Consider the following 56,592-nt stretch of genomic DNA (forward strand, 5'->3'; position numbering starts at 1 on the left):
CTACGAATCCCGGCTCGCGACGTGGAACGAGTGGCAGCCGCTGTCCGTAGCCGCGCACGGCAGCCAGGGCTGATCCATGCACCACGACCATCAGGTTCCTCGGATCGTCAATAGGAGCATCGCGGCCCCTTGACCCGGAGGGCCACAGGCGCGCACTGTTAGGTTTGCAGTGCTCAGTCACGTAACACCGCTTGGAAATAGCCGGTCACACCGGAAGGGATCCATCATGCTCTCCGACACCTCGTTCCCCATTATCAAGGCAACGCTGCCCGTGGTGGGCGAGCACATCCAGGAGATCGCGCAGCGGTTCTACGAACACATGTTTGAAGCCCGCCCGGACCTCCTCGACGGCCTCTTCAACCGCGGAAACCAGGCGGACGGGCGGCAGCAGCAGGCCCTCGCCGGGTCCATCGCCGCATTCGCCGGCTTTCTGGTGGACAAGCCGGATCAGCTGCCGGACCACCTGCTCTCACGGGTTGCCCACAAGCACGTTTCGCTGGGGCTGAGCCCGAACCAGTACCACGTTGTCCATGATCACCTGATGTGGGCCATTGTTGACGTGCTTGGCGACGCCGTCACCCCGGAAGTCGCAGCGGCATGGGACGAGGTGTACTGGCTCATGGCCAACATGCTCATCAACAAGGAACGCGGGCTCTACAACGCCGTGCACCTCACACCCGAGACCATCTGGCGGACGTGGCGCGTGGCCCAGCGGATCCAGGAGACGGACGACGTCGTGACGTTCATTGTTGAACGCACCGACGAGCGTGAGGTCAAACCGTCATTGCCCGGGCAGTACGTGACCATCAAAATGCGCATGCACGACGGCGTGCACCAGCCCCGGCAATACAGCCTCACCAAGGCCGACGACGGCAAGCACCGTCAGTTCGCCGTCAAGAGGATTCACGGGCTCCCGACGCCGGACGGCGAGATGTCCAACCTCCTCCACAACGAGGTCCAGGTGGGCGACGAAGTGGTGCTCTCGGTCCCGTTCGGCGATGTCGTGCTCGAGTACACGGACAGGCCTGCGGTCCTGGCAAGTGCAGGCATTGGCATCACGCCGATGGCCGGAATGCTCTCCCACCTAGTGAAGTCCGGTTCCCAGCGGCAGGTGAAGCTCCTGCACGCCGACGACAGCCCGGCATCATTCCCGCTGCGGGCACAGGTCACGGAGGACCTCGCGCAGATTCCGGACGGCTCCCTGTCCGTCTGGTTCCTCGAGCCGACGGCATCCGGGGCGGCCCCGGCATCCGAGTTCTCGGGTTTTATGGACATCACTGCCGTGGAACTCCCCGACGACGCCGAGTACTACCTCTGCGGCCCGCTCCCGTTCCTCCAGTCCGTGCGGAGCGCCCTTGTTGCCAAGGGCGTTCCGGCCAAGGACATCCAGTACGAGGTGTTTGGCCCGGACCTCTGGCTGGCGGACACCCAGTAGTCCGAGTCACCTGGTGGTGGAACCCGCTGTCGTATGTGACCGACGAATACAGACCACTTGAATAGCGGCCACTACCAGTACAAGACCCCTTGCTCCTGTAACCCCATCCCGCGCCAACGAAACGATCCCCAGCGCAGCTTGACAGATATAGAAGATTCACCCCGAGAAGGCTGTCATCGGGCCCGTGACCGCTACGATCGCGCTGACCGCCTGGTCCCACCCTGGACGGGTCCGCTCCGAAGCCGCGTTCGCCGCCCTCGCCGGTACGAACCCCCCGTCCCTGCCTCCTCCGGGAACACCGTCCGCCATCGACTCAACCGCGGCGGCGACCGGCGCCTGAACCGCGCCCTGCACATCGCAACGATCACTCGCCTGACCCACGACCCCGCCTCCCGCGCCTACGTCGAGAAACGTCGCACTGAAGGCCGCACCACCAAGGAGATCCGCCGATGCCTCAAGCGCTATCTCGCCCGCAAGATCTACCGCGCGCTCAACGCCACCGACGCCACACCCAACCCGGCTTGACAAACATAGAAGGGTCTAGGCCCCCGTGGAAGTTGCGCTCTTGACGACTGCGCCGTTTTGGATCACGTACTCCAGCCGTGTTTCGGCAAGGACCGTGAGGTCTTTCAGCGGGTCCTCTGAGGTGATGACGAAGTCACCGTGGGCTCCTGCCGCGATGGTGCCGAGTTCCCCTTCGCGCTGCAGCAGTGCTGCGGCCGTGGTGGTGGCGCTGCGGATGACATCGATCGCGGGCATGACTTTCGCACGGACAGTGAATTCCTTGGCCTGGTGAACCTGCATCCCGCCCAGCAGGTCAGACCCGTAGGCCAGGTTGATGCCTGCCTCATGGGCCTTGCCCAAGGCCTCGTAGCCGCCGTCGAGGACGGCGGCGACCTTCTCCCAGTTTTCCTGGGACAGCCCGAACTTGCGGCCTTCCCTTTCCAGAGCCCAGTAGGTTACGAGGTTCATGGTGAGAAATGCGTTGAACTCCTTGAAGAGCTCCAGAGACTCGTCATCGAGCAGGTTGCCGTGCTCGATACCCCGGACGCCTGCGCGCAGGGCGCGATTGATCGCACGGCCGGTATAGGCGTGCGCTGTGACATAACGGTTCGCGGCTGTGGCTTCCTCTACCGCGGCTTCGATTTCAGAAAGGGAGTACTGGGTGGAATCGATCCTGTCGGTCGGGGATGCGACCCCTCCCCCGGCCATGATCTTGATGTGGTGGGCGCCTTTTCGCAGCTCGTCCCTGGCGGCTTGTCGTACTGCGTCCACGCCATCAGCCACGCGGCCGATGTGCGGGCAGCAGGAACCTGCGTCGTAGGCATCCCGCCCGCGGGGTCGCGGGTCTGCGTGGCCGCCGGTCTGCGACAGGGCCTTGCCACCGAAAAACAACCTGGGCCCGCGCAGGAGACCTTCTGCCTGGGCGTCGTGAATCCCGAAATCTGCACCGGCAGTGTCCCGCACTGTCGTGAAGCCGCGGTCCAGCATCTCGCCCATGAGCTTGGCGGTGTTGAACGCAACGTAGTTGGGGGACCATTCACCGAGCTGGCCCAGATCGGCAGTGGCCGCTGTCACATGGACATGGCAGTCGATGAGGCCCGGCAGGACGAACTTGTTGGTGGCATCAATGACCGTCTCGCCGTCTGCCTTCAGGCCTGACTCGATTTGGGTGATGGAACCTCCTGACACCCTGATGTCACCCTGTTCGTAGTGCCCTTCGGCAACGTTGAGGTATGACGCGTTCTTGATAAGTAGGTCGTTGGCCATTGGTTATTCTCCTGCTGCTTCCAAAATTGTGGTGGTGTATCTGAGCGCAATGTCCAGCACTTTGTCAACGTCCTGGTCCGTGTAGGCGCCCTCGGCGTCCAGGACGTTCAACACGGCGACCGTGGTGTTTTCCCGGAGGACCGGTGCATTGATGATCGATCCGCAGCCCAGGCTGGTTATGAGCGCGGCGTCCTTGAAGATCCGCTCAACATCGGCCCGGGTCGGACCGAAAAACGGCCTTTGCGACACCAGACACGCATCCAGCCAGTCGGCCGCCACGTCGCGGCTGACATCCTTTCGTCCCCCGACCGGGTATTCGGGGTGGGAGGAATAGATCCTTTCCATCTGCCGGCCCTGGTCCCGGAAGGCCAGGATCGTAAACAGTTTGAATCCGACCTCTTCTTTCACAGCCTGCTCAACTTCCTGCAGGTGATGGACTTCACTACCGCTCATGCGCGCAGTCCTTCCTTTCCTTTGATCTCTTCCATCGTGATGTCCTCAAGGGACCTGCCCTTGGTGCGCACCGCGAAGAGCAAAGTGCAGACGACCCCGACGGCGAGCACTGCTGTTGTCATGCCGAATACTCCGACGAATCCCCATTGGGTGGCGAAGATTCCGATCAGCAGCGGTGCGGTAATGGAACCCACCCGGCCGAAGGAAGAACTCAGGCCAACGCCCGTTGCCCGCAGCCACGTCGGGAAAACCTCCGGTGTGTAAGCGTAGACACCGGCATAGGTGCCGTTGAGGAAGAACGACAGCGCGATACCAGCGGCCGTGATCCAAACCGGGTCGGACATCGAGCTAAGCCAGAATGCGCTGATCGCCGAGCCGATGAGGTAGATGGCAATCGTGTACTTGCGGTCGAGCTTTTCGTTGACCCATGCTGCGCTGAAGTATCCCGGTATCTGTGCAAGGTAGATATACAGGGAGAAGGTGAAGCTTGTGGTGACCGTCAGGCCCTTGCTGATCAGCAGCGTCGGTATCCATGAGAAGAATCCGTAGTAGGAAAACGTGATGACAAACCAGATCAACCAGGTCACCGAGGTTATCCGCCACATTTGCGGGCCCCAAAGGAACTTGATGGCCTTGCCCAAAGAGAACTTTTCAGGTTCCGGCTCCAGGGCATGGTTCGGGTCGACCGGAGGCAGTTCCCTGCCCGTGGACACCAGGACCTTGTTTTCGAAGGCGACCACGACCTTTTCGGCCTCGGCAAGTTTTCCTGCGTTCATCAGGAACCGGGGGGATTCGGGCAGAGACCGTCGCCACCACAACAGCAGGACGATCGGGAGGAAGGTAATCACCTGCGCCCACCGCCACCCATCGGGAAACGCCGGGACGACAAAGCGTCCAATGAGGGCGGCCCCGACGAACCCGAAGGAGAAGAAACCGGCCAACGCGCCAAGGAACCAGCCCCGCTTATAGCTCGGCACGAACTCGGACAGGAAGGGCGCAATGATGGCGCTTTCCGCTCCCGCTCCCAATCCTGCCAGGATCCTCGCAGCGAGGAAGACTTCGAAGTTCATGGACAGCGCGGCAACCAAGGAGGCAGTGGCGTACAGGGCCAGTGCGTACATCATGACCTTTTTCCGGCCAAGCTTGTCGCCGAGGTACCCGGCGAGGAAGGCACCGAAAAGGAAACCGAACGGGGCTGCCGAGGCGACAAGCCCGAGTTGGGCTGACGACAGGGAGAAGACCTCCCGGACGTCGGGCAGGAGGAAAGCCACGACGGCGCTGTCCATTCCGTCGAAGGTGTAGCCGAGCCCTCCGATCAGCAATAGAGCATAGTGCGGCCTGCTCAATGGCAGGCGGTCGAGCCGCGCGGAAAGGGACACCTTTATCTCCTCAGGGGCTAACGTAAGTGTGGATAATGTGCAATGCTAGATGCAAGCAACTGTGCAGTCAATAGATATCTGCAAGAGACTTTGCAACTAGGAGCTGGTGTGCCACCTCGTACTGTCCCCGTTGCAGCTGCAACGGATGCCGATTCCGTCGATGACTGGCTGCGTTCCCTGCTGCCGGGCAAAGGGTTGGGCGGAAGCACCCAGCAGGTGTTTAGTCTCATGGCGAGCCAGCCGGCAAAGGCGAGTTTCGCTCCTGCGGCCGAACTTGCGGGGCTGGCCGGGACGAGTGTCTCCAGCGTTACCAGGCTCGCCCAGCGCCTGGGCTACGCGGGATGGCCTGATCTGCAGCGGGACCTTCGGGCGCGCTACCTTGCCCACCTGTCACTGCTGGAAGTTTCCGAAACACATGGCAACGGGGAATCCCCGTTTCGTGCGTCCTTGCGGCAGGACGCCGATTCCCTCGCGACGTCACTGCGGAACCTCGACGAACAACGCATCACCCGGATCGCGGAAATCCTCGCCGCGTCCGAAAACATATACGTCACCGCCCAGGGAAGTTTCTCCGCCGTCGGGCATGCCCTCGTCCATAACGTTCATCTTGCCGGCTATCCCGTCAGGCAGATCTTGGACAGTCCCGCGATGATCGCCAACCACGTCGCCAGGATGACCGCAGCCGATAGCCTCGTCGTCTGTTCTTACTGGAGGCTTTACGACGTTGCTGTCATTGCTGCGGCAAAGGCAAAGGCCCGCGGTGCCAAGGTAATCGTCCTTGCGGACAACATTTCGCCAGCGCTGGAAAAGTCGGCTGACGAGATCGTGCTGACACCCGCGGAAGGGACGTCGTTTTTCCCGTCCCTGACCGCCGCGATGGCTGTCCAGCAGGGGATCGTGGCCACGCTGGCCAGAGTAGATCCCGCCCGGACCCGAGAAAGTCTCACGGCCGCGGAGGATGGCTGGCAAACCTTCAAGCTCCTCCACCGCTCGGTGCCACGCATCCAACCAACGAGTTAAGGCTTCGGAACGGGTCACAGCGCGCCCAATTCCACAATGTTGCCTCTGCGGCCACCACGGCGTCCTGCCAGGAGTCATTGAAGGCCAGCCCGCATGCAGGTCCTGCAGCGGCATCCAGATGAACATCGGCTGCCGCGACTGCGGCGCCGAGGCCGAACTGCACTCCGGCGGCCGCTGCTGGACCTGCGTCCTCACCATCACCGTCGAACGGCTCCTCACCAACCCCGACACCGGCGCCATCGCCGAGCCGCTCCAGCCCGTTGCCGCAGCGCTGAAATCCATGAACCGCGCCAACAGCGGACTGACCTGGATCAACCAAAAGCACGTCACCCGCTTCCTCACAGACCTTGCCGCCTCCGAATCCATAACCCACGACTCCCTGGACGCTCTCCCCCACAACCGGACCCGCGACTATGTCCGCGGACTGCTGGTCGAACACGGCGCGCTGCCCCGCCGGGACGAACGACTCGCCCGCTATCATGCCTGGAGTGAACAGGCCCTCCAGCGCCTCCCTAAAGGCGACAGCCACGACGTTGCCCGCCGCTTCATCCGATGGCATCTGATCCGGCGCATGAACGCCATGGAGCAGGTCAGCGAGGGCACCTTCCTGCGGTCCAAGCAGACCGCGACAGTCGCCATCGATTTCCTGAAATGGATTGCAGACCGGGGCACCACGCTCGAAAAGCTGACGCAAACAGACGTTGACGCCTGGCAAGCAGGAGGACCCACGACCCGCGAGTTCGCCAGCCGCTTCCTCCAATGGGCCATCAAAGGCAGACTCACTCCCGCGAACATCGCCATCACCCCGCACCGGCGAGGCACCAGTCCCAAGATCGGGGCCGCCGAGCAAGACCGCCTGATCCAGGAAGTCATCCACAGCGATAAGCTCAATCCCCGGGACAGGTTCGCAGCCATCCTCGTCCTGATCTTCGGACAACGGATCGAAGATGCCGTCCGGCTCACCTGGAACGACACCGAAATACTGGACGAACAGGCCACAGTCACCCTCGGCGCCACAGCCATAACACTGCCGACTCCCCTCGACCAACCCCTACGCGACCTAGCAACGAGGCAAAGCCAAACAGCGGCGCACCCCAACTCACCGTGGATTTTCCCCGGCCTACAGCCGGGGGGCCACATTAGGGGCGCAACACTCCGCGAGCGTCTAAAAAAGATGTTCTCCACCCGCGCGGCCCGGCTCGGTACCCTTCACGAAATGACAAAGGCAACCCCGATACCGATCATCGCAGAAGTCCTGGGCTACTCCCCGGCAACAATCGAACGCCATGCGGTTGACTCAGCCAGCACCTATGCCAGATACATCGGCGCCTCACCACAAGCCAACCGACCACAAGAGGAAGCATGAGCCACAAGCCGAGAAACGACAACGTCTAGCGCAAGCTGCTGGACGCGCTGAAGGCTCCTTCGCAGACGGCGGAGCTTTGGCCCTGGGATGGGGCTACGGCCGCGGGAACGCCCAAGAAGCAGTCGGACCCCGTGGCCAGGACGAAGCAGGCGGGCCAGGATCAGCAGCAAAGCATCGCTCCCCTGACTGCTACTCGTCCCCATTCAACAAGTCGCGTTGCCAGTAGAAAATAGGGCGGGGGAGTGCCCGCAGAAGAGGCTGCGCGTGGCATCAAGCCTGGACATTCCCGCCCATAGCTCCGGGGTCTGACACCGCGCCGATGAGCGCGTCGGCGGGACCGCGAGCAGGGTCACTACCGCGGCTCCGGGGCAGCCCTCCAAGTAGCCGAGGGTACCCAGGTTCTCCACTGGAATGTCAAGGCAGCAGGTTTGGTCCACGGACAGGGGTTCACGATGTGTATAGGTGAGGCAGTGGCCTGGCATGACGGCGAAGACTCAACCACCTCCGCCGTATCTCAGCGGCCCGTACCTGCCAGTAGTACGGCCAGAGACTTGGCGGAAGATTCCCAACCGTGATATTGCGGGGCCCGGTCTTAAACCTCTTCGCTACTATTCTCAAGAATGTCCCGGGCAGCCAACTGGTGGGTACCGCCAAGCGTGTGACAATCCCCGGGCCCGGGACACGAGCGCTGTAGGTGATATAGATGATGTCCGCGCCGTTCAACAGCTGCGAACGGCGATTCGCGGCGTTCTGCGGTCAATGCGGGCAAGCCTGGACCCTCTGTGGCAGGTAGCGCTCGTCAGGTAAGTGAGGCGAGGCAGAAGTGCGTGGCTAGATCAGCAGGCCCTGCAGCTCTTCAGCGATGCTCTGAAGCATGGCTCCGAGTTCGACGCGGAGCTGGTCGGACATGCGATGGGCCGGAACGGAGACGTTAATTCCGTAAAGTACGCCGCTCGGACCGGTTATTGCGACGGCGACCGAAGTTACGCCGTCTTCACTTTCTTCCTGGCTGCTTGCGTAACCGGTGTGCCTGATCTTCTCCAGAGCCACTTCCAGGTCGGCCCGGGACGTGATCGAGGCTTTGGTCAGGCCGGGGAGTTCCAGCTGCGGGTACAGCATCCGCAGCTGTTCATCGCTGAGCCGACTCAACATGGCTTTTCCCGTGGCGGTGCAGTTGGCGGGAAGCGTCCGGCCCTGACGGGACCCGACGCGCACCGCCCGTGAGCTTTCGATGGCGTCGAGGAAGTGCGCGTCTGTTCCCTCGAGCCTGGCGAAGTGGACGGTCTCCCCTGTTTCCTTAAATAGCCGTTCCAAGACCGGGCGGGCTAAGGTCCGGACGTCGATCTGGCGCCTGATGGCGAACGCGATGGAGCCCAATGCTTGACCCGGCTCATAGGCCTTGGTGGCAGGGTTTTGCCGCACAAAGCCGCGGTAAAGCAGCATGCCCATGAGCCGGTGCGCGGTCGAGGATGCGACGGCCAAGTAGTTACTGGCATCGGTCAACCTGATGCTGGGCTGGGTTTCGAACAGCAGGAGGAGACGGAGGGCATTGTCGACCGACTCGATGGGGTATTGCGGAGGAGGACCGTACTTCGACACGTCCTCTGAAGCTCTCGTTTGCATTCTACTAATGGTACCTAGCGGCCGCGGCCCGGTTCGTGCTTCCGGGTTGTTCATCGTCACGGGTCAATGCCCAGTCTGGCGAGTTCGTGCCTCCAGGCTGTTCCGGTGTTGAAGGACCCGCCGAGATCCGGGAGTTCTGCCATGTCGGTGTCGGGGAGGTCTTGAAGCTGTCCCCCGGCTGCCGCTACTTGAAGTGCCAGCCCTGCCAGGGTGTCGACGCTGATGGCCTGGAGAACCGCTTGTTCCACCGTAGGGGCGGCGCTGGTCAGCCCGTGGCCACGGAGCAGCACCACGGGACGTCCGCTCATGGCATCGATCATTTCACCGGCAAGCCTGTGGTTCCTCACCAAGACGCCCCGGGGGTATATGGGTATCCCGCCTGCTGCGAGGCGGGTGCCCGGAATATCGAACGCGCCGACGATGGGCCTGACTCTGAGCCCGGCGAGGTCGGCGGCAACGACCCGCGGGGGGTGCGCGTGCACGACGGCGTTGATATCCGGGCGGCGTCGAAGCAGCTCGGTGTGCAGTGGAAGTTCGTTGGGGACGGTGTATCCCCCGTCGAGTTCACCTTCGGCGGCCGGATTGCCATCGAGGTCCACCAGTCTGATGTCACGGGCTTCGGTGTATGCGAGTCCTCGCTCCTGAGGGCCCCTGCACCGGACCAGCAGCTTATTCTCGGCCATTCGCAAACTGATGTGACCCAGGATTCCGTCGGCCAGACCGCGGTGGGCCAGCACCCTGCAGGCCAAGGCGATGGATTCCCTGTGCTCCTCATGGGTTACGGGCGGCTGACTCGCCCGCATCAGGAGGCCGCCAGGGGTTGGGGGTCCAGCAGCGGTTCTAGTTTCTCCCGCAGTTCCTGGATGGTGACCCCTGTTCCCATGCCGCGGCGGCAGGCCAGAAGCGCTTTGGGCCAGTTCACGATCGCGGCACCGCGCAGGTTCACTCCGTCGGTGGTATACAGGGCGGCGAAGCGGCCGTGCAATTCGGGATGGCCGATGATGATGTGCTCAGCGTTTCCTCCCACGCGTCCGACGACCTGGATTTTCCAGTCGTGCTGGTCGCTCCAGACGTACTCGACGGGGGTGTAGGCGCGGGGGCTCTGCGGGTGGGTGATGTTGTAGGCGACGCAGGCGGCCTGTTCCACCGCGTTCGTCCAGTGCTCGATCCGGATGTCCTCGCCGTGCTTTTCGTGCCGCCAGCGCGCGACGTCGCCGACGCCGTAAATGTGGGGGGCGTCCACGGCCCTGCAGTACTCGTCGAGGACCACTCCGTTGTCCACCAGGAGTCCCGAGGCGCCGAGCCAGGCATCGTTGGGAACCGCGCCGATACCAACCAGCACGGTGGCAGCCTCGACGTTCGCACCGTTAGTCAGCCGGAGGGTGAAGGAGCCCTGTTCGCCGTCGATGGACTCGACCCCGGTGCCGAAGATTGTTGTGACGCCGTTGTTGCGGTGGAGGTCTCCGAACCAATGCCCGATTTCGGGGTTGAAGATGCGGCTCATGGGGATGGGGAGCGGGTCAATGACGGTGACTTCCAGCCCGAGGGAGCGTGCCGTGGCAGCGGCCTCGGCACCGATGAACCCGGCGCCGATCACGGCGAGCGTCCCGCCCTTGAGGAGGTTGGTGCGCAGCTTCCGGGCATCATCGAGCGACCGTAAAACATGGATACCGGGCCGCTGGCCCCATGGCGAGGGGCGGGCCGAGGCGCCCGTCGCGATCACCAAATGATCGAAGCGTACGGGTTCGTGATCCTGGAGCTGCAGCAGGTTTCCGGCGACGTCAATGCCGGTGGCGGCGTGCCCAAGGAGCAACTGGATCCCGGCGGCCTCCGCCTGTTCGCGCGTGAGAAGGCGGATGGATGACTCCTCCGCCTTCCCTGCGAGGACCGATTTAGACAGCGGTGGCTTGTCATAGGGAAGTTCCGGGTCTTCACCGACGAGGATAATTTCCCCTTCGTAGCCCTCCAGACGCAGGGACTGTGCAGCACGCACCCCGCCGATGGAGGAGCCGACGATGACAGTGGTCGTGTTCATTAGTTCTCCACTACAAGTGCGGACACCGGACAGCTGCGGGCGGCCTCGGTGACTCGGGAACGGTCGGCCTCGGGCACCTCGGTCTTGAGGAGAACGACGATTCCGTCATCGTCCAGATCGAAGTAGTCGGTGGCTCCGACAACGCAGTTAGCGTAGCCTTGGCAGGCCTGCAGGTCTGCTTTTACGACAGGCATGGTCAAACTCCTTGGCCTAGGTGTTGGTGTTCTTCTTGTTCTGCGGCGGTTGCTCATCCTCGGTAATGAGCGGCCCGAACGGGTGCCCGATCATGGCAGAGAACGTTGCCGGCGCTTGCCACGTCAGCGACTCCAGCTCCAGGGGGCACAAGGAGACCCACTGGCCGGAGCGCGGGGACTTGATCATCAGCCGCGAGCCGTTGCGTGTCTCGACCCGGCTCACCTGGACCTCGGAAAACTCATTCGCGATCACGATCGGAGTGCCGGTCACGTGCGCTTCAAGCCGACCCATCTCCTGTGCCGCCCGGATGGCGGCAAGGCGATCCTCTTCTTCGCCTTCCCAGCCGATTTTCATAGGAATATGGCCAGGTTCTGCATCCGAATGACCGACTCGTCGACCATGATGGTGCGTCGGGCAAGTTCCCACCCTGTGGCGGTTCGGCGGAGAAGGTCTTCCCGCCCGGCGGACACGGTGGCGGCTTCACGCACGTCACCGCGGCTGCGGAACAGCAGAACGGCTGAATCGACAATGATTTCGTCGGGATTGTGGGTGCGGAACGTGCGGACATTGGTGACGTAGTGGCGCAGCCGCGAGGGAGGATCTTCAGTCCAGGCGTGCTCGGTCGCGAAGCGCGCAACCCGGCGGCTTAGGGAGTACCTGTTTTCATCCAGGTGCGCCATACCGGGAGAAGTGCTGTAACCGGCACCGAGGGCGGTGGTGACGCGGACCGGCATGAGGTAGTGCACGTCCTCGGCTATGCGTGCCATCCACGCGTCATAATCCTGGGCGTCCAGCAGATAGGCTTCATCGACCAGCCAGCGGTGCGCCTCCAGATGGAGTCCATCACTAAACGGCAGGGACTCTCCGGTCCGCTGTGTTCGCGAAGCATGCCCGCCGAGAACAGATTGTTCCGACAGGGTCTTGCTGTTACGTTCGTTTGCTGCCTCAACACTCATGGCTGACCCTCCCTTGGGACGGTCTCGACGGCGGTGCTTCCAGTGCGTTCAGCGGCAGCGCCGAGAGAGCCCGGACCGTTGAGGGAGCCTGTCTGGCCCGCGCTGGTTCCGACGTGCAGCTGGGCGGCTTTTTCGACCGGGCGTTCCAGATGGTCGGCCCAGCGCAGCAGCAGTTCACGCTGGTTGTATTCGCTGTAGCCGACGCGGGTTGAACCCGGACCCGAGTACTGCTCGGTTGTCAGTGGTTCGACAACGTTGTCTCCGTTTTCCAGCATGCCCATGCGGCTGTTCAGCAGCAGGCGCCGCGCCATGGGACCGCCGGCGGTACTGGTCAGGGAAACCCAGTTTTCGACGTCGTCCTGTTCGAACATGCCGCCGCTGCCAAAGCACATCAGGTAGGCCTTGTAGGAAAGGGCCTTGAACTCTTCGGGCGCATTCTTGTCCACGGCGAACCAGGACACGATCTCGGTCTCGTCTTCACTGATCGGCTGCCACTGGCGGATGGAAATAAAGGGAAGCACCTCGTCGGAGTCTTCTTCGACCCGGGGCCAGTTGTGGACGAAGCTCATATTCGGGAACACCGAGGCCGCCGATATCATGAACCCGTCCTTGCCCACGACGTCGAGCTGCTCCTGGCTCCACTGCTCCTTCATGCGTGCGATCATCTCGTCCGGGTAGCCCACATAGCGGAGCCGGTCTTCCAGGCTTCCCTCGGGGAGCTTGTAGGTCGTTCCGCCGCCGTTCCCGGCCCAGTAGGTGGTGCCGTCCTTGCGTTTTTCCGCCTTGGGTTCGCGGAACAGACCGATTTCAACAACGGATGTGTGGGTCTGGGGTGTGTGGTACATGTCGCCGGCGAAGTTTTCGGCGCCGATCTTCCAGTTCGCCTTCACGCGCCACCGCTGGGGGCCGCGCATCTCAATGCCGTCGGCACTCTGCTTCGTGTAGTAGTCCATGTAGAACTTGAAATCGCCGAGGAAGTCCTCAAGCGGCTCCGCGTCCGGATCCAGGCTGATGAAGATCAGCCCGTTGTATACCCCCAGGGAGGGAGCGGGCAGCAGGGTCTGCCCCTTTTTCTTGAAGCCTTCTTCCCCCCCGTAGGCCTCCTGATGGAACGGCAGGCCCACGATGCGTCCGTCGTTGCGGTAGGACCAGCCGTGGTAGGGGCAGCGGAAGTGGGAGGCGTTGCCCATTTCGGCCCGGCAGACCTGCATGCCGCGGTGAAGGCACATGTTGAAGAGTGCCCGGATTTCGCCCTTTTCGTCCCGGGAAATGATGAACGAGTCTTCCAGTACGCGGCGAACCACGTAATCCCCTGCTTCAGGCACTTCGGATTCGTGGGCAACAAAGAGCCAGCTGCGTCCGAAAAGACGCTCCTTTTCGAGTTCGAAGATCTCCTTGTCGTTGTAGATGTGCGCAGGGATCATGCCCTGCCGCACGTCCTGAAGGACGCCGCTTTGGTCAGTCATCAATGGATCTCCTTGTCCGGGCCGGCAAATGCCTAGTGGTCTCTGCTGTTCAGAGAATGATTCTGTAATGAAGAGAATGACGCATTATGTGATGTTCGTCAACCCCTGATTCGGCTTTCGGTGCCGAATCACGAGGCCAACTCACCTTCCGGGCCCCTATCAGTGGCCGTTTTCCGGTAAGTCAGAGTCCCGCGCCGCGGTTTCCCCCCTGTCCAGGCGGGCCATCGCCTCCATTTCCTCTGCAGTGAGCGAAAAATCAAAAACGGAAATGTTCTCTTCGAGCCAGAGCGGGTCTGAAGCCTGCGGAATGGGCACCAGGTCCTGCTGGACGTGCCAACGCAGCAAGACCTGCGCAGGCGATCTCCTGAGGCGGTCAGCGATGTCGACAACACCGGGGTTTCCGCGCAGTCCCGACTCACGGCCTATCGGGCTCCAGGACTCGGTCAGAATGCCAAGCTGCCGGTGGATGGTGCGCGGGTACAGGCGTGCCAGGTCCGGACTCAGCTGGATTTGATTGACGTCGGGGACCACGCCGGTTTCGTCGATGATTCTTCTCAGGTGGGCAGGCTTGAAATTGGAAACGCCGATGGCCTTGACGCGGCCTTCTTCCAACAGCTTCACGAGGCCCTTCCACGCGTCCACGTACCTGTCCTGGGCAGGTACCGGCCAGTGGCACATAAACAGGTCCAGGTAGTCAACGCCGAGCCTCCGTAGACTCTCGTCGTAGGCCCGTCGCACCCCATCCACGCTGTGCGACTCTTTGTTGAACTTGCTGGAGACGAAGATTTCGTCCCTAGGAACGCCTGCCGTGCGGATGCCGCGGCCGACGGCTTCCTCGTTCCCGTACTGGAACGCTGTGTCGATCAGCCGGTAGCCGCACTGAACTGCATAACGCACGGCCGTTTCGCAATCCTCGTCCACCATTGGCCACGTGCCCAGGCCGAGCCGTGGAATGGTGTGTCCGTGCAGCAGACCCAGCCGCGGGACCGGGCCAGTGGCCTTAGTCGATTCAGTTGTCATCGGATGCCTTCTTCTCGGGAGCTTTCAGGTGTTCGTCTTGCGAAGGGGTGGAAGGGCCCTGTGGTGGCGGCTCCTCGTGGCGATGCCGCTCTTCCCTCCGTATGCCGCACGCCGCCGGAAGAGTGATGACTACACCGGCTGCGAGCAGTGCCGCGGCAACCGGAGCCACGGTTACCAGCAGGGCCATCCCAAACGGGGTAAAGAAGAGCGCTGATGCACGGACAGTGCCGGTCAGTGCCAGCACATCCCCGCGTTCTTCCGGGTGCACTTCGTCTGCAGCAATCGCCGGACCGACGGTTTGCAGGATGCCCGCACCAATGCCAGAGATAACGAGGGCCACGGCAGCCGCAGCTGCCACACCAGCAAGGGGACCCGCGGCCGCCAGCCCGGCTCCCGTGGCGAGAAGGCCCGTGACGAGCGAGGCCCGCACTCCCTTTCGGCGCAGCCAGCTGCCGGCCGCGCTTCCTGCAAGGACGGCGGTGTTGGCTATGGATATCAGAATGCCGATGACTGCTACGGATTGCCCCGCAAGGGAAAGCGCAACGGGAACATAGGAGTCCAGGAGGCTCTTCCACGCCCCTGCCCCGGCGTTCATCCAGCAGGCCGCACCAACCCCGGGTCGCCGCCACAGGCGTCCGGCTTTCATTCCTCCCGCGGACTTTCCTGGAGCAAACAGCGGAAGTCTGACCAGCAGGGCCGCAGGGATGGCGGCCGCTGCACCTGCCGCCGCCGCCACAACCAGCGGCAGCGCTGCCGACGCTTCCCACAGGTAACCTGCCAGGGCAGGCCCCAGCAGCGCCCCCACGCCGGCGGCCAGATTCACGGCAGTCAGCCCTCCGACGGACGTGGCCGACATGCGAACGGCGTGTGTCTGGCTGCTGGTCCAGAACAAGGCGCGGGCCGAGCCCTGGACGAGCTGCGACACTGCAAAAATCACCAGCGCATCCGAGAGCGCAAGAAGGACGCAGGAGACGGCAATCATGACAGCCGAGCCTACGAGGAAGGCTTTGTCCGGGACCCGGCGCATAAGGGCACCCATGAATAGACGCGTCACCAGCTGCGAGACGGCCGCCAGCGCGACCATCAGTCCGACTTCGGGGGCGCTGTAGCCGACACCGATTGCCAATAGCGGCACTACGACCCCAAGGGTCCCGAGGGCGAACGAGAACAGCACCGTCGCGCCAATGCTCAGGGCCCTGTCAGTGCCGGGCGATCGCATGCTTTTCTCTTTGATGGGGCGGCCTGGCAGGACGGCGTCGCTGCTGCTTACCGGACGAAGGCGGGCGCTGCCACCGGCTCGAGGTGGTGGCTCTACGCGCGGACATGCTCGAGGTAGGCGTTTGCCTCCTCCAAGCCGACGACGTCGCCGTATTTGTTGTCGATGTCGAAAAGGCTCGCAAGATGGGGTAGCTCGGCGCGGTCGCCGACACCTTCCTCAACAACGATGGTGTGGAATCCGAAGGAACATGAGTCAACGGCCGTGGCGCGGATACATCCGCTGGTGGTGCAACCGACGAGGATCAGCGTATCGATCCCCTTGGACACCAGGCGCGCTGCAAGGTCGGTCCCGAAAAAGCAGGATGCGTACTTTTTCACCAGCAGCATTTCGCTGCTTTGGCGGGCGAGCCTGTCGTCGAGTTCTACCCATTCGCTTCCCTCAACCAACCAACTGTTGGAGGGGATTTTCCGGATCCATTTACCGGCTTCCTGCAGATCCGTGTCGTAGGCGACTGTCGAGAAGATGACGGGAACTGCCGCCGCCCGTGCCCGGGCCAAAAGTTCCTGTGTCGCCTTCACCTGTTCGTCCAGATCTCCGGCCAAAGGCGATCGTGTATCTGTGAATCCGCGGATGAAGTCAACTACCAGAAGCGCTGGTCGATTGCCGAATCCGATCCTCCCGCCTAGGCCCTTTTCCTTAAACTCGGTCCGCAGCCTTTTGTATTCGTCGCTGGCAGCAGTAGTCATGCTTCCCTCTTCCTTAGGTCGTTCAGAGACCAATGACCCGAGCACCCGCGCGCAAGGCGCGGGGTGTAAGGCCTAGGCTTTCTCGCCCAGACGCCGCTCGACAGCCCACAAGGCAAGGTTTCCTGCCAGTGCGATTGCTGCGAGAAGGACGATGATCCCGTACATGGTGGGCAGGTCCAACATTCCGTAGGCGCGCAGGGCCAGGAGGCCCAAACCGGCACGCGCGGCGAAGAACTCGGCAATGATCACGTTGATGAACGCAATGCTGAAGCCGATACGGATACCGACCATGAGTGATGGGGCCATGGCCGGTATGTATATCTTGGTCACGGTCTGCAGCGGGGACAGGCTCAGGGAGCGTGCGAGCTTGGGCAAAAGCGGGTTGATGGCGCGGACGCCTGCTGTGGTCGAGACCATAATGGGAAATACGGCGGCCAGGGCGGCCATTGCGGACTGGGCGCCCACACCCACTCCGAATATCTGGAGAAGAATCGGAAAGAAGATTACACGCGGGATGGCAAATGCGCCTGCCACGAGTGGATCGAATACAGCCCCGAGAAACTTGCTCCGTCCGATGACATAGCCCAGGGGAAATCCAATCGCGGCGGCAATGCAGAACCCGATGGCTACCGCTTGCAGCGTTGCATCGAGATGCCGATAGATGGAGCCGTCGGCGAAGCGCTTCGCCAGAGCGTTAAGGGATGCCGCAGGGGAAGCCACCAGGTCGGTCGTGGAAGACAACACGGCCCAGAGGAGGACAAGTGCTACCAGCACTGCCGCGCGCCACAGGTTGTCCCTGATCACCCTGGATTTCTTTGCGACCCGGTGACCGGTAATTTGTGGAAACGAAGGAATCGTCACGTCGGTACTCACAGCATGTCCCTTCTGATACGTTTCTCTAGCCTGGTGAGGACCGCGTTGACCAGCACGCTGAGAACAATCACCACAGCGATATAGGCCCACATGTCGGCGGTGTTGAGTTCGCGGTAGTAGAAGCCGGCGCGGAAACCGATGCCTTGTGCTGCCAGGATGAATTCCATGGCAACAGTGCCGATTACCGCGTAGATAAAGCCCAGCTTTACTCCCGGGAAAATCAGAGGTGTCGCCGCAGGGAACAGGACCTTCAGGTAATACTGGCGGGGAGAAGCGCTCACGGAGTTGGCGAGCTTATGAAGAATGGGCTTGATTGATTTCAGCGCGACCATCGTCGTCAACGCAATCGGGATGAGGGACATCGAGGCCGCTATGAGAATGATCGGCCCCGCATTCAGTCCCATGACGGCCAGCAGAACCGGATAGAACAACAGGGTGGGCATTGCATATCCCGTGACGATGAACGGCTCAAGGATGCGGCCGGCCGCCGGTACCCGCCACAAGAACACCCCCAACGGGATTCCCAGAACAAGTCCGATGGTGAACGCAATCAGGATTGTCGTCAGTGTACGGGCTGCGTCTTGGCCAAATCGTTCCGTCGGAACGATCGAGACAAGCCGCGCGAGAATCTCCGAGGGTGACACCATGAGCGCCGGGCTTATCATTCCCGTTCTGGTGGTGACCTCGAGAATGACGATCAGCGCCGCCAAAATAGCCCAGCGGACCATGGCTGCTCGGCGTACGAGAGTATCCCTCTGCTTGGGCGGGACTGGCAGGGTCTTTTCCAGGACAGTCACGCGAGCCGCGCCCCTGGGCCGAGCGTCTTTTCCGCCTCCACCTTCACAAGTGCCCACAGGTGGTCTTCCAATTCCCGGAACCTTGGCAGCGCGTGTGTTCCCTCCGGCCGGGGGCGCGGCAAATCGATGGTCACCACCTCTTTGACAATTGAGGGCCTCGCTGACATGACCCAGACTTCGTCGGAGAGGTAGACGGCCTCCTGGATGTCGTGCGTGATAAACAGGACGCGGTTGCGCGTTTTTTCCCAGATGCGCAACAGCTCCCGGCCAATGAACTGCCTGGTCTGCTGATCCAGAGCGCCGAACGGTTCGTCCATGAGCAGGACGCGCGGTTCCATGGCCAGCGCCCGGGCAATAGCCACGCGCTGCTTCATTCCGCCCGAGAGTTGGCCCGGGCGGTGGTCTTCGAAACCTTTCAGTCCCACGAGCTCAATCATGCGACGGGCGCTGTCATAGCGTTCAGCTTTGGAGATGCCCTTGACTTCCAGTCCGAAAGCCACATTGTCCAACACGGTGCGCCAATGCAAAGTGGAGTCCTCTTGGAACACCATTGCAGTATCGCGCCGGGGCCCGGTCACCTTCTCTCCGTTGATGCTCACGGATCCCTGTGTGGGCTTGAGCAGGCCGCCGACCATATCGAGCAGAGTGCTCTTGCCGCAGCCGCTGGGGCCTATCACGGACACGAACTTGCCTTCCGGTATCGCTCCGGAAACGTTCTCGACGGCCCGGGTAACCCCGGCACCTGTATCGAAAGTCATTCCTATGTTGTCGAAAACGACGTCGTTTTCGTGTCCTATCGAACGCATGGTGGGTGACTGACTCATGAGAGAAAGTTCTTCATGACGATGGCATTCATGTCCGGTTCCTTGGTCAGTTGGCCCTGAGCCTTACCGGCAGCGACGACGGCGGCCAACTGGGCGTCAGTAAAGTCGAGGCTGTAGAATTTCTGGGAGTTTTTTAGCGCTTCAAGCGCAACTTTCGGTTCGTACTTGATGGCCTTGCCGTATGCATCGGCCGCTTTTTCCAGATCGTTTGAGATGAGGTCCATAGCCTTCTGGAGCGCCCGGCCCCATCCCTTCAATGCCTCGGTGTTCTTGTCGATGAATGACCCCGTCGCAACCAGGGAAGTATCCGACCAATCCGTCACATAGTCGCGGGACCGCCAGATAACCTTCCCGCCACTTTCGGAAGCGATTTTCTCGGAAAGAGGGGATGCCGTCCAAGCAACATCGACGACGTTCTTTGACACCGCAGTCCAGGAATCGCTCGCGGATCCGACGCTGATCAGTTCGACATCCTTGCCGGGAACAAGACCGGCCTCCCGCAGGGTACGGTCTGCAAAATAGGAGGAGTTTGATCCGGGTGTACTGACTGCAACTTTCTTGCCTTTGAGATCCTGGATGGTCTTGATCGGGGAGTCTGGCAGCGCGATGAAGTCAACGGAAGCAGCCGTGTAGAGGTTGCCGAAGATCCTCACATCCATCCCCTTTTCCGCGGCAATGAAGACGGGGATGGTTGAAGAGGTGCCGAATCCAATACCCGACTCAATCCCTCTGACCGTATCCAGCCCTCCCGGGAACTGGATGTGTTCCAGCGTGAGGCCCTCTTCCTCGTAGTAGCCCTCGGACTGGGCGATGAAGAACGGAGCCGAGTGGATCAAACTCGCCAAGCCCGTAATCGCGACATCACCGGAATACCCTTTGGAAGCGCCACCGCCGCTGCCCCCAGCCTGCCCGCAACCCGTCGTGAGCCCTAGAAACACGACGCCCCCCGCTGCGGCCGATAGTTTCAAGAATCCCCGGCGGTCCGGATTGCCTAAGGTCGATTGCATGCGTTTCTCCTCGTCATTGTGTGTAGCGCATGATCCAGTAAGTGAAACACATCACTTCACTGCTGTCCAGATTATTCTTCTGCTAGGCAGAGTCTTGCTCTCGTACAAAGTCGAGCGCTACAACCGCACCATGCTCGATGAATGGGCCTACGCGGAAGCCCTACGCATCAGAAACCGCGCGTGTTGCCGCTCTGGCCAAAGTGGGATGCCGCTTGGAGTTGCCGCCGTGGCAATCGGCGGAACCACGGGGGTCCATGACCGGCTGTTCGTCCGGACCGCGGCCCCGCCCTGACGCCCGAGATCGTCAGCCCACGTCGCGACCAGGCATAGCCCGATCATCCATCCTCCAGCGCATGAGGTCGAACTCCCCGGAATGTCGGATGGAAAACTAACATTGCCGACGACAAAGGGACCTGAATCATGCCTGCGTGTGGAACTCCGACACGTCGGCTGCAATCTGATCTAGAAAATTGCACAGCGAATTACGCGCTGGCCCACCCTTTGTGCGCTCGGCGCCGACTGCTTCCCCGCTGCGGGTCTTCCTGGCCTTGGCAGCCCCTTTGCCCATGGTCACTGAGGCGCTGGGGTGTGTGCCCTCGCTGCGTTCGGCCGCGAGGCGTCCGCGTATCTGAGTTTCGTTCGCCCCGGTGTTTGCCAAGGATTCAGCGAATAATCATTGTTCAACCTTACATATCTTCATTATCGGCGTTTCAAAGCGCGGGAGTTGCAGTGGATGCGAGAACTCCCGTCGCGTGTCCGTGTCCATCTAAGTTGACGCACTGCAGTCATACCCCAGAGCACGGCTGGCTTCCAGGCCAGCGCGGGCAACCACGGGTCCCAGCCGTTCGACGTCGGCGGGCCCAATCCGCTGGTTAGGAAACCCCAGGCCGATAGCGCAAGTGAGCCGCCCGGCGTGGTCGAATACGGGTGCACTGATGGAACCGACGTCCTCGTTCCGTTCCCCAAAAGCCGCATAAAACCCCTGTTCCCGGGCCATAGCCGCCTGTTTCTGGAGCTTTTCCAAGGACGCCGGCGTGCCGGGGGTAAAACTGTCGAGTCCGTGCTCGTCCAGGGCATCCCACGCCTCGGGGTCGAATGCAAGAAAAATTTTGCCCGGAGCTCCGGCATGCAGCGGCATCACCATGCCCACCATGAACGGCCGCATCACCACGTGGCGCGTCTCGGCAACGGCAACGATGGTCCGGAAGGCCCCATCCCGGACGTATAGGCATGCGGTCTCACCTGTGTCGTCGCGCAATTGCTGCAAGACCGGTTTCACCAAGCGGACCACGTCCAGCCCGAACGTCCCGGGAGTAGCCCAGCGCACCAGCCCGATGCCGATCCGGTACCGGTCGCCCTCGCGGTCCAGGAAGCCTTCCCGCAGCATGTTCTGCACCAGCCGCTGGCAGGTGCTGGAAGGCAGGCCCGTCTTCCGGATGATCTGCTGAAGCGTCGGCTCCGGAGCGTCGACCGAAAAACAGTCCAGGATCTCCGCCACCTTATGCAGGACCAGCAGGGGTGAGGCCCCAGCGCCCGGTTCCGTCGCCACTTTTTGTACATCCCTTCAGCTACTGTTCCGTGAGAGCCTCCAGCTTAGTGAGCCGGAAGCGGACCTTCGGAACGTGATCTATTTGACATCCTAGCCGGGTGACCCACATCATGGGACGAGAACCCACAGTGTGGGTCATATCCCTCAAGCCCCAGCACAAAGACGTGGAGAAACCATGAGCACCCCCGAAGTCACTTGCGAAACCGCGCCCGAGCCCAAGCGCCCGGGCTCCTCCCGGGTGGGACTGATCGTCCCCAGCTCCAACACCACCATGGAGACTGAACTGCCGGAGCTGTTCCGCCGCCAGGCCGAGGCGACCGGCCACAAATACACGTTCCACTCCGCCCGGGCGGGCATGAAGAAGGTCACCCGGGAAGAGCTGCTGGCCATGGTGGGCAAGGCAGCTGACTGCGCGGAGGCAGTCTCCGACGCCGACGTGGACGTCATCGCCTACGCGTGCCTGGTCGCCGTCATGGCGCAGGGCCCCGAGGCCCATGTGGGCTCGGAGAAAGTTATCGCGGACGCCGCCGCCGGCAACGGCCACCCTGCCCCGGTCACCAGCAGCGCGGGCGCCCTGGTCCGGACCCTGCAGGAAATCGGCGCACGCAAGGTGGCCATGATCACCCCCTACATGAAGCCGCTCACCCAGATGGTTGTGGACTACATCGAAGGCTCGGGCATCACCGTGCTGGACGCGATCAGCCTCGAGGTGGCGGACAACCTTGACGTCGGCTGCCTTGACCCGCAGAACCTGCCCGCGCTTGCCCGCAGCCTGCAGCGCGAAGGTGCAGACGCCGTCGTACTTTCCGCCTGCGTCCAGATGCCGTCGCTGGCCGCGGTCCAGGCGGTGGAGGACGAACTCGGGCTGCCGGTCATCACGGCGGCCACGGCCACCACGTACGAGATCCTCAAGGCCCTCGGCCACCAGCCCGCCATCACCGGAGCCGGCAGCCTGCTGTCCGGCGCCGGCGTCCTCACCCCCGCGAACTCCTAGGCGGCCGGCACCATGTCCCTGTCACTTATCGCGTTCCTGGTCCTGGTGGCGGCCTTCGCCGTCGGCTCCTTCACCAAAATCAACGCCGGCCTGCTGGCCACCGTGGCCGCGTTCGGCGTCGGAACCCTCCTGGCCGGCATGTCCATCAAGGACGTCATCGGCCAGTTCCCCGCCGGGCTGTTCTTCATCCTGGTGGGTGCCACCCTGCTCTTCGCCATTGTCCGGATCAACGGAACCATCGACCTGCTGGCGTACTGGGCTGAACGGCTTGCCGGCGACCGGAAGATCCTGGTCCCCATCCTGATGTTCCTGCTGACGGCCGCCTTGGCTTCGGCCGGCGCGTTCACCCCCGCGGCCATCGCCATCGTGGCCCCGGTAGGCCTGGCGCTGGGCATGCGGTTCGGCATCAGCACCCTTGCCATGGGCCTCGTCATTGTCCAGGGCGCCAACGCCGGCGCTTTCTCCCCGGTCAACCCTTTCGGCGTGCTGGCCAACAAGATGCTGGACAGTGCCGGAGCCACGGACGGTTCCTTCAAGCTTTACGCCTACTGCTTCGTCTTCAATGCCATCCTGGCCGCGATCGCTTACGTCCTGGTCCAGGCCATTATGAAGCGCCGCACGGCCAAGGTGGAGGCCCGTCACCAGACCGGTGACGCTGGAGATGTAAGGCACGACGGCGGTGCTGCCGCTCCCGCCGGAAGCAGCGCGACAGGCCCGTCCGGGACAGCAACGGCTGTCCTTACCGCCCCGGCGCACACCGCCGTCGCTGCCGGAAACACCACCCTGACCGGCCCCGAGAAGGTAGCCGCAACGCCCATGCGGATCCTCACCCTGGTGGGCATTGCCGCCCTGCTGGTGCTCACCACCGTCCTGGGCCTGGACGTCGGCGTCGCTTCGCTGGTCATTGCCACCGTGCTGATCGTCCTGGACTCGAGCGTGCAGAAGCCGGCAGTGGAAAGCATGCCGTGGTCCGCGATCATCCTGGTGACAGGCATCGTCACCTACGTGGGCATGCTGGAAAAGATGGGTGCGTTGAAGGAACTCCAGGAAGGCATCGCCGGCCTGGGCAACAGCTCCCTTGCCGCTCTGCTCACCAGCTATGTGGTGGCCATCGTCTCGGCCTTCGCCTCCACCACCGGCACCCTCGGCGTGATCAGCCCGGTGGTGGCACCCATTGCCATGGATCCGCTGCTCACCCCCGTTGGGGTTGTGACGGCCATTGCCATCAGCTCCTCGGTGGTTGACGTGAGCCCGATGTCCACCAGCGGCGCCCTGCTGATGGCGAGCGCGCAGCCCAAGGACGAGCGGATGTTCTTCCGGGCGCTGCTGCTCTGGGCCATCGCCATGATCGGCATAGTGCCGCTCCTGGTGTGGTTCGTGTTCGTGCAGCTCGGCCTCGGCTAAACACTGCGAAGCTGAAGGGATAAGGGGTGTCCTGACGGGCGCCCCTTTCCCTAAGTTTTTATGCCTTCGGGCGGAAATGCCCCGGCCAGTCCTTAAGCCGGATCCGGTTGAGGTCGTGGATGGTGTCCAGGGTGCCCCACTCGTCCAGGCCCAGCCGGGACAGCGGCTCCAGCAGTTCGATCCGCGGGTGGCTCCCGTCCAGCACCGCGTCGCTTACGGCAGCGTGCGTCACTTCGCCGAAGACCAGGATGGAGTCTCCCATCGGCAGGACCGAGTGGAGGCGGCATTCGAGCACCGCCGGGGATTCCTTGACCCGCGGCGCACCCACGGTGAGGCTCGGCTCCCGCGTGAGGCCGGCGGCGTCGAACTCGCTGACGTCCGGGGGGAAATTGGTGCCGGTGGCGTTGACCTCCTCCAGCAGCGAGGCCGGGGCAAGGTTCACCACGAACTCGCCGGACTTGGTGATGTTACGGAGCGAATCCTTTTCCCCCACCGAGGTGAACTGCACAATGGGCGGATTCGTGGAAGCCACCGTGAAGAACGAGTGCGGGGCAAGATTGTCAACGCCCTCCGGGGAGACACTGGAGACCCACGCGATGGGCCGGGGCACCACCACGGCGGTGAGTAGCCGGTAGAAATCGCGGGCGGACGTGTCAGTGGGGCTGAAATCAGTTCGCATGCTGCCAGACTACGGGCAGGGAAGGAGACAGGACATGAGGTTCCAGCCATACCGTTCACCATCAACGGGGTGCGAGGTGCGCGCCATCCTCTTCGACACGTTCGGCACGGTGGTGGACTGGCGCACCGGCGTTGCGCGGCAGGTGGATGCCTTCGCCGCGGCGCGCGGGCAGGAGCTCGACGCCGAGGCGTTCGCCAGTGAGTGGCGCGCGCTGTACCAGCCAGCCATGGAGGCCATCCGCTCCGGATCCCGTGAATTCGCCACCCTGGACACCCTCCACCGCGAAAACCTGGACCAGGTGCTCCGCAGCCACGGCTTCGACCCGGACCGGCTGGACGCACGGACCCTGGAGGAGTTGAACAGATCCTGGCACCGCCTGCCCCCTTGGCCGGACAGCGTGGAGGGCCTGGCCGCGGTCCGCCGCGGCTACATCGTGGGCCCGTTGTCCAATGGCAACACCTCGCTGCTTGTGGACATGGCCAGAAACGCCGGGCTTCCGTGGGACGTGATCATCGGCTCGGACATGACGCGCACGTACAAGCCGCTGCCGGCGGCCTACCTTCGAACTGCGGAGTTCCTGGACCTTGGGCCCGGCGAGGTGATGCTCGCGGCCGCACACAACAACGACCTGCGTGCTGCCCGGGAGGCCGGGCTGGCAACGGCGTTCATCGCGCGCCCCACCGAATACGGCCCGAGCCAGGTTGCGGACCTGACGCCGGAGAGTGATTGGGACCTCCTGGCGTCGAGCATCACCGGGCTGGCTCACCAGCTCGGTGCCTGAGCTGCGTAACTCCTCCGCCCGTCCGGCCGCGGGTGGAGTGGAGCCCTGCCGTCGGTGGGTTAACCTCCACCGCTTAAGGAACGCTAAGCCCGCACTGCCCCAGCGCTTCCGGGAGTTCGGTCAAGGTCGCGACGGTGTAGTCGGGGGCGGCGAAATAGTCCGGGTAGTTGGCCCCGTTCCGGTTGATCCACGCTGTTCCCAGCCCGGCCCGGGCTGCCCCGTGGATGTCCCAGGGGTGCACGGCAACGAGCATCATTTCGCCAGGTTCCACGCCGCAGGCCCCGGAGGCGTAGTGGTAAGCGGTCGCTGCCGGCTTCCACGCTGGGGCATCCTCCACGGAAAGAAGTAGCTCGAACTGGTCCAGGATTCCGGCGGGCGTGAACAGTTTTTCTGCGACCTGGGCGGAGCCGTTGGTCAGCGTGACCAGCCGGTATCCGGCTGCCCGCAAGGCCCGGACGCCATGCGGGACGTCGGGATGCAGGCTGAGTCCTGTCATTCCCTCCATGACATGCGCCACCGCCTGGTCCAGGTCCATCCCTATGTCCGAAGTGGGTAGCAGCCCGCGCAGGGCCTCTGCGCCGATCTCGGCGAAGGCGCCGTTGCCGCCGGCAGCGGTGAGCGCGAAGCCGTCCCGCAGCAGCGTGGCAAACCAAAGTTTCGCCAATTGGGCCGGAGCGCCGACTTCGGCGAACCGCACCCCCATAGGCGACATGTCCGAAAGTGTTTCGTTGACATCGAAAACAATGACTGACGGTGCGCTGTTCATGGGTTCCCTTCGTCTTCACGGTCACGTAGCTCTTCAATCCGACCAATTGCCGCGCCCGGGCCATCGATGCTTCATCCAGTCTGCGCGCCGGTCCCAGACGGGCTCGGCGCGCAGGTCGGGATCGGATTTTCAGAAACAAGGCCTCCGGTCGTACACCCGTCCCCAGCTGGCCGAACTGATGCGCTTCGCCCTGACTGAGGCACTGTCGTGGTCCACAGCATGGACCGGCTCGCCAGCAACCTCGATGGCCTGCGTTCAGTGGTCCAAGCAATGACCGCTGTTAACGCCAACCGATAATAGGGCCATTAGTGCCAATTGAAAACGGGGCCACGGGGTTGTGGTTCTATTGTGCCGTACTGGCGGCGGGTTGGTGTTTTTTGAGCCGGTAGCTGTTGCCTTTGAGGCTGATGACGTCGGCGTGGTGGACGATCCGGTCGATCATGGCCGAGGCGATGGTCAGGTCTCCGAAGACGTCGCCCCAGCGGGCGAACGGGAGGTTGGACGTCAGGATCATGGAGGCGTGTTCGTAGCGGCTGGAGACGAGCTGGAAGAACAGGTTCGCCGCGTCCTGGTCGAACGGGATGTAGCCGACTTCGTCAATTATGAGGAGCCCGTAGCGGCGGAGTTTGACCAGTTCCTGGGCGAGTTTCCCGCGGGAGTGGGCTTCCTGGAGGCGGGCGACCCAGCCGGTGGCGGAGTCGAAGAGGACCCGGTGCCCGGCCTTGGCTGCCTTGATGCCGATGCCGACCGCGAGGTGGGTTTTGCCGGTGCCGGGTGGCCCGAGGAGGACCACGTTTTTGGCCCCAGAGGAACACCCCGGTGCCCAGGTGCGCGATGAGGTTCCGGTCCGCGGAGGGCTGGTGGTCGAAGTTGAACTCCTCGAGGTCCTTGTGGGCCGGGACCTCGCGGCCTTGATCCGTGTCGCCGCTCCTGAGGCTTCGCGTTCGGAGACTTCACGGGAGAGGACCGCTGCCAGGTACTCCTCATGAGTCCAACCGGCGTCCCTGGCCTGGTCCCCGAGCCGGCGGAACCCATCGCTGATCCGCGGTGCGCGCAGGGCCCGGGCGTAGTACTCGATCTGTGACGGCGTCCCGGTCATGAGGCCACCTCCAGATGCGCAGGTTGCTGGCCGAGGTCAATGCCGAAGATCTCGTCATAGGCGGCCAGATCCCGCACCTGCACCGCTTCCACTGGTTCGGGGCGGTGGACTCTTTGGGTCCGGAAGTCCCGGCGCATCACCGCCGCACGGGCCGCATGGACAGGATCGGTCACCACCAGGTGCCTGGCCCAAGCCCGGACGTGGGTGGCGATGATGACACCCTCATGAGCGACCCAGACGGTGTCCAGATCAGCGATGACATCCACGATCCGCCCAATGAATGAAGGGTCCACGGAATAGTCGTTGGAGAACACCCGCACGTAGTAATCCCGCGGGAGCCGCACCGCGTTGCGGAACACCGACTCCGGGGTCACCGGCGGCAGCTCCCGCATCCTCTCCCGGTCCAGGACAATCAGCTCGTCCGGGCGGCCGTGGCGGGACCGCGAGTACCGGTGATTAGCCTTGGGCAGCCAGTCCTCCAGCTGGCCATTGAAATCCGCTGGGGAGCGAAAATCCCGGCCCGGCATGAAGCGCTGCCGGAAGAACCTATTCATCCGCTCGACCATGCCCTTGGACTCCGGATCCCGCGGCGGAAGCAGCTTGATCTCCAACCCCAGGGACCCGGCGAACGCGGCCACCGGCTCCGTGGGCCGGCGCCTGCCGATGCCGGACTCGTTGTCCCACAACAACCGCGACGGAACCGCCTGCGCGTCCTGCAGCAGAGTCCACATCCCACCCAGAAGATCCGGCGTCGTCCGCGACGGCAGCATCCGCGCCTGGATAAATCCCGAGAACGCCGAAGTCATCACCAGCACCGGCGGCGTATCGGCCTGGCCCTCACCAACGGGCAGCGGCTCATGCGGGAACCACAGATCACACTGGACCTGGAACCCCGGCTCGTGAACCAAACGGTCAGCCGGATCCGGCGGGGCGTACTCAGGCCGGATCGCGGCGACCTTCGCCCGGAACAAAGACGCGGAACCGGACCAGCCCACCCGCTCCGCGAGCGTCGCGGCAGGCATCGTCGGCGTCTTCACCAACAACTCCCGCACCCTGGGAGCAAACGCATCAAAACTCGACACTCCGGCCGCCCGCTGATACTTCGGCGCCCGGTCCGACTCCAGCGCCCGATCCACCGTTCCGCGGGAAACCCCCACGATCCTGCCGATCTCACGCTTCGAGTGCTTGCCCGTCGAAAACAGGTGGCGTATCTCCGCCCAATCATCCAAATTGATCACTTCCATAATGGTCGGTGGCCCTATTTTCAGTTGGCGTTCCTGGCCCTATTTTCGGTTGGCGTTAACAGCCTCCGGCACACCTGACGCTGACCGGGAAAGGGAACAAGAGCCGTGTCGTCCCCCTGGGCGACAAAACGGTCGAACACCTTCAGGTCTATCTCAATGAGTTCCATCCCCAGCGGGCAAACCGGCAGGCAACGCGCCCGCTGTTCAACAGCCTCCATTTCGGGGAACCCACCAGGCTCTCGGAGGACAGCATCTCGGTAATCCTCAAGCAGGCTGGGGACAGGGCCCGGAATTCCTGTCCGTCGATCCCCGTCAAGCTGCACTGCCACATGGTCCGCAAGACCAAAGCCATGGCCTCTACAAGCAGGGGATTCCGCTGCCGATCATCATGCAACTGCTCGGACACGAAAGCATGAGCACCACCTCAGCCTTCTACGCCTTCGCCACCCTCGAGATGATGAAAGAAGCGCTGAACGCCGCAACGCCCGGAATCAACCACGCTGACACCGAGTGGCTCAGCGAAGAGAAACTGCAAATCCTCCATACGCTCCGGTAACCCCGGAAACGCTAAGCCGAGGAAAGAATCTCGATTCCCCGCATGGCAATGGCAGCAGCAAGGTTCCTCGGCTTAGCGTTTTCCTCGGCATAGTCGGCGTGGACGATCTGTGGGATGCCGTGGATGCCGAAGATTTCCTTCATCATTTCCACGGCCAGTTCGCCAGACTCTTGGGCATGGACGTAGGCGCCGACAATGTAGCGCGAATAGATGTCGATCATGACGTAGCAATCGTAGTATTTGCCCTTGATCGGGCCGGCGAGCTTGGTGATGTCCCAGGTGTAAACCTGCCCGGGTAAGGTCGCGACCAACTCCGGGATGGCCCGGGCCGGGTGGCGTGCCTGTCGACGGCGTTCCTTGACCTGCCGGTTCTCCTCCAGGACGCGGTAGAACGTGGAGATTGAGCACAAATAGATGCCTTCATCCAGGAGCCGGGCATAGATCTGCACCGGCGGCAGGTCGATGAAATCCTTCGAGTTCACGGTCGCCAGGATGTGGGCACGCTCGGCCGCTGAGAGCTTATTTACCGGTGCCGGGGCAGGCAGCGGGTCTTCCGCCGGGGTTCGGGGTTTGCGGGTCGCTGTGGCCCTGGAGATCCCGGCAATCACGGCCGCTTCCCTGGTTGGGATGTCCGCTTGGGTGAGGGCGGTGTAGGCAGACATCAGGGTTTCTTGTACCAGGGCTGCTGCTCCGCGCTTTCGGAGATATCCTCCAAAAGCAGTCGTGCTTTTTCCATAATCGACAACGCAGCCGCAGTCCGTGCCAGCTTGCGTTCGCTCACCTCCAGCTGCCGACGTAGACGTCCAATTTCTGCCTGTTCAGCAGTGGGCTTGCCGATCTTTTCTCCGGGCTTCTTGCCCTCCAGGACGCCGGCGTCACGGAGCTTGCGCCACTCGGTGATTTGGGATGAATACAGGCCCTCGCGGCGCAGGTATGCCCCGCCGCCGGTGCCATCGTCACAGGCCTGCTGATACGCATCCAAGTACGCCAATTTTTGTGCCGGGGTGAACGACCTTCGAGGGGACGGCCCACCGGCGCGGGGGCCAGCATTACTCATGGACCCATCTTCCCGCACCGGGGAAATCGTGGAGATAGACATTGCTGATGTTCCTGATTCTCGCCCTACGGATTAGACGAACTTGCTATGAGCCGCTGGCCTCATCCAACCCTGACACGTAGGGGCACCGCCATCGGAGACGACCTTGCAAACCACCTGGGAACCCTATGGAACCCCGACAGCCGGAAACTCATGGCCTCATCTGAACGAAACGACAGGTTCCTCCCCTCTGCAAAGGCCAGGGACTATGACACCAGACTTCAATATTTCAACGCGATCCACGCTGCACTCTCAACTATCCAAAAACCGGATCATAAAGACTGATCTGACAGCCCTGCTTTCTTAATCTGCACAGTTCAAACCCTGTAGCCATGACCCGCGAAGTGGCAGATTTTCCATCTTCGACACCCACCACTCCCCTGCCATCGGTGAGGACCGCGGACGGGTCAGGCGTCACATAGGTCCGAACGGCGATATCAGCGCATCTGTCGCGTGTCAGGCTGAGTTCCAAGAACCCCGGTACCGAACGTCAACCATACGGAAAGACGACCATAGCCTGACATGGCGCAGGTTCCTTCCTGACGTTTGGTTGGGGTATGCCCTAACCGGACGGTCAATAACGCTCCCCCGCGACTACCGACCACCCTTCATAGCGAACTCGGGTTCTGACCGTCTGCGCCGGATTCCGCCGCCGTCGGCGTTTGGCATGCCCGGCCCTAACTACAGCCATAACGGTGCATTTGCCGTCGGCCCTGACGGTGAGCCACTAGCCATCCAGGATGGTGTTACGGACCACGTCAGTAAGGGTCGTTTTCTACTTGACCCTCGTCCCTTCACAGCATGGTTGCATCCGACGTCCAGCTGCAATGTCTGTCCATCCGCCAACCAAGGAAACTCGCTCAGCGTGGGGCACTTCGGTTCAACCGCCACTTCCTTGCAGAAGGGTTTCAAGAATCGCTGTTACGCCCTCAGTAGCCAAGACTGTGGTGGCGGTTTTCGTGCTCTTGCTGGCAGCCTGGCCCAGGTTCAGACTTCCGGGCACGCAGCCCCCGATCTCGATCCAAGCAGCCTGAATTAGACCGGCTTTTGTGCTGTTCACCCATCTCTCGTGGCTGACCACCACGGTTGAATCCTGCCGTCTTTGACTGATTCAAGTTTCAGGATGAGCTGTGTGGTGGCCTGCTGGACGGCTGCGAGCGTGTTGAGGAAGGCTTGCTCGCGGCCTACTTCCTCCACCAGGGTATGCGTAGGGATAGGAGCGGAGAAGCCCGGCCCGATATCTCCTACGACGGCCCCCAATCCTACGTTGCGAGCCATTGCCCGAGACGTGACTCCGCCTACGACCTTGCCCTGGAATGATAGACGGTCCATCAAGCCCTCTCCTGTCAGGACAAAATCAGCTCTTTCTAGAGCGTTGTCAAGACCGAGAGCATTCGCAACGTAGTCGAACCCACGAACAAGAGTTCCACCGAGGGCAAGCATGCCGCCGGCGAGCCCTCCGGCCGCCCCAGCCCCCGGGACAGTGCTTACGTCAATGCCGAATTGGCCCAAGTACGTGGCTGCGACTACGTCCAGCCGTTCAGTCAGCTCGGCAATTTGGTGGTGCGAGGCGCCTTTTTGGGGACCGAACTCCCTGGCTGCATCCCGGAAGGCGGTATTTACATCACACACCACCATCAGTTCGGCTCCGGCCGGGATTGAGGAGACCTCTCGCACGGCTCCGATTCCGCCATCGGTTGTTGCAGACCCGCCGAGGGTAAGAACTACGCGGTGGGCTCCTCTATCGAATGCTTCCCGGATGAGTTGTCCAGTTCCCGACGTGGTGGCGTTCATCGGATCGTTCGTGCCTGTGGGCAGCAATGCGAGACCCGAAACTCGGGCCATTTCGATGACAGCGACTCCGTCAACGAGGCGCCAGGGTGCTCGGCAGGGGCGTCCGTTTGGTCCTGCGACTACAGACGCTTCGGTGGCACCGCCCAGGGCCTCTAGGGTGCCCTCTCCACCATCTGCAAGTGGGAGGGCCTCGGCAGTGTGGCCGAGTGCGCGGGCCGCGGAGGCCATGGCTTCTGCGACGTCTGAGGCATTCGCAGAGCCTCGGAACTTGTCCGGTGCTGCCAAGACATGCATAGGTCCTCCTCATGGGGTACTCGTGACGTGGGACACGGAAACCCTTGTTTTCGGTTGAGATAGAAGTTACCTTATTACGAACCGGGTTCCCAGATGCGAACCCGAGCGATTTTCAAGGGTCACAACGAGGAGACTTATCAATGACTAGGCAGAGCCGGGCCGTAGTACTTTCAGCCTTTGAAACACCGTTTGAGCTTCGGACCTTTGAGATTCCGGAACCAGGCGAAAACGCCGCGATCGTCGATGTGGAGTTCGCCGGAATTTGCGGCACGGACGTCCATCTGCAGGCCGGACGGCTGCCCATTCCCACGCCCGTTGTGCTCGGTCATGAAACAGTGGGTCGGATCGCCGCGCTCGGTGCTGGCCTGACCCACGACGTACTGGGCGCGAAGCTCGCGGTCGGTGACGCCGTAGCCTGGCAGAACAGCATCGCGTGCGGACGCTGCAAGTACTGCCTCGTTGAACAACAGCCGACCCTGTGTGTCGGCTCCCGACGTATTTACGGGATCAACCAGTCAGCCGACACTTTCCCGGGACTTTCGGGAGGCTGGGCGGACAGCATGTACTTGCAGCCGGGCACTACCCTCGTCAAGCTCCCGGAAGGCATCACTCCCCGCGACGTCATCCCGCTCGGTTGCGCCGGACCCACCGCAGTGCACGGCGTCCTCTACGAGACCAAAATCAGGTTCGGCGACACGGTCGTCGTTCAAGGAAGCGGACCCGTCGGTGTTGCAGCGGCAATCTACGCTCAGCTGTCCGGAGCGGGGAAAGTTATCATCGTCGGCGGACCTGCATCGCGGCTTGAGACAACGGCACAGCTCGGGGTGGGGCATGCGCACTTCGACGTCACGGACGGGACGAGCTCCGAGGACCGCGTCGCCGCCGTCAAGGCACTGACACCGCTGGGCCTCGGAGCGGACGTCGTGATCGAATGTGCCGGCATCCCTTCCGCAGTGGCCGAAGGGATTGACATGGCACGCCCAGGCGCCCAGTACTGCGTCATCGGACAGTACACCGACCATGGCACCACGCCGATCAACCCCCACTTCATCACGCGCAAACAGCTGACCGTCCAAGGATCATGGGGCTTCTCCCCGCAGCACTTCATCCGCTACATCACAACCCTCCCGCGGCTCCTGGCGGAATTTGACCTCGCCAGCATCCTCACCGAGTACCCGCTGGAGCAATCCAATGAGGCGATTGAGCACGTCCAGGCAGGCAAGGTCATGAAAGCGGTTCTGCGGCCTGCTCTGGTTGGAAACTGAAATGCCCGGAACCTGCCTCGTATACGAGGACGTTGCCCCAGTTGACGATGAGCTACTCGCCCGCTGCGCCAAACTTCCTACTGCGGCATTTTCTGACGCCATGCAGCGCTTCGGGGGAGCCGTTGGCCTCGCTCCCATTGTCGGCAATTCCAGCGGCTCACAGGTCGTTCGCCTGGTCGGCCGGGCACTGACAGTACAGACCCGCGCCGGTGACAATCTCGTGGTGCACAAGGCAGCCGACCTTGCAGTGGCCGGGGACATACTTGTCATTGACGCCGGAGGCCAGACGGACCGGGCGATCGTGGGCGGCCTGCTGGGCAGCTTCGCCCAGAGCAGGGGCGTCAACGGAATAGTCGTCGACGGGGCTGTGCGGGACCTTTCCGAGCTCGCCGCCCTTGATATCCCGGTCTTCGCCCGTGGAGTCTCCCATCTGGGCCCCTACAAGGACGGGCCCGGAGTGATCCGTGGCAACATCGCCATCGGCGGAACGGCCGTGTCCCAGGGCGACCTGGTAGTCGGAGACGAGGACGGCATCGTCTTCATACCACGCCACCGCGCCACTGCGGTGGTGGCCGAAGCCGAGGCCGTCGTTGAGCGCGAACGCCTCACGACCCTGGCCATCAGCACAGACAGCTGGGACCGCCAGTGGGTTGACTCCGGACTCGTCGTCCAACATATGACCCGCTGACAGCCCACCGATCGTGGCACCAACTCGTGAAGGAACAAAAACATGATTGACCAGCAGACCCTAGAATATCCGCAGCGCGTAAACTTCATCAATAACGTCTGGACGGCCAGCACCGGAGCGCCCGTGGACGCTCTGAACCCCGCGGACCGGGATGACGTCGTCGGCGTCGTACCCGATTCCACTCCAGAGGACGTCGACGCAGCCATCGAAGCCGCCGTCAACGCTTTTCCGGGCTGGTCCGCCACCCCCGCACCTGTCCGCGGCGACATCCTGCGCCGCTGGAGCGAACTCATCGAAGAAAACCTGGAGGAACTGGCACGGCTGATGACCCGGGAAATGGGGAAGCCTCTCGCGGAGTCGCGGGGCGAACTGGGACGCGCACGCCTCGAACTGGATTACGCAGCTGGCGAGGGCACCCGAATCCATGGCACCACCATCCCCAGCAGGGTTCCCGGTCAACTCATTTACACGGACCGGGAGCCGGTCGGCGTCATTGCAGCCATCACCCCGTGGAATTTTCCGGCGGTTGCGCCCCTGCGCAAGATCGCCCCGGCGCTCATTTTCGGCAACACGGTCGTCCTCAAGCCGGCGCTCGAGACTCCTTTGACGGCGCTTGCCCTCGCGGCGCTCCTGCGTGATGCCGGGCTGCCGCCTGGCGTACTTAACGTCGTATCGGGCCGGGGATCAACGGTGGGGTCGCAGCTCGCCGCTGACCCCAGGGTTGCCGGAGTGTCGTTCACCGGTTCAACTGGAGTGGGCCGCACTGTCAGTGAGACGGTCGGCCGCCGTTTGGGTGCCGTCCAGCTCGAACTTGGCGGAAAAAATGCCGCGTATGTTCACAGCGCCGGGGATCTGCGTCAGGTGGCCTCTGAGATTACGAACGCAGCCATTCAGGCGACCGGACAACGCTGCACCTCAATCAGTCGGGTGATTGTTCAGGAGGAAATCGCCGACGAGCTAGTCGCCCTCCTCACGGAGGCATGGTCCGGGATGAAAGTGGGCCCAGGCGATGCAGAAGGAACAATTGTCGGCCCATTGGTCAACGATTCACAGCTCAAGCGCGTCCAGAAGTATGTACAGCTGGGCGCCGAAGAAGGTGCCGTCCGCACAACCCCGCACCGTCCGGTGCCCGAGGGCCTCTACCATCCGCCGACGATATTCGACCATGTCACTTCAGACATGGCTGTCGCCCGCGAGGAAATCTTCGGTCCGGTCCTCACCGTCATCCGCGTCCGTGACGCACAAGAGGCGATTAGCATAGTCAACGACACGGAGTACGGCCTGGCAGCCGTGGTCTTCAGCCAGGACCTCGAAGTGGCAATGCGATTCAGCCGCGAGGTTCGAGCCGGGATGGTGCACATCAATCACGGAACCCTCAGCCAGCCCCATGTCCCTTTTGGAGGAGTCAAGGAATCCGGCAGCGGAGCATTCTCCATCGGGCTTACTAACGCCGAGTTCTTCACCCAAACCAAAGTCGTTTACCTCAAGCCGAGCATCTGACTGGCCGCAGATCGACTCGCCGGCCATAGCGCACCTTATGGTGGGTCCGACTAGCCGTGAACCGCTGCGCAACGCCGCGCAGCGCTTGTCCCCGCCCTTCGGCAGGGACGACGGCACACGCCGTGAAGGCACACAAGGCGACCATAACTAGCGAGGAGAGTTCCAATGACGGAACAACGCGTCAAAAGCGAAAGCGAATTCGCGCCCGAGGTCCCCAGCAAGAACCTACCCCCAATGCGGTACAAGGATATGCCGGAGCCCCTCCCACTGCGGAAAGTGATCGGACCGAGCCTGATTCTCACCGGTCTTGCCATCAGTTCCGGGGAATACATCCTGTGGCCCTACATCACCGCTGAAGCCGGGTTGACACTGCTCTGGCTGGCAGTCGTCGGAGTCACCATCCAGTTTTTCCTCAACATGGAAATTGAACGCTGGACCCTGGCGACAGGCGAGACGGCGATCGCTGGCTTCGTCCGCCTCTGGAAACCGTGGGGCTTGGTGATGGCGATCTCGGCCTTTATCACCGTCGTCTGGCCGGGATGGGCAACCAGCGGTGCTACAACGCTCGGCTTTGCCTTCGGCCTGGAACCGTCCAGCTCAAAGTGGATCGCTATCGTGGCACTCCTGGCCATCGCCATTACGTTGACGGCATCGCCAGTGGTCTATAAGACCGTGGAAAAGCTCGAAAGTTTCAAAGTCATCGTGACTTTGCTCTTTCTGATCATTGCGATCGTGTTCGCGGTCAGCGCGCGTGCTTGGGGTGAACTGGACGTGGCCGTCATGAGCATCGGTACTGGCCTGGGTGAGCTGCCAGGGAATCTGAACCCGACTGTTGTCCTCGGCGCCCTCGCATTCGCAGGGGCCGGCGCCCTATCCAATCTCGCTCAGAGCAACTGGATCAGGGACAAGGGATACGGCATGGGCGTTCACATCCCAAGAATCGCGTCCCCTGTGACCGGCGAGGACGTTGCCCAGGCCTCAGTGGGCAGCATGATGCGGCAAGACGAAGTTAACCTCAAGCGCTTCCGCGGGTGGTGGCGTGTGGCCAACATTGAACAGCTTGTGACTTTCTGGGCAATGACGATCCTGTCCATCTTCGTTCTCTCCATGATGGCGTACTCCACCATCTACGGAAAAGAGCTGCCGGGTGCAGGAAACCTGATCTTCATTGAAGGAATGGGCGATGCACTCAAAGAAACCGTCGGACCCTGGTTCGGGGTGCTATTCTGGACAGTCGGCGGCTTCGGTCTGATGCTTTCGGCCCTTGCCAACGTCGACTATGTCAGCAGGGTTATCGCCGATGTGCTCAAGACCGTCTACCTGCAGAAAAGCACGCGCTGGACTGAAAGCCGCATCTACTTTCTGTGCGTCTGGGGCCTGGTCATAGTCGGCTCGACGATTCTGTTGGCCGGCTTTGACCAGCCGCTCACACTGCTCGTGGTTTCCGCGGTTCTCGGTGGAGTGATCATGTTCGTATACACCGGCCTGCTGATTCGGCTGAACCGCACTGCGCTTCCAACCGCGATCCGCCTCAAAGGATTCCGTCTTGCCGCCATGATCGTTGCGGTGCTGTTCTACGGGTATTTCTCGGTTCGAATGGCCGGCGCCTACGCCGTCCAGTTCTTCGGCTGACAGGAGGTTTTCCCCGTGCTGATCAAACGACTTGCTGCCCTGTTCATAGTGTTCGTCTGCGTGTTCGTAGTGCTACTGGTTATCGGTACCGCGGCCGGACTGCTCTAAGCAACGAACGCTATCCGACTTCAATTCCTCAAGGAGGCAATCATGCCCATCGGGCACCTTTATGTCAGCCGTGATCTTGGTCCGACCCCCATGGAGAGGCTGCGGGCCTCAGGTCGAGCGCTTGTGGTTCACCCGGACCGGGATTTGCCTCCGGCGCGCGCGCCGTTCCTGGAGGCGGTCCGCGGTGCCGCTGCGGTGGTGACCTTCCTGACCGAGAAAATCGACGAGGAGTTTTTCGAGCATGCCGGACCACAGCTGGAAGTGGTTTCTGCTGTCTCTGTCGGTACGGACAACGTCGACCTCGATGCGGCCGGGCGTCGCGGCGTGGTTGTGACCAATACGCCGGACGTTCTGACCGACGCGACCGCGGATCTGGCCTTCGCCCTGCTGCTCGCCGTCAACCGCCGCGTCGTCGAAGCCGACGCCTTTCTGCGACGCGGCGAAGCCTGGGCATGGGGACCGCGGCTGTTCATTGGCCGTGACCTTGCCGGCGAGGTGCTGGGCATCGTCGGTTACGGGCGCATCGGGGCAGCAATGGCCAGGCGCGCCCGAGCCTTCGGGATGCGGGTCATAGCCTTGGGCAGCCCAGCATCGGCGAGCGATGGCGAGGTCGAACGCATGCCGCTCGACCAGCTCCTGGCCACGGCAGATGTACTCTCACTTCACGCCCCGCTGAACTCACGCACGTACCACATGCTGGGCCCGGAACAGTTTGCCGCGATGAAGCCCGGAGCCGTTGTCATCAATACGGCCCGGGGACCGCTGATCAATGAGAGCGCCCTCGTCGACGCACTCAGGACAGGCAGGCTCCGGGGGGCGGGACTGGATGTTTTCGAACACGAACCTCGGATACATCCAGGACTCCTAAACTTGGCTAATGTGGTCCTGACCCCCCATATCGGGAGTGCAGGCGAGCAGACGAGGACTCGGATGGCGATGATGGCCATACAGAACTCGTTGGCAGTCCTGGAAGGGCGACCGCCCGCACATCCCGTGACCGGAAATTCACCCAACGGCCTTTCTCGGACGGCCGCAAGTCTTGGCCCCCGCGGCGTCGATGCGGCAAAGGAGATCTTCGATGGTAAGTGACAACGGTTTCGTTCGTTCCGTTGAACGCGTGGCCTCACTGATCGAGTTGCTCTCCGAACAGAAAACGCCGCTTCGGATGGTCGAAATAGCCCAGCTACTCGGCGCGCCGAAGAGCACCGTCCACGGTTTGCTCCAGACGTTGCTGGCCAAGCGTTTCGTCGTCCGCGATGCAAACCATCGCTACCGACTGAGCCTGCGATTGTTTTCCCTAGCCGCCGCTGCACTGGAGATTGGCGACTTGCCTGACCTGGCACGGCCTGCCATGGAGGAGCTCTCCGGCCGGACAGGCTCCACCTGCAACCTCGCCGTGTTGGACGGACATGAAGTAGTCTTCATCGAAAAGGTCGAGAACCGAGACAGCCTGGTGCAGCTCATCACGCACGTGGGAACGCGTATGCCGGCGCACGCCACGTCCCTGGGCAAGGTGCTGATCAGTGCCATGCCGGAGGCCGAGCGCGAGCAGTGGTTGGCCGACCACGAATTCACTGCGATAACGGAGCACACGCTGGTCAGCGCCGAAGCACTGACCCAGGATCTTCACGAACAGTCCCTACGCGGCTACGCCTTGGATCGCCGGGAACTGCACTCGGCCATTACCGGATTTGCAGCCCCCGTTCGTGACCACACTGGAGCCGTCGTCGCCGCTCTGAGCCTCACCTATCTCGGCGCAGTTGTACCTGCGAGTCTCGAGCGGGACCTAGGTGAGCAGGTTATCAAGGCCGCGTCCGCGGTCTCGGAGGCTCTGGAAGCCCCGCGCTAGCACCAGGCGCTTCATCGGCCACTGCCCGATGTCCTCGCCCTAACACTTATCGGGATCATCGCTGCCAAAAAATCGGCCAAAAGATGAACCGCATTCCTATATAGAAAACATTGGAGTAAACATGACTGCACATCTGCCGCTGCAGGGCATCACCGTACTCGACCTGAGTCATCTCGCCGCCGGTCCCTGGTGCACGATGGTGCTTGCGGACCTCGGTGCCGACGTCATCAAGATCGAGAAGCCTGAAACCGGGGATATGTCCCGCCAGGCCGGAAATGTCTACGCAGCCGACGAAAGCGCAGTCTTTCTTTCGCTCAATCGAAACAAACGCAGTGTCGCGCTGGACCTGAAACAAGCGGAAGGACGCGAGGCGTTCTACAGCCTCGCCGAACACGCCGACGTCGTGGTCGAGAACCTTCGGCCGGGTAAGGCTGCGCAGCTCGGTGTTGACCGTGAGACTCTGGCAGCTAAAAATCCTGGGCTCGTCTACGCCTCCATCTCCGCATTTGGTGATTCCGGCCCATACCTTGACCTCGCCGGCAATGATCCAATCATTCAGGCACTCTCCGGTGCCATGGCCATCACGGGCGAGGAAGACGGTCCGCCGTCCCGCCAGGGCGTGAGCGTTCCGGACTTCGGTGCCGGCATGATGGCAGGCTTTGCAATTCTCGCCGCTCTCGTGGGACGGCAGCGCCATGGCCAAGGATGCCAGGTCGACCTCAACCTGCTCGACGTCGAAGTGTTCGCGCTTGGCCCCCGGGCCCAAGAGTTCCTGATAAACGGTGAGGACCAGCCCCGACTCGGGAGTGCCCATCCGCAATTTTCGCCGTATCAGGCGTTTCGCTGTAGCGACGGACGGTACGTGTATATCGCCATTATCAACGACAAATTCTGGCGCCTGTTGTGCTCGGCATTGGGCGAACCTGCGCTCACCGACGACCCGCGCTACGAATCCAACGTGGGACGAGTGGCCCACCGGGAGAAGCTGGCCCGGCACCTCGGCGAGCGGATGTCCCAGCGACCAAGCAAGGCCTGGCTTCGTATTCTGCAGGACGCCGGGGTCCCCTGCGCCCCCGTGAACAGCCTCTCAGAAGCGATGTCGGACCCCCAGGTTCTTCACAACGAGCTCATCGCAAACGTCGAACATCGGACGCTGGGAACACTGCAGACCATAGCCCTGCCCATGCGCTTTGACGGGAAACGTCCTCCCGTCCGCGAAGCTCCCCCGCTCCTGGGAGAACACACCCTAGAAGTCCTGGAGGCGGCCGGATTGTCTCCAAAATCCCTGGCCAGCCTCATGGAAGTAGCCAATATTACGCCCGCTGACGACCCTGCTCCGGCACCACTCGGCCACGAACGCTAGAAGGAAACCCATGACAACGGAAACCAACTCATCCATTCCTTCACTTGAAGGCCTGGCCCAACGGGCCCTGGAAAGCATCCGATCCGGCCTCGACCCGGTTCTTCGTATTATCGAAGACTCGCCGGCGGGCACCGTTCCTGCATTCAGCTACAACACCGGCGGCTATACCGCATCAGAAAAGTATCTTCCGCATTCATGGTCCACCTTTCAGTGGGTCGGATTCCTCACCGGACGCTTGTGGCTGGTTGCCGATCACTTCGACGACGAACGGGTACGGGCTGCTGCATTGAAGCTGTCGACCATCGTCGCCGATGCCTTGGCCAAAGAACCGCCAAGATTCTCTGCAGCGGGCAGTGATCTTTTCTACGCTGCCTGCCTCGGCGCTCGACTGACAGGCGACGAGGAGTTGACCGGCACCGCGCTGGAGGCGACACGTCAGTATTCGAAGAATTTCGACGAGAGAATCGGCGTGTTCTTCCAGGTCAACGGCGTGAACCGCGCCGTCATCGATACCGGCCTGAACCTACTCCCTTTCTACTTTGCGGCGGCGCAGGAGCCCGGACTGGCTAGTTACGCTGTCCGACACAACCGGCGACTGCTCGACTGCGGGATTATCCGAGCGGATGGCTCGGCCTACCAAGCAATCGAATTCGATCTCGGGACTGCAGAACCGGCCCGTCGATATTCGATGCAGGGCTACAGCGACACGACAACGTGGTCCCGGGGACAGTCATGGGCGATGCATAACTACGTCAACGCCTTCCAAGCCACATCCGAGCCCGAATTCCTTGCTGCCGCTCGCCTTACCTGCCGCTGGTACGTGGACCATTTGCCGCAAGACAACGTCCCTTTCTACGATTTCGCAGACCCGGCAGCGCCGGCAGTGCCAAGAGACTCCTGCAGCGCCTCGATCGCAGCGAATGCACTGCTGCGGTTGGCACGCATGGACGCTGCATCGGAGGACTGGGCCTCTGCCGCTGCCGCTTCCATCACAAGGGAGCTCTTCACTAATTATCTTTCGCCCGGCGGCGTACTCCTGCACAGCAGCTGGGGCCGGCTTCCCGCAGAAAAGGCCGGAGCAGGCTTTTCCCGATTCCCCCTCGAAGATGTAATGCCCTACGGCAATTACTGGATCGTCGAGGCAGCCTACCGGTACCTTCACCAGGACTGGGCTCCGCTGGACCTGACTCCGGAAGCCGCGCGTGCGAACCTAACACGGACGCCCCAGGCCCCAGCACTGACGCCATGACGAAGCCTCTTGGCGGCCTTCGGATCCTGGACTTGACGCACTTTGTGGCCGGACCCTGGTGCACCATGCTGCTGGCCGACCTTGGAGCAGATGTAACCAAGGTTGAGCCACTAAACGGTGAGATCGGCCGCAGCATGGGAGGCGTCTACGCAGGAGAGGAGTCCGCTATTTTCCTTGGCTTCAATCGGGGCAAGCGAAGCGTCGCAATAGACCTGAAGGATCCGGAGGGTCTCGCAATCGTTCAGAAGCTGGCTGGCGAGTCCGACATCGTCATCCACAATTTTCGTCCGGGCACAGCCGAACGGCTGGGGGTGGATGCAGGCGTCCTTCGGGGGAACCGGCCCTGGTTGATCTATTGCGCCATTTCCGCGTTCGGCTCAGATGGTCCCTATGCGTCCCAGCCTGCGAACGATCCCCTCATCCAGGCCCTGAGTGGTGCCATGTCAGAAACCGCCGGTGCCGGCGGTGCCCCGACCAGGATGGGCGTCAGCGTCCCCGACTTTGCCGCCGGAGTCCTTGCCGCAATCGCGGTCCTCGCCGCGGTACGACATCGTTCCGTCACCGGCATCGGCACAACAATTGACTTAAATCTTCTTGATTCGCAGTTGTTCGCCCAGGTTGACTTGCTCACGCACACTGCCGTCAGCCAGCCCCCGCAGGAGGCCAACACTGACTTCGTGCGTGACGCGTTCCTCTGTGCGGATGGCGAAGCCCTGTGGCTCGAGTTGGACACTCTTGACGGATTTTCTGCGGCGGCCACACTGGCAACCGGCCGCCGCATGCCCGTCCCGGAAGAAAGCCTGGACCGACCGGCCCTTTCAACCCTTCGGCCGCTGATCTCCGAGATTCTTCTCACCCGGCCCAGAGCCACGTGGCTCACGGCTCTGCGAGTCCACGGAGTCGTTTGCGCTCCGGTCCTGGGTCTGGGTGATGTCCTGCCAGGAGAACCGGACCGCACCACACGGCCACACAATTCCGTCATTCACGGGCTCAGGCATCTACGTACGCCGATCACCACCGACCCGCCGTGGCTCAGGGTCGAGACGCCGCCCCCGCGTCTTGGTGAGCACACCCGCGACGTCCTTCAAGGTCTGGGCATGGAGAACCCCGCCATTGACGGGCTAGTCACACGCGGCGTTATCCGCGACGCACCGGCAGCAGCAATGACCACACCACACACCGAAAATTAAGACTGAAGGAGCCATCATGACCACCACAGCCCTACCGACCACGTCTGTTCAAGACGCCCAGTACGCATTAACCCAGGAGCAGCGCGCCCTGCAGGACGAGATCCGAGTTCTGGCAGACGGGCCTGTGGCTGCGGGAGCTGCACGGCGTGATCAGACCGGTGAGTATCCCCAAGACATGTTCGACCTCCTGGTGGAGAAGAACCTGCTGGCGCTCCCGTTCTCTGTCGAGCACGGCGGCCGTGAGTCGGGCATCCTGACCTGCGCCCTTGCGATTGAAGGTTTGACCCGCGCATGCTACAACACCTCCTACCTGCTGATGATGACGTGGCAGCCGTTCTTCGCTATCAGCGATGCAGGCACTGCCGAGCAACGCGCACGATTCCTGCCCGGCCTTGCCAATGGAACGCTTCGCTTCTCTACTGCGAATACCGAACCTGATGCTGGCTCTGACATGGCAAATCTGCAAACCCGGGCAGTCCCCGTCGAAGGCGGCTACCTGCTATCGGGCAAGAAGGTCTGGGCGGGAAACGCGCCCGTTTCTGATTACTTCGTCACTTTCGCCCGTACAGGCGGACCCGGCCACAAGGGCCTTAGCGCGTTTGTCGTTCCAACCGGAGCAGAAGGGGTGCGCCGCGGCGCCAAAATGAACAAGATCGGAGGTCGGGCGATTCCATCCTGCGAGGTCGAGTTTGATAATGTTTTCGTTCCGGTCACGGACCGACTGGGCGCGGAGGGCTCAGGGTTCAAGACCGCTGCGAGTACCTTCACCAAGCTGCGACCACTTGTCGGAGCCCGTGCACTAGGCCTCGCCCAGGGATCCCTTGACCATGCGGTGGCCTACGCCAAGGAACGCCGGGCCTTTGGGCAGAGGATCGCCGATTTCCAAGGACTGCAGTGGATGCTGGCCGACATGAAGATCGGGATCGAGGCGTCGCGACACCTCGTTTACAAGTCGGCGGCTGTCCTCGACGGCGGAATGTCAGCCAGGGACGCTGCCCCGCTGATCGGGATGGCAAAAACTTTCGCTACTGATACTGCAATGCAGGTAACCCTGGACGGCATGCAGATCTTCGGAGCCAAGGGGTACAGCACGGACTACCCAATGGAGCGCTTCATGCGTGAGGCGAAAGGGCTGCAGATCATCGAAGGCACTAACCAGATCCAGCGGAATATCATCGCCAAGGATCTGCTGGCCTGATCTTCTAAACACCACAGCCACGGATAGCATGCGCTGCCGCCTCATCCACTTCCGATGAGGCGGCAGCCCGTCACGCCCGTCATCAAACGGTGAACGAGGCATCTATCCAGAAGGGGCCACCGTGCTGCCAGGATCAAAGAAAGCAATCCACCAGCTCTTGAGGAAACTGATCTGCGCTCCTCCCGGCTGGATCTGCTCACTCCCGGCGCCGACCAACATCGATGGCCGGAACAGGAACCCGCCCGACTACGCGACAGGCCTCTTTGAAACCCCAGCCACCGCCCACTTAGGCCGTGCGCGCAGGACTGGTGATCGCCAATGGGTCGCGGAGGACAACAACGGTCAGGCAGTGGCGATCATCCGGAGGGGAGATCCCACCCTTCCGGCAGTCTTCCGGTGCGAGCCGACACCAGACGTGCACTACGCGGACACTGTGGAAGCAGAATCCCTTTCCCTAGTGCTGAACTACGCGCTGAACAACTTCAGCCTCGCCGCTGAGGAATCTTGTTCCTCTGCCCTGAACTGTGACTGTTAACCCGGAATGGCGGTTAATCGCAGCTTGAAATGGCGGTTTGTCGTTCCGATTTTATCCGAAACAGAGCGGAGGCAGCCGGAACAGTCCCCGCCCCCACCGCGACGGAATACCGGTTCTTCGATTCAACATCCCTGCCCTGAAAGCAGCCAGCCGCCACCGAGGACGGCGAGACGAGACGAGCAAACAGGATGCCTCCCATTGAGCTTCGTTCCTGTGGCCGCAGCTGGGGACTTCGCTAAAAATCGGGACGAAGTGCGTGCTCTTGTGGTACCGGTCCGGAAGGTGTTGTCTTGAGGGGTCGGGACTGCTGAGAGCAGAAACCCGACGAGCAACTGTTGGGACTGGCTGGGGGTCCTTTTCCCCCGCTGATTAGCGGAGGCCAAGTCTGACCACTTTTGCTACAGGAGACATTGATGTACAAGCGAATTTTTGCAATCATCGCCGCCCTCGTTACGGCGCTATTCCTGTTCAGCAGCCCGGCAACGGCTGCCGGAAGTCCTCATTTCATTAAGCACGCGACAAGCGCGACTCTCTCGGGCTCGAGCCTGGTCGTCAGCTTCAAGGAAGCAGGTCTGTCATCCGGCGCCGTCGAGACCGTCACGGTCTCGGCGACGGCAGTGACGACCTACGAGTGCGTCAACGGCGGCGGCAACAACCCGAAAGCGTCGAACAAGACCACCACAAAAACGGACGTCAGCACGAGCGGAACGTTCACGGCTGACAAAAACGGGAACATCACCGGATCACTGACACTGACTCCACCGAGCGCCACGGCGCTGGGCTTCAGCTGCCCTCCAGGGCAGACTGTCACCTTCGTCTCCGTCACCTACTCGAACGTGGTGATCACCGACACGACGTCCGGTGCCAGTACCTCATTCCCCGGTACCTTCAATTACACCAACCCGCTCGCACCGTAACATCCATAGAGGTTTCCTGGACACAGCAGCCTCGCTCTGAAATCGTTCAGGCCACGGCTCTGGCCAGTATCCCGTGACCGCGTCAAAGACGGCCTAACGGCTTGAAGGCCCCCGCTCAGACATTTCTGGACGGGGGCGTTCTGCGGTTGGGCTCAGTAGACTACCAGCCAGCGTTGCACGGCCGGCTGCTGAGTTGGGCCGGCAGGCCTCTCATGCCCGCCCGGAGAGATTCTTCAAAAGCCCTGCGCCGCCAATATTGCGTCTTCTGCTCCTTCGGCGACATCCGGTGCCCGCCGTTGCAGTCCCCGGACCGGGGTTTGCTGGTCACACCGCAGGCGGTGCGGTGCGAACAGCGGCGCAATTCTGACCCTCAAAAAACGGTCTGACGAGACTCAATCGCCAGACACCTGCTCTAGTCTGAGATCGAGCCTGCGGAGAAGGACCAAGGCGCGTAGATTCGACCCATGGGGACATCGGAACTCTGGACAGGCATTGTCAGCTGGCTGAACATCAACGCACCGGTGACAGCCAAAACCATACGGGGCCCTGTACCGGAATCCTTCATCCGCTCGTTTGAACAGGCCGCGCCGAACGGTTGGCCGAGCGATCTGTCGACGCTGTACCGTCTATTCGATGGTGCAGAACCGTCAACGGCGGGATATATTTTTCCGCTCTATCGACCACTGTCCTTGGCCGAAGCGGAGGAAAAGCGGCAGATGCTGCTGAGCATCTGGGCGCAAATTTCGGCAGAGGCGAATGCGGAATTTGAACGGCACATGAGGTCCCCACTTACCCGAAACCTGGTAGCCCAAAGCACTCATCCTGAACCTACGAAACCCTATGACGCAGCCAGAGTTGAAGGCCTCGACGCCGGCACGACTGCCGGCATGTTCATCTCCTCATACCTGCCGATCGCAGACAACAACAGCGGCGACCTTCTCTTCGTCGATCTCAGGACAGGCGCGGAGCACGGCTGCGTCCGCGAATATCAGAAGGATCTGGCGGATTACCGCCCCGCCATCTGGTCATCCGTTGAAGAGCACCTGGACGATACTCTGTCCGGTCTGCGAACAGGACGACTAGCATTCTCAGCCAGGCCGTCCGTGATAAACGGGCGCCTGAACTGGGAATACGAATGGGAACGATAACCTGGACCCGGGGCAGCTGAGGTTCCGTGGGCTCGAAGGCGGACCTCTAAGTGGGGCATAGCCGCATGTCTAAAACGACCGTATTAGCTACAAACCAGCCAACTCGTCCAAAGTGTCAGTTTTCGAAGTCGGCTGCACGGAATGTCCAAAGCCGTCTGCACAGCCGCCCATTGTGTCCGTGGGCTGTCTTGCATCGCTAGGGATTTGGGACACAGGAGTTATGAGACACATCGAGTCGGACTAGGAGAAAGATTCGGCTGTCCGTAAGGGGGCGTAGGTCGCGCCCGCGCTCTGGTTGTAGGGGCTGCCGCGGTAGACCATCTCGGCGTTCAGGGCGCTGTCCGTGATGATGTCCAGCGGGTAGGCGGGGCAGCATCCGTCCTGCCCGTCGCACAAGAGGTTCTGCCAGTGGGTGGAGGTCACCAGCCAACCGTCTTTGGGTGGGGTTCCCGCTGCGTCCAGCACCTCGATGAGTGCTTCGATGTGCACCGGAGGGTGTCGTGTCCCTAATTTTTCCTTGGACCTGCTTCTGCCTCGAACAGTTTTTGTCGTTGCCGGGCCGGGGCTATCGCCTGCGACCCCCGCTGTATGGTATTTTCAGGCTACATGCCGGGGGCGGTCGTCACCCCGCATGGGCTGGCGCCGTTCCTTGAGTGCAAGCCGGACCCGCCACTGGATGAGGCTATGGCGAGACGGTGATCCTTTGAGGAGACATCATGCGCAGATCAGCAGTATTGTGCGGGACAGTGACGGTGGGGCTTGTCCTGCTCACCGCGGCAGGGGCACCTGCGGCTTCCGGGCCAGGCAACAAGTCGGTGCCGAACCAGGAATTCGTAGCTCAATTGTCACCGTTGAACGCCGGCGCGCACACTGTTTCCGGCACAACCTACACGATTCCGTCAGCGAGCGGGACCGCTGTCATCACAGTCAACGGTGACGATATAACCGTCACTGTGGACGTCCAAGGGGTCACCGCCGGAACGCTCCACCCGCAGCACATCCACGCCGGGACCACCTGCCCCAATGCCAGCGATGACGTGAATCACGACAGCTTCGTGGACGTTATCGAAGGTCTGCCCAAGTATGGGCCGATTCTGATCTCCCTGGACAGCGACCTGAACAGCTTCGCGCCCTCACTCGATTTCCCGGTGGCGGACGCGTCCGGCAGCTACCACTACAGTGAAGAGGCCTCCAAGTCCCACCTGCAATCAGAACTCAAGCAGGCACTGAAGCTGGGGGATCGGCACGTGGTCATCCACGGCATCAATCCGACCGACCCGCTGCCAACCACGGTTGCGTCCCTGCCCGGACTTCCGGCCTGGGCGACACTGCCGGTAGCCTGCGGCCAGCTGAGCCAAAGCCGGTAATCCACGGAATCAGTAACACATCCGTCGACCACAGGCTGCGCGGCTGCCCCGGAGGAGCCGCGCAGCCTGGGGACGAAGGTTGACCGCCGAGATCGGCAGCGCCCACTGTCCGAGAACTCCGCAGCAGCTCAGTTCTGAATGCAGGCAACTGCGCTTGGATGGTCCTCACCCACTGTCTGTGCGTCCGCAACAACAAACCTCGTTGTCTCTTCCGCTGTAGCAGTCGTTCGCTATCAATAACGAAGGATTCCGAGAAAGCATCGAATCGAGAATCCCGAGATCGATAGCTCATCGAAGTGGCGCGACGTCCTGCCGCGGAAAATTGGCTCAATGAAGAAAAAGTGGCAGCCCCCGCTGTGACTGTTAACTCGGAATGGCAGTTAAATCGCAGCTTGAGATGGCGGTTTTGCGCGGTTCCGTTTACATAAGGCTGGGCGAATGAAGAAGATGCAGGCTACAGCAAGACAGCGGGGAACCCGTCGTTGTTGCGAGCGGAAATGTGACCCCCGGAGTTGCCAGCGTGAGGAAGCTGGGACAGGCTGACCTCAACAGTGCTTCAGATTCTTGGCCAAAGACGGGACTCGCATGATCGTTGACTTCATCCTCGAGCTAATCGTGGTTGCGCTTACGTTCCTGGAGCAGCTGTTCGATCGCCGAAGGCCCTCAGCCAAGGGCAGCCTCCGCAAGAGTCTGGAACGCGTGAAGGCCAGGCGATCCGAGAACCCCTGATCATTCCTCTAAGTTGGTCGTCTGCACCCTGACCTAAGAGGGTGGCAGATCGTTCGGATCTTGGATGTCGCGCAGGTGGGCCAGGAGAACCAGCTGGGTGCGGTCGGGGCTTATGGCCAAATGTCGCAGCAGCGACGCCCACAGATCGGGATTGAGATCGACTTGGACCCGGATCTCTCCTACTTGCGCTGAGTGGTCCCAGGGCGCGTCACATAACCCTTGGGAATCGAGACGTCTCACTGGCTCTGTGCCTCCGGATCCTGATTCCTGTGAAATCTGTCATTTTCAGAAGTCGTCTGCGCTGAATGTCAGAAGTCGTCTGCACTCCTTCATTAGCTCCCCGCCCCGCCCCGGCGTGACGAGCGGGCAAGTCTTAGTGAGGACATGGCCAGAATGAACGACGCCCTAATATCGTTGGATCCGCTCACGATCCATCGGTGGCGAAGGGAGTGATACTCGGCCGAGTCATACGGGGGGCCGCCTCAGTGCCTGGGAAGTGAGACATGTGTGATCGCCAAACTTATGAAAAGCTCCGGCGTGCGCTGATTGCGGCATGCGGCCGATGACCAGGGTCAGTTCGTCTCTCATGCGCAACCTTCTCGAGGCCGGCCGCCTCTAGCATCCGGGTGAAATCTTCCACTGGCCATGAGTATGCAGGAGTTACAGCGTGTGGGAACCTCTCCACTTTGTCCCCTTCAAATAGACCAATTAGGAGACTTCCACCGGGAGCCAACCGCCGCGCCAGCTCTTCGAGAACAGCGGAAACCTGGTCGGGTTCCAAGTGGATCAGTGAATACCAAGCAAGGATGCCGGACGCATGGCCTTCCGGGACCCCAAGACTTGTGAGGGAGGCTACCCGGAACGGGATGCCGGGGAATCGAATTTTCGCTTGTTCAATGAACGACGGCACCAAATCGATTCCTTCGACGTCGGCCCCCTGGCCGGCGAGGAACTTGGTCCACTGCCCGGGTCCGCATCCCGCGTCTATCACCGGCCCCACTAATGGCGCGACCCAATCAGCTATGAGCTGCCGATCAGCTGGATGTGTGGTCTCCACCGATCCGAATCTGGCAACGTATTCCACCGCACGCTTTGAGTAGGCGGCCTCGACTTGTGCATCCATCATGTTGCCACCCTATGAGACAGCCCAGTGGGCAAGGCCCGTGGCTGTGACTGTCAGCGCCTGGCGGTCATGGTCCTGCGCGAAAACGGTGCAGGTCCATGGGGTGGAGACGCCGGCGACTGAAGGGCTCTAAATCCGCTGCCTCGTTCCGGCACCTTTCTGCAGACGATAAGCGGCCGTGATGTGAGGAAAGCTCACAACGCCTGTGTCCGGTGACGCCGCTTGTTCTCCCAAGCGCCGGATTTTTGACAAGACGGAACGGTGGTCAGCCCTCCTCGAAACGAAAGCCCAGGAGCTGGCAAGTTGAACGAGTTGGTCGACACGCAGCTCGTAGTTGAAGCGGAACTCCTTGCGTTCAAAAGCGCCTCGTCCGGCAAAGTCTGCGGGTACGCTTTGGGTCTGGTCAGCGGGCATTCCGTCCGGCTCGACGATTGCCGCCAGATCCTGAACCCACGCGCTGGTGCGGTCCCATGTATGCCAGGCCAGCCCAATCGTGCCGTTTGGTGTGAGCACTCGATCGCATTCAGATATTGCCCGTGCTGGGTCCACCCAATGCCAGGCCTGGAGACAGGTGATTGCGCCGACACTCTGGTTCGTCAAGGGGATGTCTTCCGCCGAGCCGGTGGCCGCGGTGATGCGGGCGGCGACGTCGGGCGGGAGTTCATCACGTACCTTCTTGAGGACGGAGAGCATGCCGCTGGCTGTATCGACGGCCGTGACAGCATGTCCGAGGGTTGCGATGGTCCGAGTTCCCAGTCCGGTTCCGGCCCCGAGATCCAGGACGGATAGCCGGTGCTCGCGCGCGGGCGATCCGAGCAGCCAGGAAATCACATCCGCCGACCAGACAGGGCGAACATCATTATGTAGTGTGGCGGTGCGCCTTGGAATTGTTGGTGCGCCTGGGGTCTGATCCATGCCTGCCAGCCTAACGAGTCTCTGATTAGAGCCTGTCCCGAAGGTTGACTCCGTCAGCTGCCAGCGGCCTCCAAATCGCATGAGTACTTGGCGATGACGCCAGCAAGGGACGGAAGGTCCTCCCTCAGTGGATCGGACAGAAGGCGTCTACCGGGACAGCAGCTTTTCGCCGTCGGGTCGCAGTTCCCCGGTGGGTGATACGTGCCTATATAGGGTTTGGCGGGTGATGCCGAGTTCGGTGCAAAGGTCGCTTATTTTGGTTTCGGGTTTGCCCATGGAGGCCATAGCGAGCCGGAGCTTGGCGGAGGTCATCTTGTAGGGGCGACCGCCGTTGCGGCCGCGGGCGCGGGCTGAGGCGAGGCCGGCGAGGGTGCGTTCGGAGATGAGTTCGCGTTCGAATTCGGCGAGGGCAGCGAAGATTCCGAAGACGAGCTTTCCGGAGGCTGTGGCGGTGTCGATGGCGGCACCCTGGCCGGTGAGTACCTTCAGGCCGATGCCGCGCTCGGTCAGTTCGTGGACGATGTTGACCAGATGGCGCAGGTCCCGGCCAAGCCGGTCGAGTTTCCAGACGACAAGCGTGTCGCCGTGGCGCAGGGCTTTAAGGCAGGCAGCCAGCTCCGGCCTGTCATCCTTTTTCCCCGAGGCCCGTTCATCGTAGAGGAAATCCGTGCCGATGCCGGCGGCCAGGAGTGCGTCGCGCTGCAGGTCCGTGGTCTGAGACCCATCGGCCTTTGAGACGCGCATGTATCCGACGAGCACAGCAGTTCCCCTCCGTCATTTATACGTTCGTTTAAGTGACAGCGTGATTCCAAATGTCGCGGAATCTGAAGATGTCACTTAACCCGTTATTTATTCTAAGTCATGCAAAGGGCTGCTGATCTTTTGTTTGTGACAGGAAGTCGAGGGGTATCTGAAGCTCGACGAAGGTTTCCCGGAGAGCGCGCACGGATTCTTCATTCCGGAGTCCGTACCGTGCGACGTCGAAGAGCTGCTTCGCGACGACCGGGTCTTCTTTCGCTGCTGCGATGGCGGCGTCCAGTGAATCCAATGCCCGTTTCCAGAGCACGTCCAGAGTCGGCTTCTCTTGTGCGTCGGCGGTTTCTGTCAGTGGGGCAGGCCGGGTTCCGTCGCCGATGTTGGAGGAGGGTTCCGGCCTGAGGAGGTGCGCGGAGGTTCCCCGGGCAGTCAGTGAGCCGGCTTCGATCAGTTCCATCGCGACTGCTGCTGCTTCGAGCAGCTGCTGCTGGGCGGTCCAATGGAGGGTTTCGAACGGTTGCCACGAATACAGCCCTGCCCGGAACGGGTGACCGCAGTGTTCCCAGACACGACGCACGTCGTCCAGTTGCCGGCCATATCGTCCCTGGGCTGTGGTGAGTTCGTCCAGGAGGGTACGCAGCAGCCGGAACCAGATGCCGGCGTGAACCGGATACCGGGGCAGGTCAACGGAACCGGTCGTTATCGCCTGCCAGGTGCGCCGGTCCATGAGGGACAACGACTCCGGAAGCGCCCGCCGGTCATGGGCGGGAGTTGCCCACAGAATGTAGTCCGCCGGACGCCCTTCGTAGGTTTCGAGCCGGCGCCCGTGTACCGGGCAGCTGGCCATGACCGGCAATTGCCAGAAGAGCAGTACCGTCGGGCTGGATTCCAGGCAGTCCGGGCATCCCCGCCGCGCCCCGGTGCCCGGGAGCCATGGCAGCCACTTCCGCGGGGCGTAGATATTACGCCGCTTGGGCGGCAGGAGCACCGAGAGCTGGTGCACATAGGTTTCGTAGGCGCCGGGGGCAGGGACGAGGCTGTCGAAGAGCCAAGGCACCCATCCGGCCATGGTCATGGCGTCTACGCGGTGTTGGTCAAGACCGGAGCGCTTGGCGAGCTCTTCGAGCAGGTGCGTCGGCGGGTCCAGATCCAGCTCGGGGTCGCTGAGTTCCCGGTGGCCGAGTCCGTGTTCGAGCAGCTCGTACGAGTGCAGCCCGTAGCTGGTGGCGATCCGCCGCAGCCAGGAGGACAGCGATTCCGTTTCTGCAGGTGCCGGGTGCAGGGGCCAGCGTTCCGGGGGTCTCATCTGAGTTCGCGTTCGAACTTCCGGCGCCGGACGCTGGGACCGTCGTAGTCGGCGAGGGTCAGTGTCCGGTGGTTGATGGATTCTTCGCCGCTGTCTACGGCTGCTACTGCGGCTTCGGTCAGGAGCGATGTGAGCTCCCCGATGGTGCCCTCGCTGCGGGTGAGGAGGTAGCGGGCCATGTCATCGGTCGCCAGATTTGAGTGCAGGCGCAGCGGGAAGGAGGAGGCAAAGCTGGCCAGCAGGGACGACAGGTCTGCATTGGCCTCCCACAAGGGCAGCGTCATGGGCTCAAACCGGTTTTCGAGCTGGTCATCGGAACGGATGGCGAGATAGGCCTCACGGGTGCCGACCCCCACCAGCGGGATACGCAGCTCGTTTCCCAGGAAGCGCAGCAGGTTCAGGAATTCGCGCCGGACATCGGCCCGGCCGGCCAGGACATTATGCAGTTCGTCAATCACCAGGACCCGCACCCCGACCCGACGCAGCACGGCAAGGGTGAGCTGTTCCAGGTCGGCTACGCGCCGGCGCGGTCCCGTCGGCGCACCGAGCGCGGCGAGCACGGCCGTGTAGAACCGCGGGATGGACGGTTCGGAGGGCATCTGGACGCACAGCACGGGGATGTGTTCCTGGTCCGCGCCGGAGTGTGGCGGGTGCTGGCGTCGGAACCGTTCGATGATCATGGACTTGCCGTTGTTCGTCGGTCCGATCAGGAGAAGGTTGGGCATGCGCTGTTTGCCGGGCCAGTCATAGAGTGTTTCGAGCCGGGTGAGGGTCTGGACCGCCCGGGGGTACCCGATCCAGCGGTCAGCCCTGATGCGCCGGATCCTTTCCTCCGCCGGCAGGCGGGCCATAGTCTGGGCCCAGGGCTGGAGGTGGGACAGATCCGGCGGAGGGTAGTCATCGATGTTCACCACTGCTCGACCTCGTCAAAAGGACGGGCTGCTGCGGTGTCATTCGTGGGCGGAAGCATCTCATCCGGGGGCGCCGCCTGGGTCTTCGCGGTCCCGGAGGTATGGAGGTGGCGCCGCCGCTGCAGGTCCCGGCGTGATCTGCGGGTTGCCCGTTGCGCCGTGGCGGTGATCTCGCGCATCTGATCGATCATGCGGAACAGTGCTTCCTCGTTGACCTGGTCGTGTCCCTGCTGACGGAGCCGCGCCAGTGCTTGCCGGTGTTCCCACAACGTCACCGCCGGATGGGAGACCGTACGGTACGGCACTTCCACATAGGCCGTTCCCTCCGGTTCCAGCACCCAGACCCTGCTGATGTCCCGCGGGTCCCGCCGGATGATGAATTTTTCCTCCCTGTCCCGCCGCGCAATCCACGGCTTGAGCACGTTCGCGAAGTAATGGACATGGTCGATGACAAAACCGGTCCGGGTGATTCTGCGCCGGATGACCGGCAGGAAATCGACGAGAAACGCCGCGGGGTGCGCAACGACAGGCTGCGCTCCGAACTCCCTCACGCCTTCATCCCAGCGCGCGGCCGGTGTCTGGTTCAGGGATCCGTGGATGCTGCCGTGGTAGCCGGCGACCGCGAACGTCAGCCAGCGTTCCAGCTCTATCAAGGTCAGGGCGGACATTTTGTCGGCATCGTAACTGCCTCGCTGGCCGGGGTTGGAGAAGGTCGTCCCGGGCAGTTCATGGACCCGCTGCATGGCCGTGCCGATGATGCGCTCCACGATGCCGCCGTAGTGCGGGCGGCCCGGTGGCCGGTAGCTGAGTTTGATGCCGTGCTGGTCGCAGCCGCGGCGCAACGCTTCGCTCTTAAATTCCGAAGCGTTGTCCAAATAGAGTGCGCGAGGTTTGCCGCTCATCGGCCAGGCCGCGTCCACGCCCAGTGTTTCCAGCCAGGGCCGCTTGTCGCAGGCCATATGCGCGATGCACAAGCCCACCGACACCGACGACGGCGCCTCCAGGGTCACGACCATTCCCAGCAGGCACCGGCTGTAAACATCGATGGCAACCGTCAGGTAGGGCCTGCCGATGGGCTGCCGGTCCCGGTCATCGACGACGATCAGATCAATCACGGTGTGGTCAATCTGCACCTGGTCCAACGGCGCCACAATATCCGGGACCATTCCGCCGGCCGACTGCAAGGGCCGGACGGCGTCCCTACCCTCGCGGCTGCGCCTGACCTCCACCGGATGCAGCCGGGCGATCCTGCGAGTGACAGTATTCAGCGCCGGCACAGGAAGCTCCCGGGTCCGGCACGCCTGAACGACCTCGCGATAGAACGCCGCCCGGGAAATCTTTTGCCGCGTCAGGTAGTGCTTACGGACCAGCTCGTCAATCACGGCCTCGACGCGTTCAGGCAACCGGCCTTTGCCCTTGCCTCCGCTGGAGTGTCCGGGGGCAACATCCGTCACCACGCCGCTGCCCTCACGGTAGCGTCTAATGAGCAGATAGACATGCCGCCTGGAGATACCCAGCTCCCGGGAAGCTTCGTCGACCGCCTGTTTACCGATGATGCTCAACCCCGCCAACGGCGCGATGACTTCAGCCCGCCGGCGTGCCAGTTCCCAGACCGCATCCGGCATGGTCAGCAAACCGTGCCCACTGATCGGTGTTGATTCCGGTTCCATGCCAGTCCCTACTCGTGCAGCGGACTTAATTACGGGCGACGCCGCGACCTCACGTACCGGGCCACGTCCAACGATCCTCTCCGTACCGGCAGGAAATCAAGGATTATCGGGTACGGACCGGCGGACTGTGCTGAGGTCTCCTGAAATTCCGTGCTGACCACTGTTGACAAAAACACTCGGTGAGCAGGACTTCGGACATTCGTGCACTCGCCTTCGGAAAATGACACAAAGGATTGGCTGCACCCCCGATTTTTGTAGCGAAACTCAGTGCCGGATTCTATGTGCCGGTTCTTCCCCGCCCGGGCGGGTATTGATACATTGTGCGGATGGGACATCTGTTGGGCTACGCCCGGGTATCGACCGGGGATCAGGACGCGGCCTTGCAGCAGGACGCGTTGAAGGCGGCCGGCTGCTACCGGATCTTCACCGACACGGCTTCCGGGTCTCTGGAGTCCCGGCCTGAACTGACGAAGGTTCTGGATCAGCTGCGTCCCGGCGACACTCTGGTGGTGTGGAGACTGGACCGGCTCGGCCGGTCCATCCGGCACCTGATCGACCAGCTGGCGGCATTGCAGGAGCGCGGCATCGGATTCCGCTCCCTGCAGGAGGCAATCGACACCACATCATCAGGCGGACGGCTCGTCTTCCATGTGTTCGCCGCACTGGCGGAATTCGAGCGGGACCTGATTCGTGAACGGACCAACGCCGGGCTTCAGGCAGCACAGGCACGCGG

The 56,592-nt window shown here is 62.2% G+C and carries 53 protein-coding genes and 2 pseudogenes (1 of these 55 only partly in view); 24 read left to right on the forward strand and 31 right to left on the reverse strand.

Going from position 1 to position 56,592, the window contains the following annotated elements; all coding sequences use genetic code 11:
* Positions 1–226 precede the first annotated feature (226 nt).
* Positions 227–1,435: a globin domain-containing protein gene (locus tag AC50YA_RS19085; RefSeq protein WP_494983782.1), complete on the forward strand. Its 1,209-nt coding sequence runs from the start codon at positions 227–229 to the stop codon at positions 1,433–1,435.
* A gap of 175 nt (positions 1,436–1,610) precedes the next feature.
* Positions 1,611–1,960, forward strand: a pseudogene (locus AC50YA_RS19090) (transposase); the annotation flags it as partial.
* Between the two features lie 15 nt (positions 1,961–1,975).
* On the opposite strand, the gene AC50YA_RS19095 reads toward AC50YA_RS19090, so the two are convergent.
* Genes AC50YA_RS19095 through AC50YA_RS19105 form a run of 3 tightly spaced genes read right to left on the reverse strand, consistent with a single transcriptional unit; the run spans position 1,976 to position 5,037 of the window.
* Positions 1,976–3,205 (reverse strand): metal-dependent hydrolase family protein, encoded by a 1,230-nt coding sequence (locus tag AC50YA_RS19095; protein ID WP_494983783.1) that lies wholly within the window; start codon positions 3,203–3,205, stop codon positions 1,976–1,978.
* Positions 3,206–3,208: 3 nt separating this feature from the next.
* On the reverse strand, positions 3,209–3,658 hold the full coding sequence (locus tag AC50YA_RS19100) for a GAF domain-containing protein (protein WP_494983784.1): 450 nt from the start codon (positions 3,656–3,658) through the stop codon (positions 3,209–3,211).
* A complete protein-coding gene (locus AC50YA_RS19105) occupies positions 3,655–5,037 on the reverse strand; it encodes an MFS transporter (RefSeq protein ID WP_494983785.1) in 1,383 nt (460 codons plus the stop codon). The genes AC50YA_RS19100 and AC50YA_RS19105 overlap by 4 nt, the downstream gene beginning before the upstream one ends.
* Positions 5,038–5,145: 108 nt before the next feature.
* Here AC50YA_RS19105 and AC50YA_RS19110 point away from each other — a divergent pair, with 108 nt between their 5' ends.
* Positions 5,146–6,057 carry a MurR/RpiR family transcriptional regulator gene (locus AC50YA_RS19110; protein WP_494983786.1) on the forward strand — a complete coding sequence of 304 codons (912 nt, stop codon included), beginning with the start codon at positions 5,146–5,148 and terminating at the stop codon, positions 6,055–6,057.
* Positions 6,058–6,175: 118 nt separating this feature from the next.
* A complete protein-coding gene (locus AC50YA_RS19115) occupies positions 6,176–7,423 on the forward strand; it encodes a site-specific integrase (RefSeq protein WP_494983787.1) in 1,248 nt (415 codons plus the stop codon).
* A gap of 831 nt (positions 7,424–8,254) precedes the next feature.
* On the opposite strand, the gene AC50YA_RS19120 is transcribed toward AC50YA_RS19115, so the two are convergent.
* The 15 genes from AC50YA_RS19120 to AC50YA_RS19190 form a co-directional block, all read right to left on the reverse strand.
* Positions 8,255–9,046, reverse strand: coding sequence for an IclR family transcriptional regulator (locus AC50YA_RS19120; protein ID WP_494983788.1), 792 nt, complete (start codon positions 9,044–9,046; stop codon positions 8,255–8,257).
* 56 nt (positions 9,047–9,102) lie between these two features.
* Positions 9,103–9,849 carry a 3,4-dihydroxyphthalate decarboxylase gene (phtC, locus tag AC50YA_RS19125; RefSeq protein ID WP_494983789.1) on the reverse strand — a complete coding sequence of 249 codons (747 nt, stop codon included), beginning with the start codon at positions 9,847–9,849 and terminating at the stop codon, positions 9,103–9,105.
* Positions 9,849–11,081, reverse strand: coding sequence for an NAD(P)/FAD-dependent oxidoreductase (locus tag AC50YA_RS19130; protein WP_494983790.1), 1,233 nt, complete (start codon positions 11,079–11,081; stop codon positions 9,849–9,851). Before AC50YA_RS19130 ends, phtC begins: the two co-directional genes overlap by 1 nt.
* Positions 11,081–11,275 (reverse strand): ferredoxin, encoded by a 195-nt coding sequence (locus AC50YA_RS19135; RefSeq protein ID WP_252609654.1) that lies wholly within the window; start codon positions 11,273–11,275, stop codon positions 11,081–11,083. The genes AC50YA_RS19130 and AC50YA_RS19135 overlap by 1 nt, the downstream gene beginning before the upstream one ends.
* 16 nt (positions 11,276–11,291) lie before the next feature.
* Positions 11,292–11,630, reverse strand: coding sequence for a hypothetical protein (locus AC50YA_RS19140; protein WP_252609653.1), 339 nt, complete (start codon positions 11,628–11,630; stop codon positions 11,292–11,294).
* On the reverse strand, positions 11,627–12,232 hold the full coding sequence (locus AC50YA_RS19145) for a 3-phenylpropionate/cinnamic acid dioxygenase subunit beta (RefSeq protein WP_494983791.1): 606 nt from the start codon (positions 12,230–12,232) through the stop codon (positions 11,627–11,629). The genes AC50YA_RS19140 and AC50YA_RS19145 overlap by 4 nt, the downstream gene beginning before the upstream one ends.
* Positions 12,229–13,698: a Rieske 2Fe-2S domain-containing protein gene (locus AC50YA_RS19150; RefSeq protein WP_494983792.1), complete on the reverse strand. Its 1,470-nt coding sequence runs from the start codon at positions 13,696–13,698 to the stop codon at positions 12,229–12,231. The genes AC50YA_RS19145 and AC50YA_RS19150 overlap by 4 nt, the downstream gene beginning before the upstream one ends.
* Before the next feature lie 159 nt (positions 13,699–13,857).
* Positions 13,858–14,718 (reverse strand): aldo/keto reductase, encoded by an 861-nt coding sequence (locus tag AC50YA_RS19155; RefSeq protein WP_494983793.1) that lies wholly within the window; start codon positions 14,716–14,718, stop codon positions 13,858–13,860.
* Complete coding sequence (locus tag AC50YA_RS19160) at positions 14,708–15,937, reverse strand: MFS transporter (RefSeq protein ID WP_494983794.1); 1,230 nt, start codon at positions 15,935–15,937, stop codon at positions 14,708–14,710. Before AC50YA_RS19160 ends, AC50YA_RS19155 begins: the two co-directional genes overlap by 11 nt.
* Positions 15,938–16,029: 92 nt before the next feature.
* Positions 16,030–16,683 carry an N-carbamoylsarcosine amidohydrolase gene (locus AC50YA_RS19165; protein ID WP_494983795.1) on the reverse strand — a complete coding sequence of 218 codons (654 nt, stop codon included), beginning with the start codon at positions 16,681–16,683 and terminating at the stop codon, positions 16,030–16,032.
* A 72-nt stretch (positions 16,684–16,755) separates the two neighbouring features.
* The gene (locus AC50YA_RS19170; RefSeq protein ID WP_494983796.1) at positions 16,756–17,487 is read right to left on the reverse strand and encodes an ABC transporter permease; all 732 of its coding nucleotides are present in this window, start codon (positions 17,485–17,487) and stop codon (positions 16,756–16,758) included.
* A 65-nt stretch (positions 17,488–17,552) separates the two neighbouring features.
* Complete coding sequence (locus AC50YA_RS19175) at positions 17,553–18,284, reverse strand: ABC transporter permease (protein ID WP_252614720.1); 732 nt, start codon at positions 18,282–18,284, stop codon at positions 17,553–17,555.
* Between the two features lie 65 nt (positions 18,285–18,349).
* A complete protein-coding gene (locus AC50YA_RS19180) occupies positions 18,350–19,111 on the reverse strand; it encodes an ABC transporter ATP-binding protein (protein ID WP_252609642.1) in 762 nt (253 codons plus the stop codon).
* A gap of 62 nt (positions 19,112–19,173) precedes the next feature.
* Complete coding sequence (locus AC50YA_RS19185) at positions 19,174–20,184, reverse strand: ABC transporter substrate-binding protein (RefSeq protein WP_494983797.1); 1,011 nt, start codon at positions 20,182–20,184, stop codon at positions 19,174–19,176.
* Positions 20,185–20,950: 766 nt separating this feature from the next.
* Positions 20,951–21,733: an IclR family transcriptional regulator gene (locus tag AC50YA_RS19190; RefSeq protein WP_252609640.1), complete on the reverse strand. Its 783-nt coding sequence runs from the start codon at positions 21,731–21,733 to the stop codon at positions 20,951–20,953.
* Between the two features lie 175 nt (positions 21,734–21,908).
* On the opposite strand from AC50YA_RS19190, the gene AC50YA_RS19195 reads away from it, so the two are divergent.
* A complete protein-coding gene (locus AC50YA_RS19195; protein ID WP_494983798.1) occupies positions 21,909–22,727 on the forward strand; it encodes a maleate cis-trans isomerase family protein in 819 nt (272 codons plus the stop codon).
* 12 nt (positions 22,728–22,739) lie between these two features.
* Positions 22,740–24,131, forward strand: a complete 1,392-nt coding sequence (locus tag AC50YA_RS19200) for an SLC13 family permease (protein WP_494983799.1) — start codon at positions 22,740–22,742, stop codon at positions 24,129–24,131.
* A gap of 58 nt (positions 24,132–24,189) precedes the next feature.
* On the opposite strand, the gene AC50YA_RS19205 is transcribed toward AC50YA_RS19200, so the two are convergent.
* The gene (locus AC50YA_RS19205; RefSeq protein ID WP_494983800.1) at positions 24,190–24,810 is read right to left on the reverse strand and encodes a flavin reductase family protein; all 621 of its coding nucleotides are present in this window, start codon (positions 24,808–24,810) and stop codon (positions 24,190–24,192) included.
* A 34-nt stretch (positions 24,811–24,844) separates the two neighbouring features.
* On the opposite strand from AC50YA_RS19205, the gene AC50YA_RS19210 reads away from it, so the two are divergent.
* Positions 24,845–25,591 (forward strand): haloacid dehalogenase type II, encoded by a 747-nt coding sequence (locus AC50YA_RS19210; protein ID WP_494983801.1) that lies wholly within the window; start codon positions 24,845–24,847, stop codon positions 25,589–25,591.
* A gap of 73 nt (positions 25,592–25,664) precedes the next feature.
* Here AC50YA_RS19210 and AC50YA_RS19215 read toward each other — a convergent pair whose 3' ends face one another.
* The 3 genes from AC50YA_RS19215 to istA form a co-directional block, all read right to left on the reverse strand.
* A complete protein-coding gene (locus AC50YA_RS19215) occupies positions 25,665–26,357 on the reverse strand; it encodes a haloacid dehalogenase type II (protein WP_494983802.1) in 693 nt (230 codons plus the stop codon).
* Between the two features lie 343 nt (positions 26,358–26,700).
* Positions 26,701–27,456 carry an IS21-like element helper ATPase IstB gene (gene istB, locus AC50YA_RS19220; RefSeq protein WP_494983803.1) on the reverse strand — a complete coding sequence of 252 codons (756 nt, stop codon included), beginning with the start codon at positions 27,454–27,456 and terminating at the stop codon, positions 26,701–26,703.
* Complete coding sequence (gene istA / locus AC50YA_RS19225) at positions 27,453–28,700, reverse strand: IS21 family transposase (RefSeq protein WP_494983804.1); 1,248 nt, start codon at positions 28,698–28,700, stop codon at positions 27,453–27,455. The genes istB and istA overlap by 4 nt, the downstream gene beginning before the upstream one ends.
* A 116-nt stretch (positions 28,701–28,816) precedes the next feature.
* Here istA and AC50YA_RS19230 point away from each other — a divergent pair, with 116 nt between their 5' ends.
* Together AC50YA_RS19230 and AC50YA_RS19235 are read left to right on the forward strand one after the other, a co-directional pair.
* On the forward strand, positions 28,817–29,116 hold the full coding sequence (locus AC50YA_RS19230) for a site-specific integrase (protein WP_494983843.1): 300 nt from the start codon (positions 28,817–28,819) through the stop codon (positions 29,114–29,116).
* Positions 29,113–29,256, forward strand: a complete 144-nt coding sequence (locus AC50YA_RS19235; RefSeq protein ID WP_494983805.1) for a hypothetical protein — start codon at positions 29,113–29,115, stop codon at positions 29,254–29,256. Before AC50YA_RS19230 ends, AC50YA_RS19235 begins: the two co-directional genes overlap by 4 nt.
* A 92-nt stretch (positions 29,257–29,348) precedes the next feature.
* Here AC50YA_RS19235 and AC50YA_RS19240 read toward each other — a convergent pair.
* Both AC50YA_RS19240 and AC50YA_RS19245 read right to left on the reverse strand, forming a co-directional pair.
* Positions 29,349–30,313: pseudogene (locus tag AC50YA_RS19240) on the reverse strand (DDE-type integrase/transposase/recombinase); the annotation flags it as partial.
* Positions 30,314–31,408: 1,095 nt separating this feature from the next.
* Entirely contained in the window at positions 31,409–32,440 is a 1,032-nt protein-coding gene (locus AC50YA_RS19245; RefSeq protein ID WP_494983806.1) for a glycerate kinase, read from the reverse strand.
* A 140-nt stretch (positions 32,441–32,580) separates the two neighbouring features.
* Here AC50YA_RS19245 and AC50YA_RS19250 point away from each other — a divergent pair, with 140 nt between their 5' ends.
* The 12 genes from AC50YA_RS19250 (at position 32,581) to AC50YA_RS19305 (ending at position 47,082) form a co-directional block, all read left to right on the forward strand.
* Positions 32,581–33,705 carry a zinc-binding dehydrogenase gene (locus tag AC50YA_RS19250; protein WP_494983807.1) on the forward strand — a complete coding sequence of 375 codons (1,125 nt, stop codon included), beginning with the start codon at positions 32,581–32,583 and terminating at the stop codon, positions 33,703–33,705.
* A gap of 1 nt (position 33,706) precedes the next feature.
* The gene (locus AC50YA_RS19255; protein ID WP_494983808.1) at positions 33,707–34,393 is read left to right on the forward strand and encodes an RraA family protein; all 687 of its coding nucleotides are present in this window, start codon (positions 33,707–33,709) and stop codon (positions 34,391–34,393) included.
* A 42-nt stretch (positions 34,394–34,435) separates the two neighbouring features.
* Entirely contained in the window at positions 34,436–35,893 is a 1,458-nt protein-coding gene (locus tag AC50YA_RS19260) for an aldehyde dehydrogenase family protein (protein WP_494983809.1), read from the forward strand.
* Between the two features lie 249 nt (positions 35,894–36,142).
* Positions 36,143–37,525: an Nramp family divalent metal transporter gene (locus AC50YA_RS19265; RefSeq protein WP_494983844.1), complete on the forward strand. Its 1,383-nt coding sequence runs from the start codon at positions 36,143–36,145 to the stop codon at positions 37,523–37,525.
* Positions 37,526–37,675: 150 nt separating this feature from the next.
* A complete protein-coding gene (locus AC50YA_RS19270) occupies positions 37,676–38,722 on the forward strand; it encodes a 2-hydroxyacid dehydrogenase (protein WP_494983810.1) in 1,047 nt (348 codons plus the stop codon).
* Positions 38,712–39,482 (forward strand): IclR family transcriptional regulator, encoded by a 771-nt coding sequence (locus AC50YA_RS19275; protein WP_494983811.1) that lies wholly within the window; start codon positions 38,712–38,714, stop codon positions 39,480–39,482. Before AC50YA_RS19270 ends, AC50YA_RS19275 begins: the two co-directional genes overlap by 11 nt.
* Before the next feature lie 121 nt (positions 39,483–39,603).
* Positions 39,604–40,845, forward strand: a complete 1,242-nt coding sequence (locus AC50YA_RS19280; protein ID WP_494983812.1) for a CaiB/BaiF CoA transferase family protein — start codon at positions 39,604–39,606, stop codon at positions 40,843–40,845.
* 10 nt (positions 40,846–40,855) lie between these two features.
* Positions 40,856–42,094, forward strand: coding sequence for a hypothetical protein (locus AC50YA_RS19285; RefSeq protein WP_494983813.1), 1,239 nt, complete (start codon positions 40,856–40,858; stop codon positions 42,092–42,094).
* On the forward strand, positions 42,091–43,284 hold the full coding sequence (locus tag AC50YA_RS19290) for a CaiB/BaiF CoA transferase family protein (RefSeq protein WP_494983814.1): 1,194 nt from the start codon (positions 42,091–42,093) through the stop codon (positions 43,282–43,284). Before AC50YA_RS19285 ends, AC50YA_RS19290 begins: the two co-directional genes overlap by 4 nt.
* A gap of 16 nt (positions 43,285–43,300) precedes the next feature.
* The gene (locus tag AC50YA_RS19295; protein ID WP_494983815.1) at positions 43,301–44,482 is read left to right on the forward strand and encodes an acyl-CoA dehydrogenase family protein; all 1,182 of its coding nucleotides are present in this window, start codon (positions 43,301–43,303) and stop codon (positions 44,480–44,482) included.
* Positions 44,483–45,430: 948 nt separating this feature from the next.
* Positions 45,431–45,934: a hypothetical protein gene (locus tag AC50YA_RS19300; protein WP_494983816.1), complete on the forward strand. Its 504-nt coding sequence runs from the start codon at positions 45,431–45,433 to the stop codon at positions 45,932–45,934.
* 464 nt (positions 45,935–46,398) lie between these two features.
* Positions 46,399–47,082 (forward strand): SMI1/KNR4 family protein, encoded by a 684-nt coding sequence (locus tag AC50YA_RS19305; protein WP_494983817.1) that lies wholly within the window; start codon positions 46,399–46,401, stop codon positions 47,080–47,082.
* Between the two features lie 240 nt (positions 47,083–47,322).
* Here the strand turns inward: AC50YA_RS19305 and AC50YA_RS19310 are convergent, their stop codons facing one another.
* On the reverse strand, positions 47,323–47,571 hold the full coding sequence (locus AC50YA_RS19310; protein ID WP_494983818.1) for a hypothetical protein: 249 nt from the start codon (positions 47,569–47,571) through the stop codon (positions 47,323–47,325).
* Positions 47,572–47,798: 227 nt separating this feature from the next.
* Between AC50YA_RS19310 and AC50YA_RS19315 the strand changes: the two genes are divergently transcribed.
* Positions 47,799–48,449: a hypothetical protein gene (locus AC50YA_RS19315; RefSeq protein ID WP_494983819.1), complete on the forward strand. Its 651-nt coding sequence runs from the start codon at positions 47,799–47,801 to the stop codon at positions 48,447–48,449.
* Positions 48,450–49,034: 585 nt separating this feature from the next.
* A complete protein-coding gene (locus AC50YA_RS19320) occupies positions 49,035–49,178 on the forward strand; it encodes a hypothetical protein (protein WP_463862913.1) in 144 nt (47 codons plus the stop codon).
* Positions 49,179–49,698: 520 nt separating this feature from the next.
* Here AC50YA_RS19320 and AC50YA_RS19325 read toward each other — a convergent pair.
* The 6 genes from AC50YA_RS19325 to AC50YA_RS19350 all read right to left on the reverse strand — a co-directional run bounded on the left by AC50YA_RS19325 (position 49,699) and on the right by AC50YA_RS19350 (position 55,859).
* Positions 49,699–50,304: a class I SAM-dependent methyltransferase gene (locus AC50YA_RS19325; protein WP_494983820.1), complete on the reverse strand. Its 606-nt coding sequence runs from the start codon at positions 50,302–50,304 to the stop codon at positions 49,699–49,701.
* 126 nt (positions 50,305–50,430) lie between these two features.
* A complete protein-coding gene (locus AC50YA_RS19330) occupies positions 50,431–51,216 on the reverse strand; it encodes a class I SAM-dependent methyltransferase (RefSeq protein ID WP_494983821.1) in 786 nt (261 codons plus the stop codon).
* Positions 51,217–51,363: 147 nt separating this feature from the next.
* Positions 51,364–51,975 carry a recombinase family protein gene (locus AC50YA_RS19335; protein WP_494983822.1) on the reverse strand — a complete coding sequence of 204 codons (612 nt, stop codon included), beginning with the start codon at positions 51,973–51,975 and terminating at the stop codon, positions 51,364–51,366.
* Positions 51,976–52,075: 100 nt separating this feature from the next.
* Complete coding sequence (locus tag AC50YA_RS19340) at positions 52,076–53,278, reverse strand: TniQ family protein (protein ID WP_494983823.1); 1,203 nt, start codon at positions 53,276–53,278, stop codon at positions 52,076–52,078.
* Complete coding sequence (locus AC50YA_RS19345; RefSeq protein WP_494983824.1) at positions 53,275–54,192, reverse strand: TniB family NTP-binding protein; 918 nt, start codon at positions 54,190–54,192, stop codon at positions 53,275–53,277. Before AC50YA_RS19345 ends, AC50YA_RS19340 begins: the two co-directional genes overlap by 4 nt.
* Positions 54,186–55,859 carry a TnsB C-terminal domain-containing protein gene (locus AC50YA_RS19350; RefSeq protein ID WP_494983825.1) on the reverse strand — a complete coding sequence of 558 codons (1,674 nt, stop codon included), beginning with the start codon at positions 55,857–55,859 and terminating at the stop codon, positions 54,186–54,188. The genes AC50YA_RS19345 and AC50YA_RS19350 overlap by 7 nt, the downstream gene beginning before the upstream one ends.
* A 326-nt stretch (positions 55,860–56,185) precedes the next feature.
* On the opposite strand from AC50YA_RS19350, the gene AC50YA_RS19355 reads away from it, so the two are divergent.
* A protein-coding gene (locus tag AC50YA_RS19355) for a recombinase family protein (protein ID WP_494983826.1) crosses the window boundary here: on the forward strand, positions 56,186–56,592 show its 5' portion. The gene runs 202 nt beyond the window's last position; the window shows 407 of its 609 coding nt (coding positions 1–407); the start codon lies at positions 56,186–56,188; its stop codon lies beyond the right edge, outside the window.

It is taken from the genome of Pseudarthrobacter sp. RHLT3-21 (genome assembly GCF_059383495.1).

Bases quoted from the DNA above. Each gene is read 5' to 3' on its own strand.
- AC50YA_RS19120 (WP_494983788.1), bottom strand. From the start codon at position 9,046: ATGCAAACGAGAGCTTCAGAGGACGTGTCGAAGTACGGTCCTCCTCCG.
- AC50YA_RS19150 (WP_494983792.1), bottom strand. From the start codon at position 13,698: ATGACTGACCAAAGCGGCGTCCTTCAGGACGTGCGGCAGGGCATGATC.
- AC50YA_RS19200 (WP_494983799.1), top strand. From the start codon at position 22,740: ATGTCCCTGTCACTTATCGCGTTCCTGGTCCTGGTGGCGGCCTTCGCC.
- AC50YA_RS19315 (WP_494983819.1), top strand. From the start codon at position 47,799: ATGCGCAGATCAGCAGTATTGTGCGGGACAGTGACGGTGGGGCTTGTC.
- AC50YA_RS19210 (WP_494983801.1), top strand. From the start codon at position 24,845: ATGAGGTTCCAGCCATACCGTTCACCATCAACGGGGTGCGAGGTGCGC.
- AC50YA_RS19095 (WP_494983783.1), bottom strand. From the start codon at position 3,205: ATGGCCAACGACCTACTTATCAAGAACGCGTCATACCTCAACGTTGCC.
- AC50YA_RS19085 (WP_494983782.1), top strand. From the start codon at position 227: ATGCTCTCCGACACCTCGTTCCCCATTATCAAGGCAACGCTGCCCGTG.
- AC50YA_RS19295 (WP_494983815.1), top strand. From the start codon at position 43,301: ATGACCACCACAGCCCTACCGACCACGTCTGTTCAAGACGCCCAGTAC.
- AC50YA_RS19305 (WP_494983817.1), top strand. From the start codon at position 46,399: ATGGGGACATCGGAACTCTGGACAGGCATTGTCAGCTGGCTGAACATC.
- AC50YA_RS19260 (WP_494983809.1), top strand. From the start codon at position 34,436: ATGATTGACCAGCAGACCCTAGAATATCCGCAGCGCGTAAACTTCATC.
- AC50YA_RS19195 (WP_494983798.1), top strand. From the start codon at position 21,909: ATGAGCACCCCCGAAGTCACTTGCGAAACCGCGCCCGAGCCCAAGCGC.
- AC50YA_RS19185 (WP_494983797.1), bottom strand. From the start codon at position 20,184: ATGCAATCGACCTTAGGCAATCCGGACCGCCGGGGATTCTTGAAACTA.
- AC50YA_RS19135 (WP_252609654.1), bottom strand. From the start codon at position 11,275: ATGCCTGTCGTAAAAGCAGACCTGCAGGCCTGCCAAGGCTACGCTAAC.
- AC50YA_RS19325 (WP_494983820.1), bottom strand. From the start codon at position 50,304: ATGATGGATGCACAAGTCGAGGCCGCCTACTCAAAGCGTGCGGTGGAA.
- AC50YA_RS19285 (WP_494983813.1), top strand. From the start codon at position 40,856: ATGACAACGGAAACCAACTCATCCATTCCTTCACTTGAAGGCCTGGCC.
- AC50YA_RS19270 (WP_494983810.1), top strand. From the start codon at position 37,676: ATGCCCATCGGGCACCTTTATGTCAGCCGTGATCTTGGTCCGACCCCC.
- AC50YA_RS19330 (WP_494983821.1), bottom strand. From the start codon at position 51,216: ATGGATCAGACCCCAGGCGCACCAACAATTCCAAGGCGCACCGCCACA.
- AC50YA_RS19175 (WP_252614720.1), bottom strand. From the start codon at position 18,284: ATGGTCCGCTGGGCTATTTTGGCGGCGCTGATCGTCATTCTCGAGGTC.
- AC50YA_RS19255 (WP_494983808.1), top strand. From the start codon at position 33,707: ATGCCCGGAACCTGCCTCGTATACGAGGACGTTGCCCCAGTTGACGAT.
- AC50YA_RS19250 (WP_494983807.1), top strand. From the start codon at position 32,581: ATGACTAGGCAGAGCCGGGCCGTAGTACTTTCAGCCTTTGAAACACCG.
- phtC (WP_494983789.1), bottom strand. From the start codon at position 9,849: ATGCGGGCGAGTCAGCCGCCCGTAACCCATGAGGAGCACAGGGAATCC.
- AC50YA_RS19320 (WP_463862913.1), top strand. From the start codon at position 49,035: ATGATCGTTGACTTCATCCTCGAGCTAATCGTGGTTGCGCTTACGTTC.
- AC50YA_RS19300 (WP_494983816.1), top strand. From the start codon at position 45,431: ATGTACAAGCGAATTTTTGCAATCATCGCCGCCCTCGTTACGGCGCTA.
- AC50YA_RS19205 (WP_494983800.1), bottom strand. From the start codon at position 24,810: ATGCGAACTGATTTCAGCCCCACTGACACGTCCGCCCGCGATTTCTAC.
- AC50YA_RS19245 (WP_494983806.1), bottom strand. From the start codon at position 32,440: ATGCATGTCTTGGCAGCACCGGACAAGTTCCGAGGCTCTGCGAATGCC.
- AC50YA_RS19155 (WP_494983793.1), bottom strand. From the start codon at position 14,718: ATGACAACTGAATCGACTAAGGCCACTGGCCCGGTCCCGCGGCTGGGT.
- AC50YA_RS19180 (WP_252609642.1), bottom strand. From the start codon at position 19,111: ATGACTTTCGATACAGGTGCCGGGGTTACCCGGGCCGTCGAGAACGTT.
- AC50YA_RS19235 (WP_494983805.1), top strand. From the start codon at position 29,113: ATGAGCACCACCTCAGCCTTCTACGCCTTCGCCACCCTCGAGATGATG.
- AC50YA_RS19145 (WP_494983791.1), bottom strand. From the start codon at position 12,232: ATGAGTGTTGAGGCAGCAAACGAACGTAACAGCAAGACCCTGTCGGAA.
- istA (WP_494983804.1), bottom strand. From the start codon at position 28,700: ATGGAAGTGATCAATTTGGATGATTGGGCGGAGATACGCCACCTGTTT.
- AC50YA_RS19215 (WP_494983802.1), bottom strand. From the start codon at position 26,357: ATGAACAGCGCACCGTCAGTCATTGTTTTCGATGTCAACGAAACACTT.
- AC50YA_RS19275 (WP_494983811.1), top strand. From the start codon at position 38,712: ATGGTAAGTGACAACGGTTTCGTTCGTTCCGTTGAACGCGTGGCCTCA.
- AC50YA_RS19140 (WP_252609653.1), bottom strand. From the start codon at position 11,630: ATGAAAATCGGCTGGGAAGGCGAAGAAGAGGATCGCCTTGCCGCCATC.
- AC50YA_RS19265 (WP_494983844.1), top strand. From the start codon at position 36,143: ATGCCGGAGCCCCTCCCACTGCGGAAAGTGATCGGACCGAGCCTGATT.
- AC50YA_RS19160 (WP_494983794.1), bottom strand. From the start codon at position 15,937: ATGCGATCGCCCGGCACTGACAGGGCCCTGAGCATTGGCGCGACGGTG.
- AC50YA_RS19115 (WP_494983787.1), top strand. From the start codon at position 6,176: ATGAACATCGGCTGCCGCGACTGCGGCGCCGAGGCCGAACTGCACTCC.
- AC50YA_RS19290 (WP_494983814.1), top strand. From the start codon at position 42,091: ATGACGAAGCCTCTTGGCGGCCTTCGGATCCTGGACTTGACGCACTTT.
- istB (WP_494983803.1), bottom strand. From the start codon at position 27,456: ATGACCGGGACGCCGTCACAGATCGAGTACTACGCCCGGGCCCTGCGC.
- AC50YA_RS19280 (WP_494983812.1), top strand. From the start codon at position 39,604: ATGACTGCACATCTGCCGCTGCAGGGCATCACCGTACTCGACCTGAGT.
- AC50YA_RS19100 (WP_494983784.1), bottom strand. From the start codon at position 3,658: ATGAGCGGTAGTGAAGTCCATCACCTGCAGGAAGTTGAGCAGGCTGTG.
- AC50YA_RS19165 (WP_494983795.1), bottom strand. From the start codon at position 16,683: ATGACTACTGCTGCCAGCGACGAATACAAAAGGCTGCGGACCGAGTTT.
- AC50YA_RS19130 (WP_494983790.1), bottom strand. From the start codon at position 11,081: ATGAACACGACCACTGTCATCGTCGGCTCCTCCATCGGCGGGGTGCGT.
- AC50YA_RS19350 (WP_494983825.1), bottom strand. From the start codon at position 55,859: ATGGAACCGGAATCAACACCGATCAGTGGGCACGGTTTGCTGACCATG.
- AC50YA_RS19340 (WP_494983823.1), bottom strand. From the start codon at position 53,278: ATGAGACCCCCGGAACGCTGGCCCCTGCACCCGGCACCTGCAGAAACG.